Genomic DNA, 57,671 nt, shown 5'->3' with positions numbered 1-57,671 from the left:
GCCGCCGTCGATAAGAAAATCATCTCAAAGACATTTTTTAAAAAACGGGATAGCTACTATACCATGTTTGACCTGGAATACTGCTTTAATCTCAATGCGAAAATTATTCGAAGGTGGATCAAGCTCGGTATACTCAAGGCGCGCGAGATTCCTGCGCAAGGTGGTGGAACCCATGCCACCTTCTTCCTGATAAAAGACAACAAAACATTTCTGCCTCCGAAGCATCTTATTAAATCAGCGATTGCTAAGGAAATTAAAGACGGCAAAGAGGAATATGTTTTTCCCGTACCCTGGTACCAGGTGTTCGACCAGCCACTGGATAGGATCAAGAGATACGGGATAGCCCAGCTACTGGTCACCGCCCAGCCGTGATTCTTATGCCATTTACTATTTCTCAGGAGCTTCTGGGGTTTTTTCCGACCACACATTTCCTTTTCACATTTTGATTTATAAATTGCCGGGCATGACTGATAACAACGATATGCTGCAGCTTTTTAAAACTGCTCTGGAAAAAGAACATGAACGTGAGTTCACTGAACGTGAAATAAAAAAATCGTTTCAGTTACTCGAGTTTTTCGCCGAAGTAGCAATCGACAATGCCATGACGGAAGCTGAACGGAAAAAACGATTAGAGACAACTCCGCGAGGGTTCCACCTGGAAGGAGCACATACCTGTGAGTTGTGCCGCTCTATCTTCCGTAACGAATCGACATGGTATGATGCATACGGGATCAAATGCATCAATTGTCAAAGCGCGATCGACAGGCAAATCGTTTCCCCGAAACTGCATCTCTATCCTGAACGCTTTTACACACTATACGATCTGGAACAGCTGTTCAACCTGGATAAGAAGCTGGTGCAACGATGGACCAAAGACCGTATCCTCAAAGCACGCATCATCCCCAAAGGAAAACGCGGCGTCCACTTCACACTTTTCCTGGTTAAAGACAACAAGGATTTTCTGCCACCCAAATACCTTGTTGAACCGACCGGAATCATCGAAGAAGTCGACGGGCGAAAGGAATATATTTTCCCGGTACAGTGGTACAGGCTGTATAAAAATCCGATCGCGCGTATAAGCAAGTACGGGATCGCCAAATACCTGTCTGTTATAACCGCATAGTTCAGGAGCCGCCTTCCTGTTTTTCTTTGATCAAACGATTGACTTCTTTTTCGATCATCTGCCGGATATCATATTTCACCTGGAAGAAATTATCCATCACCTGTTCTTGTGTAACATCCGATACAACGGGTATCGGTTGAAATGATTTCATTTCCCGGTTTATCTTTTCGGTGTCATTGACGATCTGCGCATGAAACATCTTTAAACGGATTTTTTCCTGCGGATCGTCTGCAACCATACCTACGAACTCGCCGGATGACAGTGAAGAGATCCTGCTGGCTGGAATAGCTGATTCCAATTGTTTCGAAAGACTTATTGAAGTATCTGTGCGGTTAATGGACAAGCTTTCCCTGTCCTGCATGATTCGTCCAAATCTTTCTGATAAAACTTTTGCTGTATCCCCCATCACCTGGCCGCTGATGATGTTGCCGCAAATATTCACGATCACATCTGCCTGTTCCTTCCCATAATCTTTGCGCAGCTGGCTGAAATCCTGCATTCCTAAAATAGTTGCCACTTTGTTACTCCTCGCAGTTGCAATCAGGGAGTCCATGTTGTTAAAGAAGAGCGTCGGAAATTCATCAAAAACCAGCGCGCATTTCTGTCTTCCTTTTTTATTCACAAGTTTAACCAATCGCGATACATACAGTGAGATGACGGCACCATAAATTCCCTGCTTCTCCGGGTTGTTACCCACACATACAATTTTTGGTTGCTCCACACTATTGATATCGAGCGTAAAATCATTGCCGGATAATACCCAGTACAATTGCGGCGAAGCAAGACGTGCCATCCCGATCTTTGCACTCGCGACCTGGCCTTCCAATTGCTCCATGGCATCATTCTGGAACGCGGTGATAAACGGGTTCACCAATACCTCAATTTCCGGCAACGTATTCAACACGGGCAACAGGTCATCGTACTCTGCCTGCATGAGTTCAATGGCATGCGGCAGCGTGCAATATTTTCCGTTCTCATACCTGCGCAGAAACCAGATGATCGCGGTAACAAAGTTAATAGGTGACTCCACGAAAAAATCTCCTTGCTTTTTGATCCATTCCCTGTTTAGCCCGAGCAAAATAGTCCGTGCTGATTCGGTAGCATCTGTGATGTCGTGCATCGCCATAGGGTCGAGTGGGTTGCACCGGTGGGAGTTGGACAGGTTGTCGAAATTAATCGCATAAAATGACGGTGCATTGGCGAAACGGTGGCGATTCATCAACAACCAATTGTAGGCACTCCTCGAAAGATCATCATACTTAAAATCATACACGAACATTCCATATCCTTTCTCGATCATCTGGCGCATGAGTGGCAGGATGACAAACCATGATTTACCAGCACCGGGACTGCCACAAACAATAAAACCTCGGAAGGGGTTGGGCACATTGATCCAACTCAACCTTTCCTTGTTTTTAAGCTGGTATTGCGCGCGAAAATTGACAGAGTATTCGTTCTGCAATAACCGCTCTTCCTGCGGGAAGGTTTCATTCTCTTCGTTGAAAATATTGTCTGCCATTTTATCTTTTAAAATGCGTGTAGCAAGTGTACCTGCCTGTAACAGAAAAAGATATCCTGAAGAGACCAATAACATGTACCAAACGGTGGTCGTTTGTATACCTGAACAGATCCTGAAACAAACAACACTTCCAAAATAAAACAGTAAACCTGCAACACAATAAGCAACAACTGACTTCCAATTTTGTCCTGTGTCCTTTTTGCCTTGTACGCCAAGCAGCCCTATAACCATTAGCAGCAGGCACATCCACTTGGCAGTCGCAAATGTTTGGAACAACCCGGTGGCCGCAATGTGCGACAGAATCCTGTCACTGAATTCAGCTGTCAGCCCCCATGACTGGAAGGCCGCATAGCAAACAAAATAAATATGCATTACCAGGATAAGGACACTTGCAAAACGTGTCAGGTCCAGCATTTTTCTTAAGTCTGTATCATTCTCGCCTGTGGTGGACATGGATCAGCGTTTTCGTTTCCGTTTTTTCTTCTTCAATCCATAAGGCGTTGGGTTAAATGCCTCTTCCGGTTTTATTAATCCAGCGAGGACAGACAACCCATTAAATTCTACTAACCTGCCCGGCTCAATGTCTTGCCTATCGGGATGATATGTTCCCGAACTGTGTGCGGCTTTCTCATGATCGGTGTTCATCAGTTTTGATAGCGCTGACACACTGTATTGCCTGCCGATTTCTGAACCGTTGAATACGCTGCAATGCTGGTTATCAACAAACGTGATACCGTACAGCCTGCCTTCTGCATTTTGGCGTACAATAACTTGCACATTTTCTTTTAGCAGGCTAGCAGTTAATTCTGCAAAGGACTTTGGTGCATCTGATAATGCCTTGTCAATTTTTGCTGCAAGTTTCCCCTTGCATGTATCGCGCAACTGCTTATTTTTTTCGAACCTTTTTTCGAGATTAAGTAAGGTTGGATTTCCTGCAATACTGCTGGCCTTAACTGGAACACCAATCATGTTTCCATTTGCATCGAGCACCCGGTAGAAAAGACCGTTTTTGGAATAAATAAATCCATCCTTTGAACCACGGTCAGCCACAACATTGAACTGTTTTAAAACAGCATTCAGTTCAGGCAAGGAAGTATAATTGTAGGTGCCCAAAACTCCGTGCAGCACATTGGCAATCCCGCGTTTGGTTTCAGATATTCCATAGGTGACTTTTTCAACATTGAGCGGAACGATGCTATGCGTTTTTTCATTTTTATTTTCCGCTTTAACCAGGTGATATTTTTCCTCCAGAAACTTACGCGCAATCTCGGATTGGTTGCGTCCCATGTTGTGCGTGTTGATCCTTGTTCCATCTTCCCTGATCGTTGTCGACAGGATATGTATATGTGGATGCCCCGCGTCGTGGTGGTGGTACACCAGGTACGGCTGATTGCCAAAGCCAATACGCAACATATATTCTCCCGCGATCTGCATCAAAAATGCATCGTCGTATTTCTCAGCGTTGCTGAAGTTCAAGGATACATGCAGCGTCTTTGTGGTGGCTCTTTCATTCAGTTTATTCCTGTATTCAAATACTTGCAGTTTATCGTAAAAATTCATCTGGTGTACGCCCAGTAAAAAGCCATTACCGCCAATACAATGCGCGCTTTCGTTCTGCACTTTCTTTTCGTGGTAGTTGAGTGCCTTCTGCAACGAAGCCGGCGTTGTTATTCTTGCAACCATAGCTGGTAAATACGTTTGCTTTGTAACATGATCTGGTCGGTCTTGGCGAGGAACTGCTGGTAGACAGTTTCATATTGACGGATCCAGTTTCTGAACTCCGGAATCCGGTCGAGTGTATGCAGTTTGTGAACGGCCTGGTTGAAGTTGTTGCCGATTGCATTCAGTTCTCTTTTTAATTCCAGCATTTCTTTTAGAAAATCATCGGCAGATCCGTTCCGGTAAATGACCGTTACAGGTTCGTTGAGTGCGACTTTTCGTAAGTACGTGCTGACTTTTTTTTCGGTTGTACGCGATTTGCATTTTGTTAGTGTTGCATGTTCTTTTTTATTCAGCCGCACGACAACCATTATGTTTCTTACATCGTCCTCCTTTTTTTTCATGAATACATGGATGCTTTCACCCGCGCGAGTTCCGAGCGCGGGCAAGATGCCCAAACGTATCACGTTTGTACATCTTGCCGCGCGCAGTAACAGGCGCTGATGCGTTAACCAATTTACTGGTGGTTCTAATTCTGTGTAAAAGTAGGGAGGGAGATAAGGGCTTTAAGAGCCTACCCGTTTTTAGGGAAGGCAGACCTGAATCCGGTCAGGATAGACGTTTGATGAGTTGCTGAATTTTTTGCTGCAGCAGCAGGATTTCAGCAGGAAAGGTGATGGGAAGAAGATGAGAGATTGCCTGCGTTTTTTGCTGCATCTGTTTTAGTCGCTGCAGCCTGTCTTCGAGATCGGTGCGTGTTTTCTGTTTCCAGTTCATGACGCAAAAATATCTGCAAGCCATGAACAGTTCGTTAAGTATTTATACGCAGAGAGCACCGTGTTTTGACGGTATTTTTGAAAGTCTATTGAGGCCTATTTAGGTGTGCCAATATTTCCGCGTATGGAGACATGTATTGTGGATCAAGATCGGTCCATATAATGTTATCGTGACAATCTTTCGGATTCAGACAATTTTTGTGATTCGCACCGAAGGTGTTCAATTTGTTCTTATACAACCTTTGAGTAGAGAGTACATGGATTTCTAAGTATTGATCAACGATGGCAGGTGAAAACACTATATTTTGTCCCCATAAATCTAATTGAACGCTGGGGTAAGTGATACCTTGCACCTCTGGATTCGACAAGGCTAATTCGGTATATGCAGTTGAAATTTTGTAATCGTTGTGGGTCTTTTTTTCACGCGCAAATTCTTCGCTGATAAATATCAGGAATTCCTGGAAAAAGTCGATATCTGGTTCATTAAGTGCTGCTGCAAATGCAGTTTGTTTCTCAAAGGCCTTTTTAATGTCGGGGTTCGTGTCTATCGCTTTTTGCGCAAACACGATTTCTACTACTGTAAGTTCGACCGTATTTCTCCAGCGGCTAATTGTATATAGTTCACCATTGAGAGAAACTCCGTTGCGGTTTTGGAATAATGCGGAAACTTCTCCAATGGCAGTCACACGTTGCGTGCCAACTAAAGTGGACTCTAATGCTCCGTAAAACATCGGCTGATGTGGCTTATTTGCCCTGCCGTATTCTGTCAAAAAATTATCGATAACATTCTGATTTCTGATGTACGATAGTTCATCATAAACGCTGGTATATAGCGCTTCCCCTTTGTTCTGTCTTGCCCGGTCGATATTAGTGCCGGCCGGCAATTTAGCAAGCGACAAAGGTATTTTTCGAACAGAATCCTTTAGTAACGACATAATCTCGTCATAAGGAACGTGTTCCAGTATTGGAGAGATCATTTTTAGTTGGTCAAGTGCCTCGCGTGGTGTCATTTAGATGATAGTAAGGTACAAAGTTAAACTATTGGAATTTGAAACCCCAAGACCCACCTAAGTGACAAGTGTGATAGATGGCAACAAGAATTTACGAATAATGAACTTTAACAATTGAACGAACTAGAGTAATCCTTCATCTGCAAAAGAGAAATAGCCCTCAGCGGAAATGATGAGGTGATCTGAAACGGTAATGTCTAAAAACCTACCCGCGCTTTTCAATTTTTCGGTCAACATTTTGTCGACTTCACTGGGTGTTGTATTTCCGCTCGGGTGGTTGTGACATAGGATCACTGCGGTTGCATTTAGTTTGAGCGCAGTTGCAAAAATCAAACGCGGGTCCGCCACGGTACCGGTCATTCCACCGGTCGAAAGTTCGTTGATGGCCAGCACACGGTAACCCCTGTTCAAGTACAGCACTTTGAACTCTTCAATGAATTCAATCTTGTTGAGGTTCCAGTAGCCCAGCAGGACCCGGTATGAGTCCTGTGAGCGCCTGATCATAGGTCGTAAAGATGCCCTGGTTTTGGAGCGGTAAATGAGTTCAACTTCGGAGACAACGGAAAGTTCATCTTGGTTATTCATAGAATAGTTTTAAGGGATTTGTGAGGTAAGAAAATCGATGAGTTCGCCGATGGATTCGACAGGCTTAGAGACAGGATCGTGCCTGTCTGGTTCGGAATGCCAATACAGTAGTTCGCCAAAGTGGAGATCTCCCGGAGAGAAGCAGATGTAGATGGAATTTTCTTCCGCGAACCTATCCGCATTTTTGACTTGACCGTCTTTGTAAAAGAATACTACGACCCTGCATTGGAGACCCATGGGGATGAGTTCGTCGCCATCATAGGTGTATCCCGGAATCGCATTTTTTAGCTGGTCGATGACTCGTTGTAGCAAGGACTCCGTCCAGCGCGGAAAGGCTTTGTTCAGCGCTTTTCTTTTGTCTTCCAATCTTTGGAGCTGGCGTTCCTTTGCGAGTATTTTTTCGCACAAGGCATTTTCCTCCCCGCGGTATTTTGCGAGGAGGTTTGCATAATTGTTTTTGATTTGCTGTAGGCTATTTGGGTGCATGGTTCGGGATTTAGTTGAGAAGAAGGGTACCATCTTTTTCAAACTGCTGGCAGAGGTTGAACGCTGCCTGGTTGCGTTGCTGGGCAAGGCCGCTGTACATAAGTGACTTTAACTTCGCAGTGTCGTCTTTGTACTTCCGCACATTCTGGAAATAACCGGTCACTCCATTGTACACACCGAACACGGTCCCACGCGTTGTTGTCATTAATTGTGTTTCATTCGACATGGTGTATTCATACGCATGCTCGACCATGTTCTGGTAATAGGTGGAACATTTATCGTTATCGCCACGTTCCAGGTTTGCCAGCGCTTCCTTGTTCGGAATTAGGGCGGCCTGGATCAGTTTACGAACGTCCTTGTCGGTCATTGTGATCCTGGTCCAGCGGTTGAAAATGGCTTCCATTTCCTCGGACATTTTATTCGAGATACCCATCAGTTTGTGGGCGTGCTCGAGTCTTTGTTTCGCATTGACTGTATGCCTGATCTTGATCGAATTGCTGTGGTTGCGGAGTGCGGCATTCAGGGTATTGTTGCACACGATACGTACCGGTGTGAATGCAGCCGTGATGCTGCCGTATCCATCATGTGAAGTAGTGAGGAACAGGTATTTTTCAACCAGGTCATCGCAGCCGACTTTTATGTACCCAGGCAGCTTTGCTGTGATGAAAATGCGCTCTCCCTGGCCCAATGCGCCGGCGGTTTCATACTGGATGCCTTCGCCACCTACGATCGAATCGAAAAATGTAAAGGCATCTGTATTCTGAACGATTTCATAATCCTTACCGACTACGCCAAGGATGGCTCCGGTGTCTTTGCGCATGGTGGCGAAATGTGTTTTCACCCTGCTGGTATGATCCATCAGCTGGCCGTCGTTGTTGTAGGATGACGTAAATAAATCTTCTTTGGTTACTTCGTAATTCAGGCCAGCATATTCCAATGCTTGTGCACTGGTTGGATACTGCTCGATGATCTGGCCGAGTCCGTGCCATGCCTTCTCTTTAACGGACATGAAACTGTATTTTCCTGTTTGTTCGTTGAGATTTAATTGATGTGACATTGTATAAATGTTTTGAAGTGATTATTTATTTGATGAGTATTTTATAGGCAAAGGTTTCCCCTCGCGTTTCGGGGAGGACTCGTGCCTGAGCAATGAATACATGTGTTTCTCGTTCTACTGATGATTGTGTTTTGCATACGCCGTTTTTTGATTTTAGAAATGGCGGGATGCAGGTTTTACCCGGACCCCTTCGCAGCGGAGCGAGAGGGGTTCCGAGTAAAACATTCTTTTACTGGATGTGGCGTGATGAAGGCAGGAATTAACCTCGAAGTGCTTTGGGCAAGTTGCCGTTTTTTACAAATTGCGTGTAGTCGTTGTAGCCGAGGAATAGTGGGTTATGTGTAGGTGGTTTCTGAAAATTATATTGGGGTAATTTGCATTCTTTGTTTTCATTTACGATGGATGCAAACTTTTTCTTTTGCCGGTCTGTCAGTTCGAAGTCGTTGGAAAAAACCACCTTGTATTCCCAGTCGTAACCGAAGTACTTTATAAACCCTTCTGCGACTTCACGGCGCTTTGCCAATGCGTAATAGTCGTCATAAGATTTAGGTTTTAGTTCGATGAGTTCGGCCTTTCCCGTCACCCAGTTTCGAACCAGGAAATCCGGTGTGTATTTGCGCAAGCCCTCCGAAATAATATGGGTTTCACTGAAGCTTTCTGTTTCATAATAAATGCCAATGTCCTCGCGCAGGAAAGCGTGTGTTTCCTCAATAAACATCAGGTAACGGAGTTCGAGCATGGAGTCGAGCAGACAGTTGTCGTAATGCACTGCGCGTGATGGGATGTCATATGTATAGATTGCCATAAAAGTGATTTTTATTTATGCCAGTTGTGAAGGGTAATGATTCTGCCGAGCATCAGGAACTCCATCTGTTGGTGGGTTGGATAAGCTGCCAGCAGGTCGGGGCGACCCCTGTTTATTTTTTCATTATATTGAGAAGCCCAAATATGGAATGAAAGCTTTTCCTTTAAGTCGAGACATTCTTCAAAATCCTGTAGCTGTTGTTCCGTCAGTATGATTTCGTCGTCAAACACAACCCTGAACTTCCAGTCGTATTGGTGTACGCGGATGTAGTTTTCGGCGACCTGCGTCCGGACAGCCAGTTCATGCTGCAACCGGAATGCACGGGGCTTGATTTCGATCAAAAGCGCTTCGCCCGTAACCTTGTGACGGATCAGGAAATCCGGTGTATACCTTCGGTGGAACGTACGGATAGAATTTACGGGTTGTAAGGTTCCGGGGTGGTAATAAATGGGAACGGGCGAGCGCATGAAATGGTACTCTTCCCAGATGGATATGGCAAATTTCAATTCGGAGAGAGAATCAAAATGACCGCCCCAACTGGTAAAAGATACCGGATTTGTGTAGGTGAATTTCTGTGCTTTATTTTTCATTTTGTTAGCGGTCGAGGTTTAATATTTTGGTTGCCAGGATTCTTGTGACGTAGCGCTTTTGAGTGCCTTTTACAAAGGTTTGGTAGTCTATTTCGCCTTCCACAAGCACATGGCTGCCGGTAATAAACTCGTTCTCTATGTTTTCTGCTTTTTTATCCCAGGCGACGATATCATGCCATGTTGTTTTTTTCAAGGCTGTGCCGTCTTTGTTTTTGCGGTAGTAGTTTGTGGCGATCCTTAAAAAAGCGCGTTTGCTACCGTTTTTCGCAGTGGTTACTAATGGATCTCTTCCGAGGTAACCGATTAACTGTACACTGTTCTGGGTCTTTGACATCTGATTGGTTTTGATGAGAATGCAAAGCTGAAAAGCGTAGATCAGAGTAAAAAGTATCAAACCGTTTTAAACAGTTTGGAACGGTTTTAAACCGTTTGATACGGTTTTGAATTTTATTATATTTGGTTACCAAAACCTGATACCTATGGCGAAAGCATCCACGCAAAAAGTGGAACACCCCTGCCAGCATTGCGGCAAGGAAATCCCTAACTGGCGATCCAATAAAAAGTTCTGTGATGAGGTTTGCAAATTCAAGTTCTACAATAAGAAGAACCGGGTTGTGTTGGATGAAGACATGAAACATATTCACGGTCTTCTTGCGGACAACTACGAAATTTTAAAGAGTCTGATTGGGGAGGAGAGAACCGTTGATGTAAGCTACCGGGCGTTGGAAGAAATGAAGTTCGATTTTCAATTTGTGACACAGGTCATCGGCAGTTATCACAACATCTATACACTTTCATGGCTGAAACTGGACAACGGTCTTTACAGGATTTCGAGGGTGCCGAGGAAGACGTATCGGGGAGGGTATACGATCAAATAAAAATTTCATCAAAAATACCAAGGTTACTTCAAAAAAGATGATAGATGCGTTTTACATTAAGGATTTTCCAAGAGGTAGCAGCGAAGAATTAAATTCGTTGGCAGAGCTTTTGCCCATCTGTACCGACCACCTGAATACGCTAAACAGTAGCCTGGGCTTGATCCGGAGACTGAAAGAAATTGCAGCGAATGCCAGTAGCGATATCCTGGAACCACTTTCAGAAATTGAGATTCAGGGTACGTTTAACGCGTATCTAAATCTTTGTTTCCTTGACTTTATCGTAATATACAAGAACGCCTTGTCTGCTGTTCATTTATGGGATGACGTGTACACCCTGAGACAGGGCTATCTTCTAATTTATGAGTCTATAAAAACTTACAACGCTCACAGTAAATCGTTGAAGAGGCTATGCAGTAAGACACCAGTAACTGAGGAAATGTTTGTTGCCCTGTCAGGAAAGCTGAAAAAATTCCGGAAGGACTTTGACTACGATAACAATATATCAGAAATCAGGAATTATACGATTGGACATATGGACAATGATCCTGTCGTTTTCTTTAATAGAATCAGCATGTTTAATGCCGAGACAGCTTTTGCGGCACTTAGAGAATTTGTATCTGTTCTTATATCCATGTTGAATTTATCCGAACATATTTTTGTGAACTATACAAAGAAAATCATCAAAGATTCTTCCTTTCGTTTATCAGGATTGGAGGAGTATTCTATTGAAATAGATACATTATTAGAAGCATTGACCAAGCATACTGTTTTAGGTTCGCAGGGCAACAATCGTTTTTAAGCGGACTGATTGTTTAATGAAGGGTGATAAGCAGCTTCAAATTATTCTTCACTCTCATTCCGCTCAGCATCGAATTCATCGAAGAGGTAATATTCTTTGGGATTGTCGGGGTTCACTTTTAGTTGGCGGATTACGATAACATAGTCCGCTGAGTAGCCTTTCTCTTTATGTTCCTTCCTGGCATCCTCCAGTGTATCGTGGGTTGATACAGGCGGCACTTCCATGCCGATCGATTCGTCATCCAACGCCGCGATGTAATTCACAATAGCGTGGAATTCCTTTATGTGCCAATCCGGGTGTTCATCTGCGACAAATTTGTTTTCGTCATCATTCATTTCCATCAAGAGTTCATCAACAGTTGTGTCTGACATATCATTCACTTCAACCGACTCAACATCTTCTTCACTCACCACCTCCATCCGTATCACCTCGAACACCCCAGACTGCGCATCGAATTGACTGAACACGCGGACAATCGCCATATCCGGCCCGTCTTCGGTATAGCTGTCCACCCAGGCATTTACTACTTCCTGCAGGGTATCGTAATTTCCCATGGTTGGACCTGGCTGTCCATCCGGTGCGATTAACAAAATGGAATAGTGAATATTTTCTTCCCCGTGCTTTGGCTTCATTGCTGGTGTGGTTTAGCGGAATAAATATACCAAAGACCGCAGATTTACCTGTCTAAATGCAGGTAAAATCAGGTATAATTATTGAATAGGTATCAAAAGACCAAAGATGAAAAGAGATGAGGGTGCAAAAAGCAGAATTCCAGTTTAGTTTTGACCGGCGGCAGTACACGGCTCACGTGAGCATGTTCACCCCGGCGAAGACGCCTATGGTACGGGTGTGGGTAGAAGCGCCGGTGAAACCGGAACTGCCTTCCCGGAAAAAGCCGCGCATTCCCGAACCCGATGTCTATATCTACTACAAACACAAACCCGGCGAACTGTTCTGGTTTGATTCACATGAAGGTCGTAAAAGGGCCATGGCAGAGAGAATTGCCAACCTGTTACTTGAAAAATAAGGTTGATGCTAGGCCATCATTTAAGATGGGTTATTTCTTAGCCGTTTTCTTCTTGGAATGGCCCAATTTGATCGCAAAATTTTCGAGGCGTGCTTCGTATTTCTTTAAATCTGCCGCGAGCTGATCAAACTCTTTTCTGGCCACAATATCAGATGTGCCGAATATCTCTTCCTGGTCTTTCAGGAGATTCATAACATCGACTTTAAAAATTTCAGCCAACTGGTAGAGCCTGGAAACCTGTATGTCAACATCGCCACGTTCAATCTTTGCATATGCACCCGGAGTGAGGTTCAGCATATCCGACATGATAATTTGGGTGTAACCTTCCTGTTCGCGGTAGTTCCTGATTCTAGCTGCGATTTCTTTGATTAAGTCTGGCATGACGCTAATATACTATAAAGATGGTAATCAGTACTTAAAGTACGGTCAATTAGGCGGGGATATTTGAGGGGGCTAGGAAGTAGATGCCTCCATCAGCAAATATCCCAAAGGAGTTATATTAAATTTTTAAGACGACTCGCAATCAATCCGTTTTGTGAGATTTCTCGCTCCAAATAATTTTGCTAATCAAAAACTGTTTTGGTTCCAGTGCTTCACGTGGGTATTCATTGATGTCTGAACCTGATCCGACACGCCAGATGTCTATACCTTTATATTTCATAGCCATAAGCATAGCCATCAATGTGAATGGTTTGGGACCGAGGGGGGCTATGATGATGCTGAATTCATCTTTCAATTTATAATATAACGCAGTTAACTCTCTTTCCAGCGAAAGTAGATCAGAGAATGGAAAGGTAATGGTGTTGGCAGGTTTTTCTTTCAGCAACGAAGCGTTGTTTTCTTCGATGCTTTTAACAAATTTAGGATCAAGAGCGGGTTTTGTATAGAAAAGGTAATAAATTTTCGGATCTAAATGATCAATGATTCCTACCGCTTTATTTTCTTCGTATCCCAGGCAAACAATTAAGGCTTTCGGTTTGTCGGTAGGAACGAAATAATTTCCTGGTAATGGAGCAATAGTCTTATTAGGTTTAGGGGGCTGTGGGGTGGAATATTTTGAGGGTGTATAACCAAAGAAGATTGTGACCTGTTTACTTTTAATAATTTTATTTTTTAAGTATAGTATGATTGAATAATACCAGGATTTAGTCATGCAGGAATAGTCGACAAATATTGAAATAGAATCTGTTTGTATTTCTTCGAAGGCTTTGGTTAATAGCGAAAAGATATCTTCATGTGAATTGAGTTTTTTAGGAACAATAGATTTATGTTTTGTGTCACATCGGAATTCATCTTTGTAGCAAAGGAGCAGGGTGTTGTCGATCTTTTTCGCAGATGCTATCGTATCATATAAAGCGAATTTCCGTTTTTCATGATTACCTGCGAGTATAAACAGGTCAAGCTGATCGGGAATTGCATCTATTGATATTTGTTCTCCGTATTCGATTTCCATGAGATTATTTTAGCTGAATAGTGACATTTGGGAATCATCTTCGTCTGGAACTGGTTGCAGGCATTCACTTAGTTTGATGGCGGGATATCTTCGCAAAGGAAGTTTATACTTAACTGACAAAAGATACGACAGTTTGAATCTTTGGTTTCTGATTTCAAAATCGAATGACTCGCTATCGGAATTGAGCAAAATAAATGCACCTTGTGAAACACCTTTTTCTAATAAGTCAACTAATGCATTGTCTATTTCGAACTTACTATCGTTGACAGTAAAACTACATTTCGGATCCATTTGAAATCTTTTTCCCAAAACCTGGTCATTAAAGAAATTACCTGTTCTTTCAAGTATATCCAAAAGCGTATATTGGCTTTCACCAACTGGTATATTTGCAATAACGTTTGAAAATCTCTCTGCTCCGTTTAACAGCTCTGCGGCCTGTGTTTTTTTATCACATTCCCGGCCAGTAGTTTTGCTTAGTATCGAATTGGTGATACCGATCAGCCATCTTGGGTTGCCATCGCATACACGCTTCAAAATCTCAATACCGCTATACAGTTCGTTCACCTTGCGGCTTCGATAAGTAATTTTCGTGATCCCACTTTTGCCTTTCCTGTTCTCATCGATAAAATAGTTACGGAAATATACAATCGGCTTGATCTTTCGGAAAAGGGTATCTTTCTGATTATCATTATTTGGTAACGGATTGGTTATGTTAATATGATATTTTGCCAAAAAATCACGGAACGAATCGTCTTTTTTGATCAGTTCAGTCATTTGTTTGAAAAAAACGCTGCCGCTTTGATAGCTGTCTGGACTCTTATTATAAATGTCATTGGTGCCGAAAAATGTTTCTGTCTTCAGGCTACGATCCTTTTTTCGGACAAGTGAGTCAATAAGTTTCAATGAGAAATCTTCGTTGTCGGAAGATGACCACATTTTGATCATTTGAACGTCATTGCCCGGAGAAGCACTATAAGTTGATTTTAGCGATTGTTCTAATGCAGTAGGAAGAATCGGGCTAGCACTGAGTTTGTATAAAATATATTGTGACGAACGACTCCTCAGTGAAGTAAATAATTTTTGTTGCAGCCACAAAGGAGCAAATTCAAGTTCGTCAAAGCACAGCGCCCATTTTTTTTTGTTTGCAATGTCGTATACTGTTTCAAAAAAAGGAATGAGGTATTCGATAGAAGATTCGAAAGACAGGTTAAAAAACTCTTCGTTTGGTACATCATCGGGACCATTGGCATTGTAAATTACTTCGTGAACCAATTGGTTGACATCGTCTACCCGATTATTGAGCGCACTGATTACATACTCAATCTTAGGAATAGTAAGGGGCAATTTCCACGCTTTTATCATCGCACGACAAAGCTGTATCTCTTTGTTTTCATCTCTATCCTCAAGATGAATATTGATAATATCACGGAACGTCTCACATAGGGCCTTGAACACATTTGTGTTCACAGAAAAATGCGACAGTCGTTCCGAAAATGAGCCAAATGGAGCAAGCTGGGAACCATATGTATTATTCTTGACATCCCAGTATATGTCGGTTGAAATATAGACAGCGTAGAAAGGCATACTCGTTCGGATATGCGGTGCTTCATCGCCTTGCCAGGACTGCAGGGCGGGCAAGGTCAACATTTTCATGAGAGTGGTTTTACCGCACCCACGTGCCCCGAGAATGATAGAGTGATTGTTCTGTACCAATTTCTCGAAACTGGCGGAATAAATAAACCGTTCTGCCACCTCTCTCGGGTTGAGATGCCTTGCGTTATAGGTGTTGTAAAAGCTGTCAGTTACTATCTGCATAGTAGAGATGTTTAGGATTGATTCCTATTTTGTTGCCGACATGGACATTGCGCGAACCAAGATCATTTTCAAGCATTTCGATTTTCTCAGGAGTTAAGTGACTAATCTCAGGTACACCAGCTATCACCTCTTTCCATGGGATTACCGAGCGACCATTGAACAGATTGATGATGCGGTTGCTGATATCTTCGATGGCTTCATGGTTGCCGAAACCAGTATTTGTTAGAAATCCAAGATCTTTACCTTGCTGCCATCCGATTTGATTTTGAAAGGTATAGGTCTCAATCTCGCCCGTTGCAATTTGGCTACCCTGTTTTATTATCTCGATTAGGTGAAAATAATTATTCTTGTTGGCCCACAATACCTGTGTTGTCGCGGAGAAACTGCCTGATGAAAACGTCGGTAAAAGATGCCCGCTGGTTGTATTGACATATCTCATCCAGGGATCGTGCTTGTGACCATAGAGGTATAAGTCAAATTTAAACTTACCCAATAGTTCAATCAGCTCCTGTCCATGTTCCATCGTGTCTTTCTCACCGAGATTAGATCGTGCGTGAGTAACAGGGTGATGGTGACTCATTGCAATTTTGATCTTTGTATGATCACAGCTTGAATTCAGTATTTTTTCAATTTCTTCTAATTGTGCCGGATCTATTTTTCCTTTGATAGCAGGGTTTTCTACCGTTGCATTTGGGTTACTTTTTTCGTAGTGCGTGTGATAATGACAGGAGTTAATAATCAAAAACTGGACGTCGTCCGTATCTATAAAGCTGTAACCCTCATCCCAAAACTTTCCTAATACATTATCATGCAACGGAAAATTCTGCCGAATCTTTCTAGGCATTTCATAACTGTAATTGGAATAAGTGTGCCTTGAATCAATATCATGGTTACCGATAGTACCCAATATCTCTGGACATTTCATGGCCAAGGCCATTTCTTTGAGGTACGACCAACCGGATAGAAGGCCCTGTTTATTGGCTTGATCCGCATAGTCACCAGGGCTGAGGACATAATCCACTTCGATCTTTTTGTTGTCAATGATTTCCAGCAGATTTTCAACGGGATGTTCGTTTGTCGGGCGCCGAAGTTTATCGCTAAAAAGCCAGGTTTGGTTTTCAGCGCTGTTTTTCGATTCAGGATGGCAATGCATGTCGCTGACAATGGCAATCTTGATACGTTTAGCTTCGCTCATTAAAACGGTTTTGTATTAGTTATCACCAGTTCATTGAATAGGCCGCGGGTTTTATTCCTCCCCCCAACCTGGCTGCTTCTACTTAAGGTTCCAACAACACCGGTTCCCGAGTAAAGTGAGCGGATAGACGCATGACTTGCATTGGTCAGAATGAAGTACGCACCAATATCAATTATCGAATGAACAAATTCTTTCAGTTTAAGCTGATCCTGCCATGAAAAAAGCTTTTGGTTATACTCGATAAAACCATTGTTTTCATGTGCAACAGTATAGGGGGGATCTATAAAAACAAGATCATTTTTTTTAATATTGGCCAGCGTTTTTGTAAACGGGCATGTCTTAAGCCAGACACCTTGCAAAAACGAATGCACATCGTTAAACAACTCACTTGTCACCACATCCACTGCGGTTCTTTTGCCATAAGGGACGTTGTATTGCCCATAGCAATTGACCCGGTAGATCCCGTTGAACGAAGTGCGGTTCAAATATATAAAACGTGCCGCTCTTTTTGCGTTTGATTTAGATTCGACGGATCTTATTTTGTAGTACTCCTGTTCACTGTTTTTAAATTGTTTCAAATAGTAAAGTACTCGATCTACATTGTCCTTTAACTGAACGTAACAGTTAATCAACTCCTCATTTGAATCTGACAGGTAGTATCGCCGTGTTTTCTTTTGACTGTGGTTTTTCAGGTGAAAAAAAACTGCTCCTCCGCCAAGGAACGGCTCGTGGTAATTGTTGAAAAAATCGGGAAGGAACTCATCAAGGTAATCCCGTGTGAACCACCGCTTCGACCCTGTCCAACGAAGAAAGGGCGGCGTATATTGGTCGATCGTCTCGTCAACGGGCATCGGCGGATTAGTTTTTTTCTAAGGTACTATCTCAATAGTGAATTACCGCAGTAAATATACACCCTAGCGAACATCTTTTAAGTCGTTGACTTACAATGAATTGTGCATTTATAGTTCGTATTGGTAAACTGAAATGACAGTTATGAATGGCTGCTGCTTCGATTCATTTTAAAAATCAATCTGGATTCATTTCTCCTAAGGCAGGAAGATTCGCCCATTCAAACGGGTCATTCTTGCGCTTTCCATCTGCCCGCGGTTTGGTGGTGCGGATGGTATCGACGGGAAAATATTCCATTGCTTCTTCAGGTAATTCGTAGTTCATTCGTTCCTGGATCTCAGGATCACTTAGGCCCTCGGTTAACCAATCCTTCGCTCGATCCAAAGGCATAAACAACGGCATCCGAAACTGCCCGTCTTCCTTGCTGTTGTGTATATTTTTCATGGCGATATTACAGATCGGTTCGCGGGTAACCAGTGTCCATGTATAACGTTTGATCATTTCACCGGTACTTTTATCAGGCAATTCGACCACGGCATACAACCCGGGCATAAAGAAAATGCGCTCGCCCTTCACACTGATGTGATATGGTACTTTCTTTTTCCATCCTGCTACTCCACGGTGTTCGTACGCGCCCGTTACCGGGATTAGACAACGGCGGTTCCGGATCTTGTACCAGTAACTTGTCTTATCTCCGATGATTCGTTCACTCCTTGCATTCGCCATCTTCAGCCTCGCAATCTTGAACTTATCCTCGTCCTTGGTATAATGCGGGATCACCGACCACTCCATTAGCCGGCAGTGTGGTTGTAAGTCGTCGCGATTGATATAAATTATCGGATGGTTACCAAACCCATGACTCTGCAAATGTGCGGTCAGTTCGTAATTGATGACGATCTGGTCATCAAAATGCAGGTCCGGAAAATAGTCTTCCAGCGAACGTATATTTGAGGTGTCAAAAGAGATATCGTAGCACATAATTTATCATACATATACTTCAGAGGCAAGATTATGCAGAAAATGCATTGCAACCTTGAATCCAAACGGTGACGAATTTTGTAATGATTTTAGGAGCTCGACCGAATCAACCAAATTGTTTTCAAATTTTTCCTCAGTGAAATTTTCAAATACAGATTTGCACCATTGGTATTCGGAAAAGGAGATTCTTTTGGATTTTTTTAGTGCAAATAAAGTGGCAACGTCGTCGTTGTCGAATTTTTTGCTAAGGTACTTCACTGAAAAGGATATATCGCGCTGGTCTATCGCCAGTGAATAAATATAACTTCTCAATAAGTAACAAAGCAATCCATAATAACCTCTGCTGTTCATACTAAAACCGGACTCGCCAATATCTAAAAGCCCCGCGGTTTCAATAATTTGTGCCCTCAAAAAATCATAGTTATCCGGGTAGACAAACTTTTTATTAATCTCATTTAATATATTTTCGTCGCCGCTAATGACCTGACCCTCTTTTATAATATGCAAGACAAATAAATTTCCTTCATCAGCCATTTTTTGCAGCTGCTGACTACTATAAGGCGAATAATTTATGTTGCTAATGGAGTAAGGTGTTTGAGGACGCTCAGTAATTTCTAGTACATCAATATCTGATGACTGGTCAAAATCTCCGCGGCTATAACTTCCATACAATATCAATGCTCTGTTTGTGTGCTTTGCCCCTTGAATAATTCTATCAATAAATTCCTTTTCCATCATTTATAAACCTTTCTAATTAAAACAGAAATCAGCATTGCGTAAGATAATAAGCCCCATAACACACAACAATTGATGATGAAAGCCTGCCACCAAGAAAATGCAATGAATGAGGAGTATCCATATCCCAGAAATATCGAGGTGGTTCTAGGTAGCCATTTTAAATAATTAATAAACCAAGTATGACCTGCCGGAAATGGATAATTTATATCTTGAATGCCGGAGGCAGCGAAATAAAAGTTGAGACCAACTATCAGAGCTAGTGTCCAGGAAAGTATTTTTAACAAAGAGGTGCCGCCGTTTGTGAATGTAATATTCACGAATTTAAAAACAGTATATATTAGGTTAAAAAAGAAAGTCCCGTATTTTCTTTTTTCCCAGTTGAGCCGTTGTTGCCTTGCAACGTCTTTCAACTCCAATCTTTTTAACTCATGTAAAGATTCATCAGAAAAAGCATGGTGATCTATTGAATTATTTGAGTTGTATATTTTTTTGGCGACGCCAAGTTTGGCATAAACAAAATCCTGTTTCAGAGATTTGCCTGCGGTTAAATAATGATGGGAGAAAAATATCAATGACTTAATAAACTTTGATGATATTTCAGTATTTATAAAGTCAGGATGATATGCCGAACAAATCTCAAATTCACATTGGTCGAAAACGCAGTATTCAAACCTGCTATTTGTGAAGTCGCACCCTCTAAAAAAGCATCGCTCAAATCTTACATTTTTAAATTCTACAGATCCAAGAAAGCATTGAAAAAAGGTACAATCCTTAAATGTTTGCTTTGCAATGATATTTTCTGCTCCTTTGATATAAAACTGGCACCGGTTGAATGTGCAAGGGGGGTTATTTGCCTCTTTATATTTAAATTGAATTTGACAATCTACAATTTGCGAATAGCTTGCTACAAAAGTTCTGTACTCTGTGATAGAGTTGAAAATTAACCTTGAGGAATCGGGTGGGTATGGCGTGTTAAAAGTCGCGCGTTTTGGATCGATATCGTGGGTTGCTACAGACATTAGATCATTGCTGAAGTTGAAATTTTCAATATCGCAATTTAAGTTAAAGCGGCCATACTCTGATACCTTTCTAAAAGCTTCAAAATCAGTCGCTTTTCTATGCTTTTTCGATATCCTGAAATTTAACCCTCAATTTCTTTGTTTTCCATTTAAATGTTATGAAAATTTCACCAAATATCACTTCCAGCGTGCTTTTGATTGTTTCATCACCCTTGATTCTCCAGTCGGTGTTGTTACTGATAAAACGACGGGCTTTGTCTTTGTAGCCCGCGTCAACTTTCTTTTGAAGTCCTGTAAGGCTTTTTACCACACACCAGTACAGTCGGTATTTTTCTCCCTCCATCATTTCTTTGAGTTTAGTTATGTGCGCCGGTTTTGAGAGATTGATAATCGCACCTAGTTTATCGAGTTTGCGTACGGCGTTAAAATGAATTAGCGCTGCACCCTCGTCGTCATAATCTGTGAGCAGTAAATCTGTTGGCTGGTATTCTGCGAAATGATCCGTAGCACGCCTGTAGGTTTGCGTGACGACGAAATGGCGTTTCATCTTTAACAACCGATCAAGGTAACGCTGTTCAAATATTTCAAAAGGCTGCATCATTCAACTTAAATTTTTACGCGAAGGATTTCATTAATGTTGGTGGTATATCGTTTGGACAAATGATCCGCCCGCAGTTTGTAACGGTTGTCAAAACGTTGTACCGCCATACGCACCGCGTCTTTGCCCAGACAGCGGTTAATCTTGTCCATTGCGTTTGCTGCTTTTTTGTGTTTCTCCCTGTCACGCGAATCGAACATGTTCTGCTGAACAGCATCTTCATGAATCAATCCATTTACAATTACACCGCATTTCATAAAAAGGTAACCTTTCTGATACACAAAGTCTAAACCTTTCAACGCATATGCAATGAGTTCACCTGTATCGCTTGTCGGTGTTTCGCATTCGATGGTTACAGAAGGCATGTACTGTCTGTGATCTGTTTTGTGCGGATTGGTATTTAAAAATATGTTGACCGATCGACAAACACTATGTTGCTTGCGAAGTTTTACTGCACATCTTGCGGCATAGTTGCTGACCGCTTCACGCAGTAATTCTTTATCGCCGGTAAGTTTGCCAAAAGATCGGCTGGTGCAGATGTTTTTTTTCGGGGCTGCTTCAAATTCCCATTCTATCGAAGGGATTCCATTGAGTTCATTCCATAAACGTTGCCCCACAACCGTCATCGAAGTACGCATCCATTCTTCCGGCGCACGTGACAGATCGAGAGCGGTTTTAAAACCGTGTCCCTGCAATAATTTTGTATACTGCCGGCCTATTCCCCAGATGTCTTCAACGTTTGTTTCGGAAAGCATTTGATTCACCAGGTCGTTATTGGCCGCATAAAAAACGCCTAATGATTTGTACTTCTTTTTCGCATAACGGTTCGCCATTTTAGCAAGTGTCTTGGTTGGTGCAACACCAACTGAAACCGGTATCCCAATGTTCTGCATCACTGTTCGCCGGATGTCGAGCGAGAGTTTGGATAGGTCCATAAGTCCGAGTTCACTGCAATCGAGAAATGCTTCATCAATCGAGTAGAGTTCGAGTTGCGGAACAAAAGATGCGAGCGTCTGCATCACACGATCACTGATGTCTCCGTACAACGTATAGTTACTGGAGAAGACACGCACATCATGCTCGCGGAACATTTCGTGGCTCAAATGCGCTGGTGTCCCCATGGCAATGCCGATCGCTTTCGCTTCATCGCTGCGCGCAATAACACAGCCGTCGTTGTTACTTAAAACAACTACGGGCCTCCCACGAAGCTTAGGTTGAAAAAGTCTTTCGCAGCTTGCGTAAAAATTATTGCAATCGACTAGAGCATACATCGCGTGTCTTTTGGGTCGATGATGATTCTTGTAACTACACCCCATACCTGGAAGTCCATGCCATCCTTGATTTCGATGTCCGGATATTTTTTGTTGGCGGGTATCAGCCAGCATTTGAAATCATTTTTCTTCAGGTATTTTACGGTGAACTCACCATTTAAAATAGCCAGCACGAGGTCACCATTCTTCGCCGTCAAAGCCTTATCAATTACGAGTCGTGCACGGGGTGGAATAAAGGCGTCGATCATGCTGTCACCTTCACTATCCACAATGAATGTGGCGAGGGGATGGGTGATAAGTTCCTTGTTCAGGTCAATGCGTTCTTCGTGGTAATCAGCAGCGGGAGATGGAAAACCGGTTCGCACGCAGGCGGTGATCCAAGGTATCAACAAAGCGGGGGAGAATATCATAGCACACAGTTTTTCTAGTGCAGAAATACTAAATAATTTAGTATTTCAATATAAATTGATTTAATTATTTGACTTTCAATTAATTACAATTGAATTTTAACAGCCTTATGGTGTTCTGATACATTTCTCCTCCTTCAGGTATTGTTGACTCCGATAGCGGAATGTCGTATAGCCAAGTAGTTGATTGTAAAGTTGATGGGCTATGTAAGCCGTAGCAACTATTATTATTTTAATTTCTGAAGGTATTTGATGCGCGTGGCGAGGGAAAAATTTGTATGATCGGCCCACGCAGCGATTTGAACCCAGCTGTAGTCTGCAAAATTCGAAACAGGACGGATTTCCCGTATGCCAACATTATCGTTTGCCTTGACCCAGATCATACTTTTTTCATCTCTTTCAACGCTTAAATCAATTGGCTTTTGGTCATAATTGTTGATCAGGTTTTCAGTAGCGGTCTGATCCGCACCGGAATAAACGGCCAGGTCTAATCGTGGAGGCGTATGATCATGGGCGGTTCCATCCGTCTCAATGATTCCTTTGACAACTACAATATATGGATAGTTCGTAAGGTGCCTTCCTTTAATGACAGCTGGAAATTCATTTGTGCGACCAAATCGAAACCCGAACCGCCAGGCAGGTGTGGTATGCGGATTCAGGTAAATTTCAAAACGGCCGCCTTCAACAAAAGCAATTGGTTTGTCAAAGGTCTCGTCGTTCAAATCCGGTCGACCTGCATTAGGTCTTTCCGTAAAGGAATAATCGCGATCAAAAATCGTATCGTATCCTTTGTAAAAATCCTTTAGATAAGTAAATGGACGGTCGCTGTATACCGGAAGTTGCAAGTTGTCAAAGAGTGCTGTTACCTGGTCTTGTAGCTTTCCTATCACCAATTGTTCGTTTTCATAAGAGTGTTTCTTGAAGAATTCCAATATTGGTTTCAAATTCTTCACGAGATAATCCTTGTTGCCTGTAATTACTTTGTCCTGGAACCATTCGATATCTTCTGCTTTGGAATTAACCTCTGATATGAATGTGCGCATTCGACTAAATTGTGTAAGGATATTTTCATCAAAAGAACTGCCATTCTGTTTAATCATCCGTGTGAGCAGTTCCAAACTCATTTTTCTTAGCGAGACCCACCAACCACTCAACGTTCCGGCAGGTACAATTTTCTCTAGCATTCCAACACTGTCCATGCTGCATAAAAAAGAGAAGGCAGTGTAGTTGAGCAGATCAAAGGATAACACTCTTTCAGCAAAAAAATCCGGATCTGCTTTGGCATCCACCAGCAGGTTAAAAATGAATAACCGAAGGTTGTTGCCATTCAGACTTATACCCAGTGAATCGTCCTTGTTCGATCCTGGATATACTTCATCATAGAGGAATAACAGACTGTCTATTGTTTTGGTGAGTTCGGCTTTGTCTGACACGTTGAACTCTTTGCTTTCCCTTCTGTAGTGCAATTTTTCTGCTAACAACGCTGAGTTGGCACCATTGAACAGCACCAGATGTGTTTTTAATTTATCGAATGGTAAAGCGAATGCTGCTTCAAATTCTTCATTGGAAAAATCGCCTTCCTGGAGACTCAGGCTAAAATAGTGAACGAAATGGAGTTCATTGTTCAAGGCGCGTTTTGCATTAAAGGCGGTCTTGTTAAATAAAGTATCTACAATGGAAAGGCAAAGGGGGTTCAGGTCCGGAATCTGCAAAATTTCTTTGAAATCAATGGTCAAAGGACTGTTGGACTGCATAACCACTTTGTATCGCTCAGTCAGTTCGGCGCGGTTATCATAGATGGCCATGTATACGTCCTGGCTTCGGTAGTACAACAGCTCCAACAGAAAGAAGTGGTAAAAATTGATTTCCTGTTTCACAGAAAGATAACGCATCAACAGGTTGTTGGTAAAGCGTTTGACATCGCGTTCGTTGCGGATGATATGTACGGTGTTACGGTAAGCGAAGCAAGCCTGCAATTCCGCTGCGTCTACTACGCCGATACCGGGAAGTGTACTCATTTTATCCTTGATAGAGGTCATGATCCTTTCGCGTAATACAGTAGCGGGAAGTTCCGGGATTTTAAATTCAATATTGAATACCTTATCGAGGTATTTGCCTGGATTGTGACTGGTGAGTTCATGCTTGATAGCTTCGCTCACGTAATCGTGATCGTAGCCGACAATGTAAAAGGTGTTCGGGAAATCAGCCATCAGTCGAATCAGCCTCAGCACTTCTACGACTTCTTTTCTGTCAAGTCTGTCCAGGTCATCGATGGTAATCACCAAAATGTTCGCTTCCTGCTGGATACCTCTTGCGATGGCCTCGTAGCGTTCTTTCAATCCTTTTTGGGTATCAATTAGCAACGATGAGAATTCTGTTTTGAGTAGTGTCTTTTCGAACATAACCAGTTCTTTACCGTAGGCTCTCAGCTCTGCTGCAAGTGACCGGTTGCCGCGAAACTTTTCTTCCAATACCGAAAAGAAGTTTGTAATCAATGATTCTGAGTTGGTGAAAAACCAGGGAGAAAAATCGATGTACAGGTATTGGTGGGGAGTCGGTCTTTTTTCCAGGTTGTGGCGGATCAATTGAATCAATGATGTTTTGCCAGATCCCCAGGGACCACAAATTCCAATGGCAAATGCTTCGAAAGGAATCATCTGACCGATGATGTCTGCCAGCTGCATGGCAAAACGATTTCTTTTTAAGCCCGTCGCATCGATCTCTACTATGGACATTTTCTTTTTGCCTGCCATACGGCCGAGGCTATGGTCGAGATAAAACATCCCATCTGCATATTCAAATTCTTTACCTGATTTTATTTTTCTATAGAACGCCCAGCTGGCCATCACTACAAAATACAGGGCGATGAAATCAATATATAGCGGTAAACCGCCGGTTTTTTCTCCTTTGGTAAACAGCCTGGTGAAATCCCAGGGTGAGGGGGAAAATCGATAACGGATGTACAACAGTAAGACGAGAAAATCGGCTAAAGTTGGTTTGCGGTTTCTGTTCCACCATACCAGTGATAGGCCCAACAGTATACATAAGGAATCAAAGATCCATCCCGGGTGAAAAGGCAGAAGGACGGGTGTTACAAAAAAGAGAGTGAGTTTATCGCTCAGGAAACTTTCCAAAACGCTGTATAGGAGGAATAAAAAAAAGGCATAGAAAACAGGGCTTCGATAAGACAGGAACGGTTTTTCCAGGTAGTTACGCCCAAACCGGACGAACGGTGTCAGGCGTATATTCCACTTTCCTTTCCGGGTGATCTTCAATTGGTTGCCGGACACTTTTAGCAAGCCGTTGATGGAGAGCCAATTTTCGATGTTTATTCCCTCATTGTAGGGAATAAGTACTTCCGTATGGTCTCCCAATTGCCGGGCTGTATCCTGTGGTCGTATGGCACCTGTTGGATCTTTGTCGCAATTGGTTTTGCAGGCGCGAAGGTAGGTCAGCTGTTGGCTGTCAAGTACGGGAAATAGCATAGCGGTCAGTTGGTGATTGGCAGGGGGGAGTCCAAATCTACAAAACATATCGATTCGGAGCGACTGGCTGCCGGTGTAACAATAGGGGTTTTCCCCCTTGTATTTCTGGAATAAAAACTGCATATTGATCCTGCCAAAACAACGACTATGATCAAACAAAAAAAAGTAGGTTTATCTCTTTCCGGTGGCGGTTACCGCGCAGCGGCCTTTCACCTCGGAACCTTGCGTAAACTGGATGAGTTAGGGATACTCTCTTCTGTAGACGTTATTTCGACCATTTCGGGAGGATCGATTACCGGGGCCTGCTATTCTCTAAGCAAAGAGCCTTTCGCTTCGTTCGATCAGCAAATGGCCGCAACGCTTTCGGGTAAGAGTGTAATTCGTTATGTACTTCTTTCCCGGCGTTCTTTGCTGGGTTGGTTGCTGGTCCTCTTGTTGTTGGCTTCGCTGTTGTACCTGCCCTTCACAGCGGATGCGTGGATATCCGTTTTTGTGCTGGCAATGGTGGTACTTCTGATCGCGTTTTTTCAATACAAGTTGTTCCCGGTCAGTGTGATCATTGAGCGTGCGTACAATACATTCTTTTACAAGGAGGCTACATTGTCCCAACTCTGCGAGCAGCCATTACTTGTCATTGGATCTACCAATATTCAGACCTGCAGGCAGTTTTCATTTTCAAGGGTCAAGATGGATGATTCCAGTTATAGTTACCGTATTCCCGCCATTAAATTTAAACATGCAGCTTTCCCTGTTGCACGCGCGGTGATGGCGTCCTCCTGTGTTCCCTTTGCCTTTGCGCCGGTTGGGATCGACAGAGCGTTCTTTGCAGACCCGGCCGATGCTGATATGGTCAATCCGCAGCTGGTGGATGGTGGTGTGTATGATAACCAGGGGATTCACCGCTTAACTCAAAAAGGGTCTTACCAATGCGATATTATCATTGCCAGTGATGCGGGAAATAAGCTGCCGTTTAGCAAATCGTACAACAATGTATTTGTGCTGTTGATCCGTACGATGGATGTGTTTATGCAGCGGATTAAGAATTTTCAAATGATGCAACACCTGTATTTCAATACCCGTACGGTCAATAAAGAGATTGCCTACCTGTCACTAGGTTGGGACCTGGAAAATTGTATCAAAGGGTTTATTGATAATCTTGGCGCAGGGAATATTACCGATCTGGTGATTGCCGCTCACGAGATACCAGGCGAATGGGTACAGGATGTAAAAGGCCATCGTGAGGAACTACAGCAGTTGCTGGAACAGCGTGTGGGTTATGCAGCCATTGCGCAACGTGCATTGACGGAGGATGAACTGGTTGTTGCCAGAAAGGTGGGCACCAACCTGACAAAACTGTCTGTACAGAAAGTTTTATTGTTGTCGAAGCATGCTGCCAATCTTACAGAACTGCAGGTAAAGCTGTATTGCCCTTCTTTGCTTCAGTAATTACATTAAGAATACATCATAAAAATACGCACAGGTTTCGTGGCAGTGATAGATCTCGCCAGCACACCATGCATCAATATCATCCAGCACTTTTGGTGAGGGATGGTGTTTTCTTTTTACACCTGCCGATACCACATACGCTTCAAAATCTTCCAGGCCGGAAGGATGTTTAAAAGCCCAGTTGGCTTTTGCCGCGTGGTGGGGAACCAGGAAGATGCCAACACGATCTATTCTGTGTTTGTAAAAAGCAAGTAAATTTTCGCGCGTTTTTTTGGCGCTAAGGGAAAGATCACCCGTGAGCAGGGTGCCCGTGTTTTCCGTGGACTCAACCGCTTCATCGGCCGGATGGTATTCTACTGAATTGAGGGTAAAGGCGGAATTGGTCTGCCCTTCGATGGCATTGTGGTATAAGATGAGTGAAGTCTGGTTTAGACGGGAATAGTGTTTTGTATAGATCGACCGGACTGTTGACCGGTGTTCGTCTTTGAACAGATCGGTGGGTTCAAGTTTTTCTTTCGCCATCCATTTGCGTAAATCGCGTTCAAAGCTCATCATTTTTGCGGAGTCAGTTCCTTCGACATTGTAAAAATGAAATTCCCAGAAAGCGCCGACGAATAAGCTGAAAGGTGATTTGTATAGGGATAGTTTCCAGGGGTTGACCACCGTCGGATCCCATGCGATAGTGAAACGTGGCAACTGTGTGACCTGGTCTTCGTCGGAGAGCGCTTTGCTCGGGATATAGACCCTCAACTCGTTTGTTTCGGTATTGATTGCTACCTGTTCTAGAGGCGGTCCCGGAATAAACAAATCGGGGTTATCGGCAGGTGGCTGATCGGGGCCACCCACCACGATGATCTCTCCGATGTCGAAATTGTCGCCGCCGAAATAAGTTAAAGGGTCTTCCAATATAAGCAGGTATTGGTTGTCCTGACTCTTGGTCATGGTACGAAGTGCCAGCCGCTCGGCCCATGTTACATATGGAAGGATTAACCTGTCGACACGTTTTCCGCTGATCAAGCGTGTGACACCATTGACATGGTCTTCATCGAAATGGGAGATCACTACCATCTCCAGTTTCTTGACGCTTGGCCGGTAGCTGTCGATGGCAGTATGTAAATAACGAATCGCGCTTTTGCTGCCGCAATCGTAAATGAAATCGAAACTGTCAGTGTGTTTGCCATGCAGGCGGCCATGGTAAAATAGTCCCTGCCCGATGTTTTCGAAACAAAAAAGTGCGGCTTTCATGTTTTGTGGTGGTTTTGTCCGGCTAAATAAAGAATTACCCAACTTTAGGGTGAAATACATCATCCTGCTTCGTTATGAAAATAAACAAAATTTTTCGCGATCATCTCAATGGGCATATTCCGGGCAGGATACGACTGAAATTATTTGAATTGATAACCGGGGACGCCGATGAGCAGCCAACCAAAGAACAAGGTGTCACTTTTGTTACTGATCTTGGTAAGAAGGATTATGATTTTGCTGAGCTCATCTTGCACCTGCTGGCCAAAAGCAATTATACCCCTATGAAACCAGCGCCCATTTCGGGCAGGTTCGATACCGAAGCGGTATTCACCTATCTCAACGAGAACCCGCTTACGACGCCGGTGTTGTTTGTCGCTGAAGACGGGATAGACGGATTACCGACCTGTATATGGGTGCGATGTAATGAGCTGAAGGATGGATCCGGTTATTTCTATACCCTGATCCTTTTCGACGAAGAAGGTTTTCCGAACAGCATTTTCGAATACCTGGAGTTTCGTGTGGCGGATACGAAGCCGGAATATGCAGTGACGAATAAATTGGGAGACCTGCTGATGATCCATCGTTCGGAGCTGGCGGACACAGAACATCGCATTGTTCAATTTTGCCTGCGTGTCCTGCAGCAGATGACGGCCCAACCATCCCAGTCTTTTCTCACCATGAATGAAGCTATGAGACGTGCGGATAGCATTAAAGGTGATCGCTACCTGCCGCCTGAAGATCCCCGGTTATTTGAACTGATCAAAGCGGTGAGCCTGGGCGATGCAGTTTGCTCGGTTGCACAGGTGGAACTAGCCCAGGTAATCCCGTTCAGCTATGATCACTGTTTTGAATTGCCTTTGCAAAAGATTTCACAAGCGGAAGATATGGCGGATGCCCTCAATAAAAGAGGCATGCTGGTGTACTGGAACGGATCTCATTTTGTAATGGGGGATGATTATACGGGGTATCTTGCTTTGCGTAAAGCAAGCTACCAAAAAGTGAAGTGTGTTATTATGGGGGAAGTGCCGGGCAGTGTAGTGGTGGAAGAAACGGGTGGACTATGGCTATTGCCGCCCTTGCTTACTTTACGCACGCTTTCTTATGAATCATTACCCCTTGCATTGAAAGATGCGGCATTACAGGAATACCTGAATCAATTGAATGCCGGTGAGCGCGTGAAAAGTATCGCTGCCGCCCGTTGCGTTTTTTTTACCGAAGACAGGGATACGCAGATGCTAAAGACGCTGCTCATTTCCTGCGGCTTTGATATCGACGGGACGGTTGTCTATTCGTATGAAAATTGTACGCGGCTTGACGGGTTGCAATTGAACATTCAATCCATCCGCACGATGAATCCAGAGGCAGCCATACTGGTGCACAGGGATCGTGATTATCTTACCGATGACGCTATAGCTAGGATCGAAAGCAGGATACAGGCTGCGGGCGCGACCGCTTTTGTAACGAAAGGCAATTGCATGGAATCGTATTTTTTAGATGCGGTACATATCAGGGCAATTTATCCTGAATTGTCTGTAACGTTCATTGATGAAATCATACGGGAAGTGATCGCCTATGCCAAACCGGATGCGATTGACAGGCTAATAAAAGCACAAGGAATCAATAAGGATGCCGCCATATTGTTGTATGACGAAGATCCATTCCTGTATGCACATGGAAAAATAGCACTTGGAAAATTGGTTTCGATCTTACAGACAAGGCTTAAACGAAATCCAAAACTTGTACAGCGGTCTTTTGCGTTGCATGATGAGCGTCTGCGAGAATTGGGAGTGCAGCTGTGGGTGGAATAATTGCGATTGTGGCTATTATTTGCCTTGAGCTTTACGCCAGTTCTTTGCCAATATAGGTTTGGCAAAGCTTGTTTCGCCGTGCGATTCTTCTCCACTGAAATGGCAGTATTTTTCGGGATAATCGCGGTTTTTGAACGCGGACCAGGAGCGGAACGCGTCATCGCTGAGCGGTCGATCAATATTCAGGGGGATACGTTCGCGCGTGCGTATGCAGTAGCCTTCGGGTTTCTTCGCCGTGGAATAAGCTGGTTTGGCGGAAGAATGTGGTAATGCCCCCAATTTTGAAAAATGCGCTTTAGTAATGTCTACCTCGACGACAGATTCTTTGTAACGCTGACCGATGCCTAACAAACCGCCCTCGTATTTGGGTACTTTTTTAAACAGCAGATCGGACTGGTTAATCACCCTGTCAAAATAATCGTAAGCCTGCTGGTCGATTGAGTCACCGATTAAGCCACCCAGTTCGCGGGTCTTGGTCATGATCCCTGCTTCAATGTTATTGTTCTGGCTAAAGCTGAGCAGATTCATCGAGGTGATAATTGAATAAGATTCGTTGGCGTAGTATTTCGCGTGTAATCTTTTTTCAAAACGGATTTCTATGTTGGGAAAGTCCATGAAGAATTTCAGGTCCTGCAACTGCATGCTTTTTTCATAATTGTCTTCATTTTTACCAAAGACTACTTTGATGGAAAGACTGGGATTGTTCTGCTTGCTTTTGAGTACGGAGGTATACCGTTCGTGCAATTTGATAAAAGGTGAAATCAGAATCAGACCCACTTCTGCGTTTTCAAATAAATCCTCTACTGCGGAATTGAGCGCATTACCGGTTAAAAAAACTGCCATGGTGAATTAGCTTTTGTGTTTAGGTCACGAGGGTTTTTGCAGGGAGTGCATTTTTAATTACGCCAAGATCGGACTTTATTTGTTTTAGGTCTTGCGAAAAATGGTGGAGACTTTAATAAAGAAGGTTCATCGCTTCATCCTTGCGCAGCCCCGTTTGGTTATCATTTTATCCATCAGCAATCGCCCTACATTAACCTTAAAAATCTTTGCAATCTCCTGCCGGCGGGCGAACGATGGATTGGTCTCGCCACGTCCTTGATTAACATAGTAACCCAGCAGAATCACCCCCCATTAGACCAGGTTTAGTTGCAATGAATCAAATATAAACAAATAAGATTATACCTATATTTAAGGACATACCACTATTGTTCCGTCAATTCAACGATAAAAATCATGAAAAATGGAATATTAATGGGAAACCATAATTTCACCCCTCAAACCAATTGCCATGAGTGAAGATCAAAAACGGATGCTGGAGCAGCAGCTTTGGAATATAGCCAATACGCTGCGGGGTAAAATGAATGCGGATGAATTCCGTGATTATATCCTGGGTTTTATCTTTTTTAAGTACCTGAGTGAAAAGATGGAACTGTTTGCTAATGAGATCCTTAAGCAGGACAAAATCAAATTCACCGATCTAAAACCCGGCATTGCTAAATACAAAGATTACAGAGAAGCCGTTAAAGATGAGGCGCTTGAAAAGCTTGGATATTTTCTTGGGCCAGAGGAACTTTTCACTTTTATCGCACAACGTGGAATGGGTGAAAATAAAGATGCTGATGCATTTGACGAGAACAAATCGGAATTTATCTTAGGAGACCTGCAAACCATCCTGCGTAATATTCAGCTGAGTACAATGGGAACGGAGAGCGAAGAGGATTTTGACAATCTTTTCGAAGACATGGACCTGAACAGCACAAAGCTTGGTAAGACACCTGCAGCACGCAACGCAATTATTGCGAAAGTCTTATGTCATCTCGATAAGATCGATTTCAAATTAAACGACACCGATTCAGACATACTTGGAGATTCTTATGAATACCTAATCGGACAATTTGCGAGTGGTGCTGGAAAAAAGGCGGGAGAGTTTTATACACCGCAGGAGGTATCGAAGATCCTCGCGAAGATTGTTACGACGGACAAGCACAAATTGAAATCGGTGTACGACCCGACCTGTGGATCCGGCTCTCTTCTACTGCGCGTGGCAAGAGAAGTGAAGAATGTGACTAACTTTTACGGCCAAGAAATGAACCGCACGACTTACAACCTTGCCCGAATGAACATGATTCTGCATGGTGTGCATTACCGAAAGTTTGATATCAAACAGGATGATACACTTGAGCGGCCGCAGCACATGGACAAACAATTTGAGGCTATCGTGGCCAATCCGCCGTTTTCTGCAGAATGGACAGCCAATCCATTGCATTTAAGCGATGATCGGTTTAGTCAATACGGTAAACTCGCCCCTGCAAGCAAAGCGGATTATGCATTCGTACAGCATATGGTTTATCATTTGGCCGAAAACGGTATCATGGCGGTTGTTTTACCGCATGGTGTTCTTTTCCGTGGTGGCGGAGAAGCGCATATCCGTCGTTACCTGATCGAACAAAAGAATTACCTGGACGCAGTGATCGGCCTGCCTGGGAATATTTTCTATGGAACCAGTATTCCTACATGTATCCTGGTTTTAAAGAAATGCAGGGAGAGCCCGGAGAATATTCTGTTTATTGATGCGAGTCGTGAATTTGAAAAGGTAAAAACGCAGAATATATTGCGCGATGCACATATCAAAAAAATTGTTGACACTTACCGCAACAGAAAGGAGATTGAAAAATACAGTCATTGCGCCACCTTAGAAGAAGTCGAAGAGAATGACTATAACTTGAATATTCCGAGATATGTTGATACGTTTGAAGAGGAAGAAGAGATCGATATCCAGGCAGTAATGGCGGACATTAAGCAGCTAGAGTCTCAGCGTAGCGAACTGGATAAAGAAATAGAAATGTATTTGAAAGAATTGGGATTAGTGGGTTAAACTTGAGGCTGTCCAATCCTTAATGCATCTAAATGGGTTCTTAAAATCACTGAGCTGTGGCAAAAAAACAAAAAGATATAAAGGTTCCAAATTTGAGATTTCCGGGGTTTGAGGGGGAGTGGGTCAAGAAAACTTTAGGTGAATTATGTGTAATGCAGGCGGGAAAATTCGTAAATGCTTCAGAAATTAGTCACATTACCAATAAGGATTATTATCCATGTTATGGAGGAAATGGGTTGCGTGGATACACGAAAACTTTCAATTACGATGGTAAATATTCATTAATTGGACGCCAAGGAGCGCTATGCGGAAATGTGAATCCTGCGGATGGCAGATTCCATGCAACTGAACACGCAATAGTTGTCACGCCTAATAAATCGATTGATTCAGATTGGATGTTTTATCTATTAACTGCCCTGAATTTGAATAAATATGCCACTGGAATGGCGCAACCGGGATTATCGGTTAAGAATTTAGAAAGGGTGGAAGCAATTATTCCTAAAACAACCGATGAGCAGAAAAAAATCGGCATAATCCTTTCTCTATTAGATACTCGTATTCAAACTCAAAGCAAAATAATTGATACCCTTAAAACCTTAATCAAATCATTTAGTAATACCCTTTTTTTGCGTCGCTTGAGAATTAAAGACGAAAATGGAAAGGAATTCGATGATTGGAAACAAATGTCTGGAGCAGATATTTTCGCAAGCTGTTCCAATACAAATCACAACTCAGACTTGCCTATTTTAGCAATTACTCAAGATATGGGAGCGGTACCAAGAAATTTGATTGATTATCAAATATCAGTAACCGATAAAAGCATCGAAAGTTATAAGGTGGTAGAAATTGGTGATTTTATAATTAGTTTAAGAAGCTTTCAAGGTGGTATTGAATATTCGAGTTATAAAGGAATATGCAGTCCGGCATACGTGATTTTACGAAACAAAGTTGAAATAGATCATCGATTTTATAAGTATTATTTTAAATCGAATTCCTATATTCAGTTACTTAATAAAAAACTTGAAGGTATCAGAGACGGAAAAATGATTAGTTATAAATATTTTTCAGAGATAAGTTTACCATACCCAACAATAAAAGAGCAGATCAAAATTTCCAATTTGCTGTCAACTATTGATTCCAAAATAAAAGTGGAAACCGACTTGCTTTTCCAACTGAAAAAGCAAAAACGGGTTCTTTTATCACGATTGTTTATATGAACATTTTATCCAACAAATATTTTTTTTGCTTTTTGTAGTTCAAGAGAATTTGATTCTCGATTTCGATTTTCTTTTCACCCCAAACTATAAAATCAGCAATACGATTTTGCTCGCTCAGTGAAGGGAATAATAATTCAAGTTGTGTTAACTTATTGAAGTACATGTATGTTCTGGAACCACCTTGCTTTTGCATTAATGCGTAATTTTTAAAATCAGCACATTCGTTTAAGTAAGTGCGTAAAAAAATGTCATTAACTCCTATCGTAGTGAATACCGGATATAGTGTGCTCACAATACCGTAGTCGCAGATTGTATTTATGTTGAATTTAAATATTGTATCATCACTCATGTGCCTATATGTAAAATAACCTCTGGGAACAATATTATATCCGGTGGTGTCTTTACTTGCAACATCGTTACCGTCAAAGTAATCTTTTTGAAAATAAATTCCAGTTCTTGCTGACGTTAACACTGGATATTGATTGTTTGTAGTGGCCTTTTTTTCAAATTTTTTAAGCACGATTCCCACTTTTTTCTTAGTCCACTTTGGAAATTGACTTCCGTTATCGCTTTTGAATCTTGCGGCTCGATTTAGTAGTCTATCTACAATGCTTTTAATTGAAGATTCAGTTCTCTCAATTATTTTGCTTTGAGTGTCGATTTTCCTGTCGAGTAGTGCTAGGAAGCTCGCTATCTTGTCTTGCTCTTTACGACTAGTAAGGGAAATTTTACAGCTAGCATATTCTTGAGAATTCAATCCGGGCTGCCCAGATCTCATTGACATTAATTTCACCCATCTATTATAATGCTGATTTTGAGTCTGTGCGAAAATGAAATGTGCATTATACTCCTTTGCTATCCTCGCCCGAATCAAAAAACCGGCGAAATACAATCTGCCGTCACTACAATTATACAAATAACTTTTCCCGACACTAGCCCCGGTCCTCGCGAACAATATATCAGATTCTTTAACCAAGTACTTATCGTTTAATTCTCCATCTGGTGACACAGGATCTGAAGCTAAATATCTAGATGATTGTTCGTCAATATCTGTTATTCTGATATATTTATTCGTGCCATCATACTTTATAGCTGAAGCGTTCATCCCATATTCAAGAGAAGTGACACATTTTCCCAAGATGGTTTCGACCCACTCCCCCTCAAACCCTGGGAATCTCAAATTTGGAACCTTGAATGGAACTTAAGGATTTGGGATCCTAAATGATAATTTGAGGATTATTAATCATTATTTAAACCAAAACGATTATGGAGAAACAAAAAACGATTTCGGAAGTTGCTCAGCAATGGAAGACGGACAAACAGATGTATGTAAAAAGATCCAGTTGGTCTGCGTATGCCTTATTGCTAGAAAACCACATTATGCCGGTGTTTGGAGCATCCGAGCATATAGAAGAACAAGATGTCCAGGGATTCGTATTAAAAAAACTCGGAGATGGGCTTAGTCAAAAATCTATTAAGGATATCTTGATCGTGTTAAAGATGATACTGAAATTCGGTGAAAAGAAAAAATGGTTGGTGTATAAGCCATTCAGTGTCCAATTCCCGACGCAGCGGGAGAGACACCATGTTGACGTACTGACGAGAAGTCACCAGAAGATTGTTATGGATTATGTGAGGGAGCATTTTACATTCCGGAACTTGGGCATCTATATCTGTTTGTCGGCCGGCATGCGGATCGGAGAAATTTGTGCCCTTACATGGGAGGATGTAGATACCGATAATGGGGTTATTCATGTGCGGAGAACCATACAACGTATTTATATTATTGAAGACGGCAGCCGAAAGACAGAGCTTTTGCTCGACACACCTAAAACCAAGAACTCCATTCGAGATATTCCGATGAGTGGAGAACTATTGAAAGTGTTGAAACCCATTCGGAAAATTATGAATGCGAACTTTTTCGTACTGACCAATGACGCGAAGCCGACAGAGCCCCGTACGTATCGGGCTTACTATAAAAGTCTGATGCAATCTTTGAATATTCCAGACCTAAAGTTTCATGGGTTGAGGCACAGTTTTGCTACCCGCTGTATAGAAAGTAAGTGCGATTATAAAACTGTCAGCGTACTGCTGGGTCATTCTAATATAAGTACCACATTGAATCTGTATGTCCATCCTAATATCGAACAGAAGAAAAAGTGTATAGACCAGATGTTCAAAGCGTTGAAATAGCTGCCCTGTTATATCATTTTTCTTAGTAATATTGATCTTATGGGGAGGCAATCTGAACAGATCTTAGAAGAACAATTGATAATCCAGCTGCAAAAGTTGGGTTATCAATCTGTTCGTGTTGAAACTGAAAAAGATCTGCTGTCTAACCTCAAAAAACAACTGGAAAAGCACAATAACCTTTCCTTTTCCCAAGCTGAGTTCGACAAAGTGATCAATATCCTGAATAAAGGGACCGTATTTGAAAAAGCCAAAACGCTAAGGGAAAAGCAACATATTGAGCGGGACAATGGCGATGACCTGTACTTTGAATTTCTGAATATTGAACATTGGTGCCAGAATCAATACCAGCTGACCAATCAGGTAACCATCGAGGGTAAGTATAAAAACCGCTTCGATGTCACCCTGCTTATCAACGGCCTGCCGCTGGTTCAGATTGAATTGAAGCGCCGGGGGCTTGAGCTGAAAGAAGCGTTTAACCAGGTCAACCGCTACCAGCGTCATTCCTTTGCGGCGCATTCCGCCCTGTACCAATATGTGCAGGTCTTTGTCATCAGCAATGGTGTCAATACAAAGTATTACGCCAATAACAAAGATCAGAGTTTCAAACAGACTTTTTACTGGACAAATGTTGACAACAAACGGCTGACCAATATCCTGAACGGGTTCACAGACGCCTTCCTGGAACCCTGTCATATCAGTAAAATGATCTGCAAGTACATCGTACTGAACGAGACGTACCGGATCCCGATGATCTTACGACCGTACCAGTTCTATGCGGTAGAAGCTCTGGTCGAACGGGTCAAGAATTCAACCAAAAACGGATATGTCTGGCATACGACTGGTTCAGGAAAGACATTGACCAGTTTTAAAGCGAGCCAGATTCTGACAAGCATGTCTCAGGTATATAAAGTCGTTTTTGTTGTAGACAGAAAGGATCTTGATTACCAGACGACGAAAGAGTTCAACAGTTTCAGCAGTGGCAGTGTCGATGGGACTGATCATACCGGTAACCTGGTGAAGCAGTTATTAGGGACCTATGTAGACAAGAAAGGAGAGGCGAAAAATACCAAACTGATAGTTACAACCATTCAAAAGCTCAATACGGCGATCAGTAAATTACGGTATGAGAAAAAGATGCAGGAGGTACAGGATAAGCGCATCATTTTCATTTTCGATGAATGTCACCGCAGCCAGTTTGGCGACGCGCATAACCGCATCCGGGAGTATTTTCAAAACGCGCAGGTGTTTGGGTTTACCGGTACTCCAATTTTCGCATACAACGCAACAAAAAATGAATTTGGTAAGCGTACTACGAAGGATCTGTTTGAAGATTGTCTGCACAAGTATGTTATCACCGATGCTATCAAGGACGAAAATGTACTCAAGTTTTCCGTTGAATATGTTGGTCGTTACAAAAAGAAAAACAGTGCAACGGAGATCGATATCGAAGTAGAAGATATTGACACGGAAGAGTTAATGGAGGACGATGCAAGGCTTGAAAAAATTGCCGGTTATATTACCAGCCAGCATGGCCGCAAGACGCATAACCGGGCATACTCCGCCATGTTTTGTGTTGACAGTGTCAAAAGTTTGATCCGTTACTATACTATCCTCAAACGTAAAAAGGTAGCAGGCGAACATGATCTCAACATAGCAACGATCTTTAGCTATGGTGTCAATGAAAACGATGATGATGCGAACGGATTGATGAATATCGACGGAGGCAATGCGCATAGCAGGGAGAAGCTAGATGAATGTATCGCGGATTACAACCTGCAATTCGGCACCGCTTACTCTACGAAGACAAGTGAAGACTTCTATAATTACTATAATGATATTTCGAAGAAGCTAAAGGAACGGGAGAAAAATCCAGAGAATATAAATAACCGGATCGATATTTTGCTTGTGGTAAATATGTTTCTCACGGGATTTGATGCTAAGAAAATTAATACACTCTATGTCGATAAAAACCTGAAACATCATGGATTGATTCAAGCGTATAGTCGTACCAACCGGATCATCAATGAAACCAAGTCACAAGGAAATATTGTTGTGTTCCGTAATCTGAAGCATCACACCGATGAAGCGATTACGCTGTTCAGCAACAAAGATGCGATCGAGGTCATCATCATGCAGCCTTATGACGATTATGTGGCGAAAATGGACGAGGCGTATGAAAAACTACAGGCCGTAACGCCGACAGTTGAAAGTGTCAATGAGCTGGAAACAGAAGATGATGAACTGGCTTTCGTGCAAGCCTTCAGGGAACTGATGCGGGTCAGAAATGTGCTTGCCTCCTTTTCGGATTTTACCTGGGAAGACCTTGCCATCGATGAACAGCAGTTCGAAGATTACAAAAGCAAATACCTCGACCTATATGATAAAGTAAAAAGCGCTCACCAGAAGGAGAAAGTATCTATACTCGATGATATAGATTTTGAATTAGAGCTGATACATCGGGATGACATCAATGTGTCTTATATCATCCAGCTGTTGATGAAGCTGAAAATGCAGAACAAAAAAGACAGCGCCAAACAGCGAGAAGAAATATTTAACCTGCTTAATACGGAAGCCACGTTGCGTAGTAAGCGTGAACTCATCGAACAGTTTATCCTGGAGAATATGCCCGTAATTCAAAAAGCTGATGATATTGCAGGTGCCTTTCAGGAATATTGGAACAAGGAACAGCGCAAGGCTATGCACAAGCTGGTGGATGAAGAAGGATTGTCGCATGATAAGACAGAGAAGCTGATCGAAGAATATTTGTTCTCCGAAAGAGAACCCCTCAGGGACGAGGTATTAGACCTAATCAATGGGGAGCAGCCCGGTGTACTGCAAAGAAAAAGCCGTGGTGACAGGATCCTGCAGCGAATCCGGGATTTTATTGATACGTTTATTAATGGGATGGATTTGGGATAAGTAGTGAACAACCTCACCGTTCACTTACTGATTCTGTGTCTGCAGATTCGTCTTTTACATCTCGTAAAAATTTGATTTCTTTTGAACGCTTATCGGCTTTTAATTTCTCCCAGACAAAAATGCGCCAGATCAGAAAAGCTTCTTTAGAAGAATTGACCAGTGATTGTTCTTTGTTGTCGTTTTCAAGCAAATAATATAACCTGCCATCTTCATTCGGATTAAGGCCTATCAGCGGCATGGAATAAATGGGCTCTTTTACTTCGAAGGTTAAAATGATACGTTTCTGGTTTAGGGACGTCAACAGTTCCCGTATCAATTGGTGAACGAATGACAACTGGCGCGGGTCCTGCATGAATGCCGGTAATGCATCGCGCTGTTTGTTCCCCAATGTTTCCTCGTAATGCAGTAAGGTTTCTTTTGAGATCAGATTTTTGTTTTGTAGCCGGTCGATTTTATCGCGGTCAGCGAAGTGTTCGTTAAAATATTTGTTGAGCGTCTTTTCTAAACCGTGCCAGAAAATATCGCAATAGGTATCGAGAGGGAAATTGAACCGGTAATATTTTGGTTTGTCCGACTGGCGGAATAAAAACTCGATCAGGTCATTAAAGAATAGTTTCCTGATTGAGAAATTTCCTACATTGATAATGTTATCTACATCCATAGGCTTTGCCGTGACATAGCTCACATAACTCGCGGCGGACAATTCATCTTTGAATGTGTTTTTTGTGGCCGAAACAGAACGTTCCGTTTTGGTAAGCGTTGCATTTTTTTTGCCTAGCGAATCCAGTATACGATTATATATTTCACCGACCTCATCCTGCTGTAGCCTTTTTTCCAGGGCCAGCCGCAAAGCGATTTTAAAAGAGTCTGTTACCGTCCGGCTAACTGTATCAGATAATAGCTGGGAGATATAGGCTTTCAGGTTATTGAGAATCCGAAGGAAATTTGGGTCATTGGCGGGTAATGCATACGGACTGCCCTCCAAGGTCAGAAACTGGTTCACCAGGTCCTGCTGGCTTTTGAACAGTGGGGCATCGCCGAACTTTTGCTCTAATAAGATGGAGGATGCGTCATTCATAGCACAATGTTAGGGTTTAGACCTTGAAAATCAAGCAATACCGACAATAAATTTTTATTAAATCAGCAAACTTTAATAAAAATTTGATTTTTTCACAAGAAGTAGTATTTTTGTAGTGTTAACATTACATCACATGATTGATAAACCCACATGATACAAAAAGCCCCTAAAAGAAGTTCGCGGCTTCCGTTAAGGGCTGATACATTAAGAAAGGTAGACTTTGGTAAAACCGCCTTTCCTGGTTAGTTATACCCCCTCGTCAGAGGTATTGTGCTGCAATATAGATAATAATAAATATCGTACCGCCAGTTCATAACGAAATCAGTTAAAGTCCATTTTTTCATTTTTTAACTGATTAACAATGGTTATGAGCCACAATCTTCTCTTTTTCCCACTGGGAAATGCCGACACAACGCTGCTGAAATTAAACAGCGGCAAAAGAATCCTGTTTGATTACGCTAACACGAAAACTGGGGATCCGGACGATCTGCGCTGCGATCTCCCTGAAGAACTGGATAAACATGTTACCAACGACTATTACGATGCCGTTGGGTTTACGCACGCTGACCTGGACCACGTGCAACGTTTTAGTGAATATTTTCACCTGCGGCACGCCAAGATTTACCAGGGTGAGGGCCGTAAAAAGATCAATGACCTCTGGGTGCCTGCACAGGTGATCCTGGAAGAGGGTTGCGAGGATGAAACCCGTATCCTAAGGGCAGAAGCCAGGTACCGGCTCAGGCAGAAAACGGGCATCAAGGTTTTTTCCAAACCGAACAAACTGAAAGACTGGCTGAAAAAGGAAGGCATTCCTTTCGAGGAAGTACAGCACCTGATCGTGGATGCAGGCAAGAGCGTTCCAGGCTGGGGAGCTGAGAATCCCGAAGTGGAATTTTTCGCGCATGCACCCTTTGCCTATACAATCGATGCCGATACAGAGATCAATCGCAATGATGCTTGCATGGTGTTGCAGGCTACGTTCACCAACCAGCAGCAAACCAAGTTCCTTCTGCTCGGTGATGCCGATTGGCAATTGCTGGATCATGTGATCGCTGCCAGCGAAAGATTTGGCAATGAGCACCGGCTAAACTGGGATATTGTGCATATCGCCCACCACATGAGCTACAAATCACTTGCGCCGGAAAAAGGCGAAACCATTACCGAGCCAGTCGGCCCGGTGAAAAAGCTTTTTGAAGAACATGCAGGTGACAATCCCTTATTGATCTCGCCTTCCTGCCCGGTACCGGCTGTTTACGATACGGTGCAACCACCGCATAAGCAGGCCAACAACTATTACCAGTCCGTTGCTGATGACAAGGATGGTGAGCTGCAGGTGACGATGTCCTTCCCGAACAGTGCCGCGCCACGCGCGATTGAAATCGTCGTCAACAATTACGGAACCACTTTACTCAAAACCCTTGCGCCTGCTGGATTCGTGACCGACAGACGAGCACCCAAAGCAGGCTAATGAAACCACAGACACTACTCACACTGGCCGGCGATCCAATGGATCCGGTCAGTATTACGATTACTAAGGCCGCTGCGTTTTATGAAGCGGTAGATCTTTCGCCATTCGCAGAAGTGAGCCAGGTTTTGAAGCTGGCGGATGGGACGGAAACCGTTGTTGTCAGGGCACAGGTCCAGCTGTCCTCCAAACGTGTGTGTGATATACGAGGTGAAGAAACGTTTGCTGTATTGTTCGATCCCAAAGATGCATTTTATCCGCGTGTATGGATGTTACGGGAAGATTTTCCCGAACTGCCACACCAGTTGCTGGAGATCCAGGAAAAGCCGCGTTCGCTTTGCCTTTACAACCAGGACTACAATGAGGTCAAACTATTCTGGACCGGCTTCCTGTTCCTGGAGCGGATCAGGGAATGGCTGCGTTTATCGGCGCTGGGTGAATTGCACCAGAGCGACCAACCGCTTGAGCCGTTGATGATGGGTGAGGACGGTGTGATCTATCTGGAAAGTGTTACCGCAAACCAGGAGGTGTACCTGTACGATATCGGCGGACAGTATCGAAACCGATTGTCTTTGGTTGCAACCGGTCATAATCGAGGTGGTCAACAGTTTCCAGCCAGCCTGGAATGTCTTGTCGGTAAACCGCAACTGCATGGTATTATCAAGCGTTCGCCGCGTGACCTGCGTACTTTAGCTGAACTGCTTTTGGCTGCTGGCATTGATCTTGCTGATTTTTTAAAGCAAAAACTTACCGCTCATAAAACGGCCGGTATCAACCTGAATAACAGGTTGCTACTGATGATTGACCTTCCCAAAATAAGAGAAGAGAATGGGGAGGTGGTTTCCATCGATCATTTTGTGTTCCTGACAGCAGACTCACTTGCTACCATTGGGAAAAAGTTGAATCTCTGGGATGACCTGGCCCCGGAACTGGGTATGGGTTATGTGATGGGGGCCATCAGTACGGAACTATTGAAGACTGTGGAGATCGGCATTCTTCGTCCCGTACTTCCTTTCCAACCAGCGCTGGCTCATTACATGAATAGCGTGGAAGGGTTACTGGTGGTAACGCCCTGCTTTGCGGTTGGTGCCGGTGCGCTCGGTTCGCAGTTTATCATGAACCTGGTAAGAGCTGGCATTGGTAAATGGTCCGTAGCCGATCCGGATTTGCTGTTTCCGCACAACCTCGCCCGCCATACATTACTGGGGTTTGATCTGATGACTAGTAAGGTACTGGGACTTGCGCGCCAGGCAAACAGTATTCTGAAAGGCAGTGTTACACCGCTTGTAAAAGATGTGGTGAACGATCAAACAGATCCTGCGGTTCTGCAAGCAATCGCATCATCAGAATTGCTCGTTGACCTGTCAGCATCCACCGCAGCCTACCGATCACTGGCCGGTTTGGCTGATGGGCGCAGGATCGCCAGCTTTTTCTTAAACCCTTCCGGAACAGACCTGGTAGCGATTGTGCAGGACAAGCAAGCGAAGTATGATGCAATGGCACTGGAAGTGCAGTACCTGCGTTTTCTGCTACACACCGACCCACTGCACGACCATTTTAAGAAGGAAGGAGAGCCCATCCGCTATGGTGCGGGTTGCAGGGATATTTCTTCCACGCTACCCCAGGATTCAATTGCACTCGCTGCAGGGATCGGTTCTAAATATTTTAAGCAAGTGCTCACCAGTGACAAGCCTTCCATCAAGGTCTGGCGCACCGATCCCGATACACTATCGGTCACAGCACACCAGGCCGAAGTGCAGCTTCCTATCGCTCAAACGCTGGGTGACTGGACCGTCTTCTATGACGACTACCTAATCGACAAAATCTACGAGCGGCGCGCAGGAAAATTACCCAATGAAACGGGCGGGGTGTTACTGGGTACCTATGATATGGAACGGAAAATTGTTTTTGTAGCCGACATCATCGGTTCGCCGGAAGATAGCTACGAATACCCGACCGCTTATATACGCGGGATCAAAAACCTGGGCGAGGAACTGCGCCATGTCGCCCAGGTCACCGCTGGTGGCTTACAGTATATCGGTGAATGGCATAGTCATCCGGAAGGATATGGGCCGGGTATGAGTGAGGACGACCTGATCCTGTTTGCGTGGCTGCACGAAAATATGTATCAGGAAGGATTGCCTGCCTTGATGGCCATTGCGGGGGAAAACAGAGAATCCAGATTTTATATTTCAAAGACAGTATGAAGGAGAATATCCACAAAACAAAACGTAAGTAATCCAATGACAAAAACTATTTCTGTAAGCGTCGTCATCGCGTACCTGCTGGGCATACTAGCATTGATTGCACAGATGGGCTATGCGCTGTTGTTTGGGAGCCTGCTTCCCAGCAATGAATACAATCTACTGGTTGAATCCATACTGATCGCAGGAGCAGGCGGCGTGCTGTATTGCCTGCGTGGTGTATACCTGAACTACTGTGTACGTAAAAACTGGGACAGCGATTGGATGGTGTGGTACCTTATCCGGCCTGTTGCTAGTTTGATCTGCGGCGGCGTGAGTTTTCTCTTCCTGAAAGCCGGCTTGCTGGTCCTCGAAGCAAAGAAGGAAACCGACGCTACCAATCTCGGATTTTTTGCACTGGCTTTTATCGCCGGTCTGAACGTCGATAAGTTCATCATGAAGATAGAAGAGCTGGCAAAAGCAACCTGGGGGATTGAGAAATCGAGATCTGCCGGTGAAAACGATAATCATTAAAAACAATTAACAACCATTCATTTTATGAGTAATGCACTTGAAATAGATTTTTTACCAGTAGGCGACGGGTCCAAAGGCGGTGACGCGATTGCACTGCGTTTTGGTAATTATGAATCCGGTAAATGGAAGAGCCAAACCGTGTTTGTTATTGACGGAGGAAATGTTGCCAGCGGAGAGGCGCTGGTTACCCACGTTAATGAAGTATACAAAACTGATAAAGTTAACCGCGTGATCCTTACGCATCCGGATATCGATCATGCATCAGGCTTGCGCACAGTTGTAAGCGAGCTGGAAGTTGGCAAAATATGGATGCATAGACCCTGGAATCATTGGCCCGATCTGCAAGACTCCATCAAAGATGGTCGCATTACCAAAAAAAGCTTTGATCAGCACTTGAAAGATACCTACCAGTTTGCTTACGAGATTGAGCAGCTGGCGAACAAAAAGAAGATTCCAATCTTCGCGCCGAAGCAAGGTTCTTTTTTTAAAGAAGATGGTAAACCTGTTTTAACTGTTCTCGGCCCAAGTAAAGATGCTTATATCAAGCTGCTTCAATCTTCCAAAAAGACACCTGAAATGACAATGCAGGAAAGTCTTGAAAAGGCGTTTTCCGAACTTATGGAAGAAGCGATCATTGAAACAATGGATTTTAGCACGGAACATATTGCTGAAGAAAATTGTACGACCAGTTGTGAAAATAACATGAGTCTTGTGTTGTACCTGACGGTAGCGGGTAAGAAAATATTATTTACCGGTGATGCCGGAACTGCCGGATTGTTTGATGCGATCGCGTTTGCCAAATCCAAAGGCATCGATCTGACCAAGCTTGACAGGTTCCAGGTACCGCATCATGGCAGTAAAAATAATATCTCTAAAAAAATACTGGAGGAAATTTACGCACCAACCGCATATATTTCCTGTAGTGCCAAAGGGGAACCCTGTCATCCAAATGGGAGTGTAATCAATGCGCTGCATAGACGTGAAATCAAAGTGTATCAAACCAAAGGAACCTCTCACTATTTTCACACACCCACCGATTTGAGTAGATCTGGATACTCAGCAGCAACACCTGTTCCTTTTCAATCGGTAGTGGAAGTTTCGTCCTGATTTTCCGACGCTTGCTTTCTTTTCGGGCCTAGTTGTGCAGCTTTTTTGGCCAGTTCTTTTAACTGGGTCTTGCTGATGATCTTTTGTTCTTCAAAGAGCAGGAGCTTCATGGTTTCGCCAAAGTTTTCAACGGGTACCGAAGCATCGGTATATGCGTTGTAGACATGGGCCTTGGCAAGTGCTTGCGGATTGTTTTGCATGCTGATGCGTTCGAGTTCCTTTTCGACGGTATCCTTGCTGTTCATCATATAATTTGTTGAAGTATAGGCAAGGGTATCGGCCTCTTTGCGCGAATAGAAGAAAGGGGGTAAAATCGGCGCGATTTCGGGCAGTTTACCAGACTCGTAAATCAGCGGAATGTCATCTAAATGTTCGGGCAGATAGATCTGAACGACGAAATTGGCAAACATCAACACGAATACGTGTGTAGGCAGGAGCCTGTTTTTATCTCTCTTTTTAAACAGGTTACCAATCGGCGCGCGGTGTCCGAGGCTAAATGGTTTTCTATGAATGGTCATGAACTGACAGCCATTCATTTTTTCATCCAGGCTATCATCCAACAAATAGGCAGGCAGTGACGGATAGTTTTTCATTTCCGCTTCAGGTAGCGAACAGACCGCCATCTTGAGCAAGAGTTTGTACACGTTCAGCGGAATGTAATCGTGTTTGGTGTACTCGATATAGGTTTCGCCACCGGAATGATTGATGGTGATACTTGGGTCACCGAGATCTGCTTTTGAAACCGCAATCCCTTTGGTTCCATCCTCCAGTTTGATGGGTTCAATCTTCAGGCGGTTGTCGGGTGCGGTGTAGGATACATCGCGTCCTCTCCCTTTTTTCTTTTTACCCTGGATACCCTGCAAAGCAAGGACTGGTCCCAAAAAATGATTGAGGTCGTTTTCCAGTTTGGAAAAAATGCTGTTGCACTCGTCGCATTCAAAATCGCTGACGAGTTTTCGGTTGCCTATAAACTCCGGATAGATATGTGCGTCTTTTTTAAAAGTGACGTCCGGCATTTGTTTCTGACAGAATCTGCAGCTGCGATCGGTTTTCAGTTTGTGTTTTACAACTACTTCCGGATTGTAAAAGAGAATGTCCTGAAAATCATAAGCCTGAAAAAATCCTTGTGCAAAGAGGGCCTGCGCTTTACTGAAATGCAATGGCACGGCGTCTGGATCTGTGCCCACTTCCAGCAGCTCATTGGCCTGCATGTTATGCAACGACTTTGTAAAGCGGGAGAGCTGTGTTGTGATGCGCGAGATAATCTTCAAAATGATCGATGGTATCCAGCGCAGCAGGAATGTCGGTAATTGATATTTCATCGGTAGTGTTGTCTGCTTTCAGGTAAACACCCGCCAGGGTCGTAAACCGCACAAGACCTGCGAAAAAATGAACCTGGTATTTTGTTCCGGTCTTTCCACCATCAGGACTTTTGATCATGATCGAACCAGACGACAGTCTTTGGGTTGTATTGATTTGTTGTACCATTTTTTTCTTTAAAGTTATCATTATTTGTTCAGCAACCAAAGCACTTGCTAAGAATTGATTAAGCAGCAATTGTAACACTGTTTACCTGAACCTTTTACGTTTCGATCGCTTCCTCAACAGCGGCGTCTACTACCTTTACCGAATCAGCCAACGCAATGTGAATCAAGATTGCCTCTTCGAAAATCGTCAAATTTTATCAATACTTTTGCGCCGAGAATTTGTTGATTTTTATAGGTGAAAAGCTAATTGCGTCGGGAGATCTTTGCACCAGATACTTCATACTCTGCAATTTCTAAATCCCGTGATTTTTTCACAGCACCATTTTCCCGTTTCAGTGTAATCACTGAAAATCCTCTATTCTGAACTCTGTTATTTTGTTTGTCTATTTCTCTTGCCTTTTCATTTAACATGAGGGTTGCGGTTCTATGAAATTTGGTATGTTTTATATAAGTTCCTTCTTCATTATCTCCATACCATGTATTAAACCCATGCCTGTGTCCATAAAGAAATAGATTAGTTCTAGTTCCATCAATCACATTTCGTATTTTACCCCATCGTTGTGTAGGATCATCTTCATTTATTTCAAAATCTTCTTTACCATGATGGCTCAACAAAATCGTATATAAGTCTTCCTGTTCGTGAATATGAAGCGATTTGTAGATTCGTTCAATAGCACTTTCTGGAATATCCACCTTTTTTGGAGAAGCCCACGACTGTTCGACAACAGAGTTTAGATGAATGAACCGTACACCCCAATGAAGAAACCGGTCATTGATAAAGCATAGATCATTTTGTATTGTGAACCATGAAGGATCCTGTGTCAGGGCATACGCCAATTCTTTGAAGGGAAGCAGTCCATATGATTGGAATTGTTTCTGAGGTGTTTTGTTTGAGGTTAGTTTTTTAGTGCTAAAATTATAGGTGACAGTGTCAGCTGCATTTAAAACCATATTCACATCATGATTTCCTGGCACAAGTAATATTCTAGATTTGTAATTTTCAAATGGGAAAATGCCTTTGCAAAGTGTATTAATCCAATGAACTGCCATCTCTATCTCTTTCAACTCACCCTTAAAGGTTACATCACCTGTTAGACAAAGAAAATCAGGATAAATTTTCTTTTCACGCAAAAAGGCAGCGAGACTATATTGAAGAAATGCAGAATCCAAATCTGTGAGCTTATCGCCGAATTGCAAATCTGAAAGATGAAGTATTGTAATTGATTCATCTTGATCTTTAGTTGTCAGATCTCTGTTGTTAAATTTATTGATTTCCTTTTCAATGTTTAAGCTAATTGATACGTGCAGATTTTCTTTGTCATCTTCATGTTGAAGGCGTTTAGCCATATCTTGAAATTCAGCCCATTCGTAAAAGTGGCAAACAGCAATTTTCCCATTTGAATTGTTTAACCAGCCAACGACTTCCGGGCTCCATCGACTACTCACCAATATTACTGGTCCTCGCGCACCAATTAGATCGACTACTTCAATAAAAAGATTTTGCTGGTCTTTCTTGCGATTCCCTGTCCAACCATCAAGTACCATATCTAGGATATAAGCATCAGCTTTAATTTTGGGGATCTCGCCGATCTGTGAACCGGACTCAATGTATTTCAATTGGAAACGCGGCCCAAGTATGGTTTCATATTCTGCTTTACGGTTTTCTGAAACCAGCCCATCGTCAATGACAAGAAGTGTGTACTGTTTCATATGATTGGTATTTTAAGTTGTATTAAAATTAAATTGTCATAACCTGGTTCATTAATCTTTGTAACAGTCCAATCCCCTTTTAGGTCTTCTTTTAAATGGATTAACCCCCGCTTTTTTTTCCGTTCTATTGTTTCTTTTATTTCGTCTGCCTGTTTCTCCGATGAATTCAAGAATTTAATAAGCACATGATCCCGTTCATAATCGACGTAGATCCACATGTCGGCCAGCTGGTCGTTCTTGGCATCAAACGACCAGATATTTGAAATCGGATGTATCGCGTGAACTGCATTCATTACACAGTAAATAATTTCATCGTATATAAAATCGTCCAAGATCATCCATGCATTTGTGCGATTCAAAGAAAGAATGTCTGAAAAAGTTGATTCGGTTCCAGATATCTTTACTTCGGGGGATTCTTTTAGAAAACGGACTTTGTTTTTCAGTTTAGCCTCTTCTATCCATGTGTTCGAAGTGATTCGTTTTACCAACAGGTATAATTCGTTTTTTATCGGATGTCTTTGTCTTTTTTCGTCACTTTCATATACCACATTGCAAAACAAGAATTTGTGAAGCACTTTTAGTTTTGGAACCACCGTTTCTTCTATCTTTTTCTCCAGTGCTTTCAATGAATTGGCATATTCTGTATTGCCTTCCGAGAGAGACGCAGGGTCTTTTTTATTAAGTACATAAATACAATCTTTTTGGGCATCCTGCAACACAATCAAACATTCATCTTTTAATTTTTCGTCAAAACTATTAGACTCTGACCATTTTCGGTATTCTCTTATTTGATTAATTAGGTATATGACTTTCGACAAACTGTAATTCAAGTGCCTGACACGCACTGCGCTATCTACCTCCATTTTTTTGACATAAAAGTTAACCAGTGGTCTAGTATGGATTTTTCCATAAGCGTTGTATAATTCTGAATGTAACTGTTCAAATTTGGATAAAGTTGAGTAGTCATCTTTAAACTTTAATAAACTGTTGACCCGATCAGTGATGTTGTTTTGCTCGTCGATGGAGTGCCTTAATATATACGCAATGATTAAATCGATATCGATATTATTGAATTTGAAATCTTTTGTTAATAGCCGTTCCATTAACTTGATATGCATTTTCTTTCCCTGCGAGATCAGGACAATAGCCGCCAGTGCGGAATGATTGTCTGTGAAATCCCTGCTGTTGCATGCTTCAAATAACTCTACAGCCATCGCAAAGAGATTGTGGCTGGAATGTTCTGTAGGGAACAAAAGAAATTGGGACGATAATAATTCAATAACTGCTTTCGCCGGCAAAATTGGCTCTTTTCGGCAAAGACTCAAAGCGATATCATCTTTCGATGTTACTGAATGCAATTCGGTCGCATAAATGGTTACGCCGGTTGAATTTGTAAGTGTGATTCTATTGTCAACTCCCTTCTGTTTATCCTCTTCACTGATAATCTGTACGTAGTCATTAGTTAATTCATCAAACTCAATTCCGAATTTCTTTATTACGGGTTCTATCGCTGTCGGCGTGATGCCGTTAGTTATGGGATTGTAATAGGATATAACATCCCACCCAGAAAGCCATTGATCTATACGTTCCTGTGCAAATTGAGATACAATTTCATTTTTTAGATTTTTAGCTTCCTGCAATGCTTTACAGAATGAACAGCTTTCGATTGAGCCGAGCCGAGGTACATCTAACCTCCAATATGCGGTATGCTTACTTTTATCCGGCACTTTGAATGGAAGTCGAAATCGGTCCGTAAGTGTAAACGTTTTCACCTCGTCTGCACCTAAAGAAAACAGCAGGTGTTTTAGCTCTTTCCTTGTGCGGCCGGTAATAATTGTACTGTCAAATAAAACAACCTTGCGTTCGCCTTTGGGATACTGATCAAGCAGTTGAATGATTGGATCAAAAACCAATGGCGAAACTAATAGGGAAGCACCCACCCGCTCTTTGTTGATCGGCATAAGGGAAAAAATCTTTTCAGTCAGCTTAGGACTTATATACCCTTTTATTTTATCTACAACAAATGATGCATTTACGTTGTTTGGATAGGCGATTAACGCTACTTCATCGTTGTTGGATTCTTTTAAGCGATTTTCTATTGCCGGCCAGAATGCTTCACCTGCAGGTGTAAGCTCAGTTTTACTTACACCACCAAGTAAGTTGAAAAATTCTGCAACTAAAAATTGAGCAAATGAGTCATTGTTTTCAAAACTTTCAGTTACTTTTTTGACAAGATTCAATTTTAATAAATCGTGCTTTCCTTCAAATTCAAAATGGCCAAAGGTAATTAGACGTTGTTCAGTGTCCTGCCAGTCTCTATAGGTCGCGGAAGGTGTTCTGGCGTAGACCGATTTTTTGCTCTCTAGATCGTATCTTGGAATCGGGTAAGATTTATAGCCGTGTTTTGCGATTACATGCGTACTTCCTACCCGCTGAAGTTTGTACTTTGTTCTTGGAAATTGTTTCTTATTCGTTTCCAACCAGTCGGGGTCGGGCCAATTCAATAGGTACTGTATGTTTGTTTTTGAATCACTATTTTTAAAAAAATAGATCGGTAAAACCGTAGGAGAGTTCTTTTCTGAATCTGAGTAAAATAATGCGTCGTCAAGGCTGCTTCCCGATGCGAAAACACTACCCAGATATACAATATTTTCATTTTCTTTATCTATATCATTAAAGAATGTCGCGTTGTATTCATCAATGAGCCTTTTAGTCAAGGGATCTAACGGTTTTATAATGCAATTCTTCAGACTTTTGCTATTTTGAAAATCGAAGAAACCAATACTGCGCTCAATATTCTTTCTATAAATGCTCAAACAGAAACTATCTGCGACGGTTTGTGCAAAATTTAAGTAAGTGTCTATTGTTTCGAGCTCCTTATTCCAGGCAACGCTATTGTTTATAAAGAATTGCTTTTGCTTGTTATATTGCTTGACATGCGCCCAAAACAACTTTGAGTCGTGTGCTTTTATCCAAGCAAAAAAGCAACGAATTGAATTTTCTGGATGAAGTTCCCCCTTGTCTAAATTTTCAAAATACCTTTCGCGTTGCGTATCATTAGCCACTGTAAACGTTTTGCCATTCCGTTCAAGTACTGAGACACATAACCTACAAGAGATTAAAATAATTTTCGAAATCTTTTCATACCATCGTCGTTCCGTGTCTTTTTCTGCAAATTGAATATTGTCAAGGATATACGTGTATGTTCTTTTTTCGAACTCCGGTATGTCGGCAATGATTAACGTCCTGTCATCAGATAATGGGAGTATTTTGCAAATATTTGTAATGGAGTCCCATAGCTTATATTTCGTTTGATTGGGTGAGGGAAGGAAAAAAAATACGCGAGCATTCTCTTCACCCGGAAGTAGTGAGATTGCATTATTTGCTTCGAATCTGTTATCCAAAAAAGGATAGCCTGGTACTGATCCGGTAAAACTTGAACGATATAGTTCCTGATATCCTGGGTGATGTTTGGCTGTTCCAATCCAGGAAGTCCAATCTTTACTATTTATTTCGGTTTCAGATCTCCAGGAAAGCCGGAAGATCCAGGAAAGCCCATTTACTTTTAGTGTATTTCTTTTCGCAAGTTCAAAGGACCCCTTGGGATTTTCGAACGGGAACAGAGACCCAACCCACTCATTTTCATCTTTCCCACAGATATAATCCTGATTTGCTTTTAACATTTCTCCAATCAGGTATAATCCTCCTTTTTCTGTACGGTCTGGTATTTCCTCATATTTTCTTCGATTACCTTGTATAAATACATCTGTAAAGGATTGTCTGAAAGGATACTTCGCGTCATGATTGTTGAGGTTACTACGTAAAGATTCGGTAAAGCCAACGCCAGAATCAATTACAAATATTTCAATACACCCGTTTCTCAAATCAAGGAATTCTCGACTTAATTTTGGACAATGTTTCTCCTCTTGTTGTAACCCTTTTTCTATATTGGTTAGTTCTTCAATACTTAAGGATTTGTTTTCTTTTCCATTTCTGAATCGGAGATAAATTCCAGCGTAAGCGTGGTCATTCTCTTTGTAAGCATGCTTTACAATATTCTGAATAGTCTCTACGAGAATATTTGTAATCCTATGTAGGAGTGTACTCTGAGAATAGGAGGGAGCCTTGTCTGATATTTTCGAACGAATGTGTCTTACTTTTGATTCAACCCATGTATCCACATTTGAGGGCTCGCTATTAAACTCTTTCCTGGCGTCGATAAGCAGTGCTGGGATTAAAGTGCAATTGGTATAGAAAACAGTCGTTCTAACTCGTTTGTAACTTTTTAGATAATCTTCGAAATACTGTGTTTTATTATTTTCGTTATCGGTAATTGTCGTAATGCCATCAGTAATCCGGCAACACTTTGCAAACTCTTCCAAAAAACCTTCTTCTGCGAGAAACTTTAAAACCTTGTCTGATTGTTTTTCCTGATTCTCGTCAATCGACGGAAGATATAGTACAGTTTTGCCGCTATTGGCTTTAAAATCTGTAAGAGAAATTAGCAACGATAGAAGTGGTAATGGGTCTACCCATCCGCAAGACGACATATCTATTTCTGCTTCATTAAATCTCACTCCATCATATTGCCTGGCTTTTAGTGCTTCCTGAACGCGTCCAAACTCATCTGCCCACTCTTTGTTTCTAAATGAGGTAATAAGGCGGACTAAAAATTTCTTGTTGTTAACAAACTCCACTCTGATGGGCATGGCAATAAATAAGCAGTTAGTAAAATGGGATTTTTAGGTCAACCAAGGTTGACGTTCTTTGGGAGGTATTTCAATATACAAATTATTTAGTATTCTTCCTGATTACCCTGAAAAACGATTCGGGTTAGTGAATTCATTGTATTTGAGTACTTGAATTAATTCGACACTGAAATTTGAATAAAGTATTCAAATAAGTGTAGGTAAAGCTTTATGATCGCCACAGGATGATAGGAGGCAGGAAATCAACTAATATTAAAATGCCCTGTATTAGATTAAGTATGAGGCGGTTATTTGAGTTTCTGGAGTGATTATATAACCTAGCTTTTAAAAGGTCATTGCGGTGCATACGAGATCAGCACCGAGACCGTGAGCAATTGATTCGAGTTCATTTATCCTATGTCCGAATCTTCAGACGTAGGTGACCAAACTACACACAATAAAGCCGGTTTCGCCAGGTTTCATTGAATTATTATCATTATCCCCTTATTTCGAGAATAGCTCCAACAACCGATCCTTGTAATTTGGGCTCAATGGCAATGCCTGTTTTCCTGTCATTATCACCTCCAAAGTTTTTAACATTTGGATATGGGCAACTGCGACGATGTATGATTTATGGATGCGTATGAACGCGTTAGCAGGTAAAGTTTCTTCGAGTGATTTCATCGTCATGCTTGCCAGGTGTGTCTTACCTGCTGTAACTATTTTGACGTAATCGCCGGAGGCTTCGAAGTAAATGATTTCGTGGTGGGGGACTTTGATGAATGCGCCTTTTTCGCGGATGAGGAGGTAGGGTTGTTCTGTGGGGACGGTGTCGGGTGTGGGTTTGGATATTACTTTCTGCACGGCAGTCTGAAACCGATCGACGGAGAAGGGTTTGAGGAGATAGTCGACGGCGTTGAGGGCGAAGGCTTCAACGGCATATTGTGGGTAGGCGGTGGTGAGGATTACGGCGGGGGCATGGGTTAGTGTCTTTAAGAAATTCAGGCCGTTGATGAGGGGCATTTCGATGTCGAGGAATATGAGGTCCACCTGATGGTGTTCGAGTTTCGAAAGGGCTTCCATGGCGTTGCGGCAGGTGGCGAGGAGGGTGAGGCCTGGCGTCTCCATCACGTACTGTTCGAGGATCTGTTGGGCAATGGGTTCGTCGTCCACTATAATGCATGTGGTTATGGATCTGGTCATGGTTGTAGTTTTAGCAGCAGCGTGATGCAATACTGGTTCGCGTCATGGCGGATCGTTAATTCATGGGTATTGGGGTAATAGAGGGCCAGCCGCTTTTTTACATTTTCGATACCGACGCCGCCGTATTGGGTTTCGCTGATGGGTTGTGAGAGGGTGTCGTTGGTGAGTTGGAAATTCACTTCGTTGTTTTCAATACTGATCCTACCTGTCACGCGGCCTTCGGCATTGACGCGGTGTGCACCGTGTTTGAAACTGTTCTCGATAAAAGGAATGAAGAGCAAGGGAACAACAGACCGGCCTTGCGCATGGTTTGTGATGGTGAAACTGATCGCTGCATTGGGGTAACGCTTCTGTTCCATCGCGATGTAATGCTCCATAAACTGCAAATCCTTTTCGACTGCAACGGTGGTTTCTTTTCCATCGTAAAGTATGTACCGCATCATGTCGGACATGCGTAAGATATAGGTAGGTGTGTCCTTGTTCCCGGTGAGACTCATGCCGTAAATGCTGTTCAGCATATTAAATAAAAAATGCGGATTCAGCTGCGCTTTCAGTGCATCGACCTGTAGGCGGAAATATTCTTTTTCCAGCAAACGTTTGCCCTGTTCTACTGCGAACGCATAACGCGTAAATGCAAGTGATAAAAAAGCAATGCAGTCCGTGAGCAATATTTTAAGATCCCAACCTGTAAAGAGGCGACGAGCATGAAGGCCGTATAATTTAAACTGGCTTACATAGAAATTGTGTGAAGGGCCGTCAGTCATAAACGTAAAAACATAACTCACCATCCAGTTGGTGAGTTTGGGGACGAGTGTGAAGTACAACAGTGTCGAGAGAAAAAATATTGTGTATTGCCTGCGGTGTAAAAGGGCGGGGGCGATGATGCGGTAAAAGGGAACGATGTAAAGTGTCATTGCTATGGCATACAACATCACGGAGAGATGCGGGAAATTGTCGAAACCGGGATTGGGAAGAGCCGCAATGCTTAGGTAGTAGCCATACTTGTACAGGGCCACATAGAGCAACCAGGTAAAGGCTTCCAGCAGCTGGGGGAATCGGTTGGGTTTCTCGGGCGACATGGCTGCAATTTAGATCGTCCGGCCGGCAGGTGCAAATGAGTGTCGCCAAAACCATGGTTTTTTCCGACGAAATGGAGCGGAGTTGATTTCGCCCGCCGAAATCAAGGTTATAAAGATTTGGTAAAAGCCGCCCCGCGGTTCCAACTTTTCTTTGGGTCCTAAATCATAACATATGAAATGGATATTCACGGCCCTGCTCATGGTATCGCTCGAAGCAGGCGCACAGACCCAGCAACAGGTTGACAAGATTAAAAGCAAGGACTATATCAACGCCATCATCAAAAACGTGGGCAACAAACGAATTGTCGCGTTGGGTGAGGACACACATGGCACGGCAGAATTTTACGAACTACGTGCGGCCATCACCAAACGTTTGATCGAGGAAAAAGGATTCACGACACTGGTACTTGAGAACCCGCATGAGGATATGCAGGCGGTGCAGGATAGCCTTCAGCATACATCGCTTGATAGCTTGATGCGCAGGCACCTGTTTTCGATTTACCAGACGAGGCAGATGAAAGAATTTTTAGCGTGGTTGAAAGGTCAAGCCAGGAAGAAGATCAAACTCGCGGGTTGCGATGACAGTTACCGCGAACTGCTTCCGGAGATGATGATGGAAAGCGTGCAAAAGCTGAAGTTGCCGGTCCTGCTGAACCCTGTAACAGAATTCAAGGAGCGGCAGGTGAAAGGCGGCGATCCTGATATCAAATATGGATTGGCTACTTATACTTTGCTCAACCGGATTGACAGCCTGTACCAAAACCAGAAAAAGCGTGATGCGAAGTTTGAAGAACTGCTGTTTCATGCAAAGACCGCTTACATCTTCTACTACCGTTTTTCGCGCAAGGAAGCCGTGTCGCGGGATGAGATCATGGGAGAGCGGATCAGTTATTATGCGAAGGATCCCAATCAAAAAATTATTGTTTGGGCGCACAGCGGACATATTGCCAAATATGCGTGGCTGCAGGATGAACTGGGGCTGATGGGAGCCACCGTGTACAAATATTTCCCAAAGGATTATTTCGCAATCGGCCTAAGCAGTGCGAATGGTCATTACTCCTATATCACCAATCGTTTTATCAACGGCGATCATGTGTTTGATGATACGTTGCATACAACTGCTTTTCGTGAAACGAAAGACAGTTCGTGGAACCAGTTGCTGGCTCAAAACAAGAGCAAATCCTTTGTGCTAGACCTGACCAAAATAACGAAGGCTGACAGCGCGGCGTTTGCGGAACCCAGAAAATTACGCATACAAGGTTACAGGAAAGAAAGCGCAACCTATAACGAGTTCTACCCGATTTGCTTA

The 57,671-nt window shown here is 42.8% G+C and carries 50 protein-coding genes (2 of these 50 cut by a window edge); 16 read left to right on the top strand and 34 right to left on the bottom strand.

The window, feature by feature from the left end:
* Together GWC95_RS15790 and GWC95_RS15785 are read left to right on the top strand one after the other, a co-directional pair.
* A protein-coding gene (locus tag GWC95_RS15790; RefSeq protein WP_161819680.1) for a hypothetical protein crosses the window boundary here: on the top strand, window positions 1-372 show its 3' portion. Its footprint begins 288 nt before the window's first position; only the last 372 of its 660 coding nucleotides appear in the window; its start codon lies beyond the left edge, outside the window; the stop codon is at window positions 370-372.
* Window positions 373-463: 91 nt separating this feature from the next.
* Window positions 464-1,123 carry a hypothetical protein gene (locus GWC95_RS15785; protein ID WP_161819679.1) on the top strand — a complete coding sequence of 220 codons (660 nt, stop codon included), beginning with the start codon at window positions 464-466 and terminating at the stop codon, window positions 1,121-1,123.
* Window position 1,124: 1 nt separating this feature from the next.
* Here GWC95_RS15785 and mobC read toward each other — a convergent pair whose 3' ends face one another.
* The 11 genes from mobC to GWC95_RS15730 form a co-directional block, all read right to left on the bottom strand.
* Window positions 1,125-3,095, bottom strand: a complete 1,971-nt coding sequence (gene mobC, locus GWC95_RS15780) for a conjugal transfer protein MobC (protein WP_161819678.1) — start codon at window positions 3,093-3,095, stop codon at window positions 1,125-1,127.
* 3 nt (window positions 3,096-3,098) lie between these two features.
* The gene (locus tag GWC95_RS15775; RefSeq protein WP_161819677.1) at window positions 3,099-4,325 is read right to left on the bottom strand and encodes a relaxase/mobilization nuclease domain-containing protein; all 1,227 of its coding nucleotides are present in this window, start codon (window positions 4,323-4,325) and stop codon (window positions 3,099-3,101) included.
* Window positions 4,310-4,705 (bottom strand): plasmid mobilization protein, encoded by a 396-nt coding sequence (locus GWC95_RS15770; RefSeq protein WP_161819676.1) that lies wholly within the window; start codon window positions 4,703-4,705, stop codon window positions 4,310-4,312. The genes GWC95_RS15775 and GWC95_RS15770 overlap by 16 nt, the downstream gene beginning before the upstream one ends.
* A 205-nt stretch (window positions 4,706-4,910) precedes the next feature.
* Window positions 4,911-5,078 (bottom strand): hypothetical protein, encoded by a 168-nt coding sequence (locus GWC95_RS15765; RefSeq protein ID WP_161819675.1) that lies wholly within the window; start codon window positions 5,076-5,078, stop codon window positions 4,911-4,913.
* Window positions 5,079-5,163: 85 nt separating this feature from the next.
* Entirely contained in the window at window positions 5,164-6,087 is a 924-nt protein-coding gene (locus GWC95_RS15760) for a hypothetical protein (protein ID WP_161819674.1), read from the bottom strand.
* A 123-nt stretch (window positions 6,088-6,210) separates the two neighbouring features.
* Window positions 6,211-6,672, bottom strand: a complete 462-nt coding sequence (locus GWC95_RS15755; RefSeq protein WP_161819673.1) for a JAB domain-containing protein — start codon at window positions 6,670-6,672, stop codon at window positions 6,211-6,213.
* A 9-nt stretch (window positions 6,673-6,681) separates the two neighbouring features.
* Window positions 6,682-7,158, bottom strand: a complete 477-nt coding sequence (locus tag GWC95_RS15750; protein WP_161819672.1) for a hypothetical protein — start codon at window positions 7,156-7,158, stop codon at window positions 6,682-6,684.
* Between the two features lie 10 nt (window positions 7,159-7,168).
* On the bottom strand, window positions 7,169-8,215 hold the full coding sequence (locus GWC95_RS15745) for a DUF932 domain-containing protein (protein WP_161819671.1): 1,047 nt from the start codon (window positions 8,213-8,215) through the stop codon (window positions 7,169-7,171).
* Between the two features lie 259 nt (window positions 8,216-8,474).
* On the bottom strand, window positions 8,475-9,020 hold the full coding sequence (locus tag GWC95_RS15740) for a hypothetical protein (RefSeq protein WP_161819670.1): 546 nt from the start codon (window positions 9,018-9,020) through the stop codon (window positions 8,475-8,477).
* Between the two features lie 11 nt (window positions 9,021-9,031).
* Window positions 9,032-9,610, bottom strand: a complete 579-nt coding sequence (locus tag GWC95_RS15735) for a hypothetical protein (RefSeq protein WP_161819669.1) — start codon at window positions 9,608-9,610, stop codon at window positions 9,032-9,034.
* Between the two features lie 4 nt (window positions 9,611-9,614).
* Window positions 9,615-9,944, bottom strand: a complete 330-nt coding sequence (locus GWC95_RS15730) for a single-stranded DNA-binding protein (RefSeq protein WP_161819668.1) — start codon at window positions 9,942-9,944, stop codon at window positions 9,615-9,617.
* A 145-nt stretch (window positions 9,945-10,089) separates the two neighbouring features.
* Here GWC95_RS15730 and GWC95_RS15725 point away from each other — a divergent pair, with 145 nt between their 5' ends.
* Complete coding sequence (locus GWC95_RS15725; RefSeq protein WP_161819667.1) at window positions 10,090-10,488, top strand: hypothetical protein; 399 nt, start codon at window positions 10,090-10,092, stop codon at window positions 10,486-10,488.
* Between the two features lie 37 nt (window positions 10,489-10,525).
* Window positions 10,526-11,287 carry a hypothetical protein gene (locus tag GWC95_RS15720; protein ID WP_161819666.1) on the top strand — a complete coding sequence of 254 codons (762 nt, stop codon included), beginning with the start codon at window positions 10,526-10,528 and terminating at the stop codon, window positions 11,285-11,287.
* Window positions 11,288-11,328: 41 nt separating this feature from the next.
* On the opposite strand, the gene GWC95_RS15715 is transcribed toward GWC95_RS15720, so the two are convergent.
* Window positions 11,329-11,919 carry a hypothetical protein gene (locus GWC95_RS15715; protein WP_161819665.1) on the bottom strand — a complete coding sequence of 197 codons (591 nt, stop codon included), beginning with the start codon at window positions 11,917-11,919 and terminating at the stop codon, window positions 11,329-11,331.
* 122 nt (window positions 11,920-12,041) lie between these two features.
* Between GWC95_RS15715 and GWC95_RS15710 the strand changes: the two genes are divergently transcribed.
* The gene (locus GWC95_RS15710) at window positions 12,042-12,314 is read left to right on the top strand and encodes a hypothetical protein (protein WP_161819664.1); all 273 of its coding nucleotides are present in this window, start codon (window positions 12,042-12,044) and stop codon (window positions 12,312-12,314) included.
* 30 nt (window positions 12,315-12,344) lie between these two features.
* Here GWC95_RS15710 and GWC95_RS15705 read toward each other — a convergent pair whose 3' ends face one another.
* From GWC95_RS15705 to GWC95_RS15650, 12 genes are all read right to left on the bottom strand, one after another.
* Complete coding sequence (locus GWC95_RS15705) at window positions 12,345-12,695, bottom strand: helix-turn-helix domain-containing protein (RefSeq protein ID WP_161819663.1); 351 nt, start codon at window positions 12,693-12,695, stop codon at window positions 12,345-12,347.
* 142 nt (window positions 12,696-12,837) lie between these two features.
* Window positions 12,838-13,767, bottom strand: coding sequence for a hypothetical protein (locus GWC95_RS15700; protein WP_161819662.1), 930 nt, complete (start codon window positions 13,765-13,767; stop codon window positions 12,838-12,840).
* Window positions 13,768-13,776: 9 nt separating this feature from the next.
* The gene (locus GWC95_RS15695; protein ID WP_161819661.1) at window positions 13,777-15,582 is read right to left on the bottom strand and encodes an ORC-CDC6 family AAA ATPase; all 1,806 of its coding nucleotides are present in this window, start codon (window positions 15,580-15,582) and stop codon (window positions 13,777-13,779) included.
* Entirely contained in the window at window positions 15,566-16,777 is a 1,212-nt protein-coding gene (locus GWC95_RS15690; protein WP_161819660.1) for a metallophosphoesterase family protein, read from the bottom strand. Before GWC95_RS15690 ends, GWC95_RS15695 begins: the two co-directional genes overlap by 17 nt.
* Window positions 16,777-17,628 carry a DNA adenine methylase gene (locus tag GWC95_RS15685; protein WP_161819659.1) on the bottom strand — a complete coding sequence of 284 codons (852 nt, stop codon included), beginning with the start codon at window positions 17,626-17,628 and terminating at the stop codon, window positions 16,777-16,779. The genes GWC95_RS15690 and GWC95_RS15685 overlap by 1 nt, the downstream gene beginning before the upstream one ends.
* A 175-nt stretch (window positions 17,629-17,803) precedes the next feature.
* Window positions 17,804-18,604, bottom strand: a complete 801-nt coding sequence (locus tag GWC95_RS15680; protein ID WP_161819658.1) for an SOS response-associated peptidase — start codon at window positions 18,602-18,604, stop codon at window positions 17,804-17,806.
* Between the two features lie 6 nt (window positions 18,605-18,610).
* A complete protein-coding gene (locus GWC95_RS15675) occupies window positions 18,611-19,342 on the bottom strand; it encodes a nucleotidyltransferase domain-containing protein (RefSeq protein WP_161819657.1) in 732 nt (243 codons plus the stop codon).
* Window positions 19,339-20,361 (bottom strand): pentapeptide repeat-containing protein, encoded by a 1,023-nt coding sequence (locus GWC95_RS15670; RefSeq protein WP_161819656.1) that lies wholly within the window; start codon window positions 20,359-20,361, stop codon window positions 19,339-19,341. The genes GWC95_RS15675 and GWC95_RS15670 overlap by 4 nt, the downstream gene beginning before the upstream one ends.
* A gap of 97 nt (window positions 20,362-20,458) precedes the next feature.
* Window positions 20,459-20,962 (bottom strand): DUF1173 domain-containing protein, encoded by a 504-nt coding sequence (locus GWC95_RS15665; protein ID WP_161819655.1) that lies wholly within the window; start codon window positions 20,960-20,962, stop codon window positions 20,459-20,461.
* A gap of 5 nt (window positions 20,963-20,967) precedes the next feature.
* Entirely contained in the window at window positions 20,968-22,230 is a 1,263-nt protein-coding gene (locus tag GWC95_RS15660) for a Y-family DNA polymerase (RefSeq protein ID WP_161819654.1), read from the bottom strand.
* Window positions 22,218-22,640: a LexA family protein gene (locus GWC95_RS15655; protein WP_161819653.1), complete on the bottom strand. Its 423-nt coding sequence runs from the start codon at window positions 22,638-22,640 to the stop codon at window positions 22,218-22,220. The genes GWC95_RS15660 and GWC95_RS15655 overlap by 13 nt, the downstream gene beginning before the upstream one ends.
* Window positions 22,641-22,864: 224 nt before the next feature.
* On the bottom strand, window positions 22,865-26,122 hold the full coding sequence (locus tag GWC95_RS15650; RefSeq protein ID WP_237722175.1) for a KAP family P-loop NTPase fold protein: 3,258 nt from the start codon (window positions 26,120-26,122) through the stop codon (window positions 22,865-22,867).
* A 147-nt stretch (window positions 26,123-26,269) separates the two neighbouring features.
* On the opposite strand from GWC95_RS15650, the gene GWC95_RS15645 reads away from it, so the two are divergent.
* Complete coding sequence (locus GWC95_RS15645; RefSeq protein WP_161819651.1) at window positions 26,270-27,568, top strand: patatin-like phospholipase family protein; 1,299 nt, start codon at window positions 26,270-26,272, stop codon at window positions 27,566-27,568.
* Here the strand turns inward: GWC95_RS15645 and GWC95_RS15640 are convergent, their stop codons facing one another.
* Entirely contained in the window at window positions 27,569-28,813 is a 1,245-nt protein-coding gene (locus tag GWC95_RS15640) for a ComEC/Rec2 family competence protein (RefSeq protein WP_161819650.1), read from the bottom strand.
* 74 nt (window positions 28,814-28,887) lie between these two features.
* On the opposite strand from GWC95_RS15640, the gene GWC95_RS15635 reads away from it, so the two are divergent.
* Window positions 28,888-30,621, top strand: a complete 1,734-nt coding sequence (locus GWC95_RS15635) for a hypothetical protein (RefSeq protein ID WP_161819649.1) — start codon at window positions 28,888-28,890, stop codon at window positions 30,619-30,621.
* Between the two features lie 15 nt (window positions 30,622-30,636).
* Here GWC95_RS15635 and GWC95_RS15630 read toward each other — a convergent pair whose 3' ends face one another.
* A complete protein-coding gene (locus GWC95_RS15630) occupies window positions 30,637-31,464 on the bottom strand; it encodes a phospholipase D-like domain-containing protein (protein ID WP_161819648.1) in 828 nt (275 codons plus the stop codon).
* Window positions 31,465-31,912: 448 nt separating this feature from the next.
* On the opposite strand from GWC95_RS15630, the gene GWC95_RS15625 reads away from it, so the two are divergent.
* Together GWC95_RS15625 and GWC95_RS15620 are read left to right on the top strand one after the other, a co-directional pair.
* Entirely contained in the window at window positions 31,913-33,499 is a 1,587-nt protein-coding gene (locus tag GWC95_RS15625) for a type I restriction-modification system subunit M (RefSeq protein ID WP_161819647.1), read from the top strand.
* Window positions 33,500-33,555: 56 nt separating this feature from the next.
* Window positions 33,556-34,716, top strand: a complete 1,161-nt coding sequence (locus GWC95_RS15620) for a restriction endonuclease subunit S (RefSeq protein ID WP_161819646.1) — start codon at window positions 33,556-33,558, stop codon at window positions 34,714-34,716.
* Here GWC95_RS15620 and GWC95_RS15615 read toward each other — a convergent pair.
* Window positions 34,709-35,896: a restriction endonuclease subunit S gene (locus tag GWC95_RS15615; RefSeq protein WP_202630302.1), complete on the bottom strand. Its 1,188-nt coding sequence runs from the start codon at window positions 35,894-35,896 to the stop codon at window positions 34,709-34,711. The two genes, GWC95_RS15620 and GWC95_RS15615, sit on opposite strands and share 8 nt — an antisense overlap.
* An 86-nt stretch (window positions 35,897-35,982) precedes the next feature.
* Between GWC95_RS15615 and GWC95_RS15610 the strand changes: the two genes are divergently transcribed.
* Window positions 35,983-36,909, top strand: a complete 927-nt coding sequence (locus tag GWC95_RS15610) for a tyrosine-type recombinase/integrase (RefSeq protein WP_161819645.1) — start codon at window positions 35,983-35,985, stop codon at window positions 36,907-36,909.
* A 39-nt stretch (window positions 36,910-36,948) separates the two neighbouring features.
* Window positions 36,949-39,828 (top strand): type I restriction endonuclease subunit R, encoded by a 2,880-nt coding sequence (locus GWC95_RS15605; protein WP_161819644.1) that lies wholly within the window; start codon window positions 36,949-36,951, stop codon window positions 39,826-39,828.
* A 13-nt stretch (window positions 39,829-39,841) separates the two neighbouring features.
* On the opposite strand, the gene GWC95_RS15600 is transcribed toward GWC95_RS15605, so the two are convergent.
* Window positions 39,842-40,906, bottom strand: coding sequence for a hypothetical protein (locus GWC95_RS15600; protein ID WP_161819643.1), 1,065 nt, complete (start codon window positions 40,904-40,906; stop codon window positions 39,842-39,844).
* Window positions 40,907-41,273: 367 nt separating this feature from the next.
* Between GWC95_RS15600 and GWC95_RS15595 the strand changes: the two genes are divergently transcribed.
* The 4 genes from GWC95_RS15595 to GWC95_RS15580 are packed head-to-tail and all read left to right on the top strand — an operon-like array spanning window position 41,274 to window position 46,195.
* A complete protein-coding gene (locus GWC95_RS15595; protein ID WP_161819642.1) occupies window positions 41,274-42,374 on the top strand; it encodes a ComEC/Rec2 family competence protein in 1,101 nt (366 codons plus the stop codon).
* Window positions 42,374-44,578: a ThiF family adenylyltransferase gene (locus GWC95_RS15590; protein WP_161819641.1), complete on the top strand. Its 2,205-nt coding sequence runs from the start codon at window positions 42,374-42,376 to the stop codon at window positions 44,576-44,578. Before GWC95_RS15595 ends, GWC95_RS15590 begins: the two co-directional genes overlap by 1 nt.
* A 36-nt stretch (window positions 44,579-44,614) precedes the next feature.
* The gene (locus GWC95_RS15585; RefSeq protein ID WP_161819640.1) at window positions 44,615-45,088 is read left to right on the top strand and encodes a hypothetical protein; all 474 of its coding nucleotides are present in this window, start codon (window positions 44,615-44,617) and stop codon (window positions 45,086-45,088) included.
* Window positions 45,089-45,112: 24 nt separating this feature from the next.
* Window positions 45,113-46,195, top strand: a complete 1,083-nt coding sequence (locus tag GWC95_RS15580; RefSeq protein ID WP_161819639.1) for a ComEC/Rec2 family competence protein — start codon at window positions 45,113-45,115, stop codon at window positions 46,193-46,195.
* Here the strand turns inward: GWC95_RS15580 and GWC95_RS15575 are convergent.
* The 6 genes from GWC95_RS15575 to GWC95_RS15550 form a co-directional block, all read right to left on the bottom strand.
* Window positions 46,168-47,406, bottom strand: coding sequence for an HNH endonuclease (locus tag GWC95_RS15575; protein WP_161819638.1), 1,239 nt, complete (start codon window positions 47,404-47,406; stop codon window positions 46,168-46,170). The two genes, GWC95_RS15580 and GWC95_RS15575, sit on opposite strands and share 28 nt — an antisense overlap.
* A 1-nt stretch (window position 47,407) precedes the next feature.
* Window positions 47,408-47,683 carry a hypothetical protein gene (locus GWC95_RS15570; protein ID WP_161819637.1) on the bottom strand — a complete coding sequence of 92 codons (276 nt, stop codon included), beginning with the start codon at window positions 47,681-47,683 and terminating at the stop codon, window positions 47,408-47,410.
* 242 nt (window positions 47,684-47,925) lie between these two features.
* Window positions 47,926-49,392 carry a metallophosphoesterase family protein gene (locus tag GWC95_RS15565; protein WP_161819636.1) on the bottom strand — a complete coding sequence of 489 codons (1,467 nt, stop codon included), beginning with the start codon at window positions 49,390-49,392 and terminating at the stop codon, window positions 47,926-47,928.
* Window positions 49,389-54,101 carry a hypothetical protein gene (locus tag GWC95_RS15560; RefSeq protein ID WP_161819635.1) on the bottom strand — a complete coding sequence of 1,571 codons (4,713 nt, stop codon included), beginning with the start codon at window positions 54,099-54,101 and terminating at the stop codon, window positions 49,389-49,391. The genes GWC95_RS15565 and GWC95_RS15560 overlap by 4 nt, the downstream gene beginning before the upstream one ends.
* 483 nt (window positions 54,102-54,584) lie before the next feature.
* Window positions 54,585-55,283: a LytR/AlgR family response regulator transcription factor gene (locus GWC95_RS15555; protein WP_161819634.1), complete on the bottom strand. Its 699-nt coding sequence runs from the start codon at window positions 55,281-55,283 to the stop codon at window positions 54,585-54,587.
* Complete coding sequence (locus GWC95_RS15550) at window positions 55,280-56,362, bottom strand: sensor histidine kinase (protein WP_161819633.1); 1,083 nt, start codon at window positions 56,360-56,362, stop codon at window positions 55,280-55,282. Before GWC95_RS15550 ends, GWC95_RS15555 begins: the two co-directional genes overlap by 4 nt.
* Window positions 56,363-56,534: 172 nt before the next feature.
* On the opposite strand from GWC95_RS15550, the gene GWC95_RS15545 reads away from it, so the two are divergent.
* On the top strand, window positions 56,535-57,671 hold the 5' portion of the coding sequence (locus GWC95_RS15545; RefSeq protein ID WP_161819632.1) for an erythromycin esterase family protein. 66 nt of this gene lie beyond the right edge of the window; only the first 1,137 of its 1,203 coding nucleotides appear in the window; the start codon lies at window positions 56,535-56,537; the stop codon falls past the right edge of the window.

This window comes from Sediminibacterium roseum (genome assembly GCF_009939005.1).
GTDB classification, from domain to species: Bacteria; Bacteroidota; Bacteroidia; order Chitinophagales; family Chitinophagaceae; genus Sediminibacterium; species Sediminibacterium roseum.
The sequence above is the reverse complement of the archived record's forward strand: the minus strand, read 5'-3'. Positions and strand labels throughout refer to the sequence as shown.

What these genes read in the sequence shown, in the direction of transcription:
- GWC95_RS15715 (WP_161819665.1), bottom strand. Translation starts at nt 11,919, where the DNA reads ATGAAGCCAAAGCACGGGGAAGAAAATATTCACTATTCCATTTTGTTA.
- GWC95_RS15560 (WP_161819635.1), bottom strand. Translation starts at nt 54,101, where the DNA reads ATGCCCATCAGAGTGGAGTTTGTTAACAACAAGAAATTTTTAGTCCGC.
- GWC95_RS15785 (WP_161819679.1), top strand. Translation starts at nt 464, where the DNA reads ATGACTGATAACAACGATATGCTGCAGCTTTTTAAAACTGCTCTGGAA.
- mobC (WP_161819678.1), bottom strand. Translation starts at nt 3,095, where the DNA reads ATGTCCACCACAGGCGAGAATGATACAGACTTAAGAAAAATGCTGGAC.
- GWC95_RS15550 (WP_161819633.1), bottom strand. Translation starts at nt 56,362, where the DNA reads ATGTCGCCCGAGAAACCCAACCGATTCCCCCAGCTGCTGGAAGCCTTT.
- GWC95_RS15730 (WP_161819668.1), bottom strand. Translation starts at nt 9,944, where the DNA reads ATGTCAAAGACCCAGAACAGTGTACAGTTAATCGGTTACCTCGGAAGA.
- GWC95_RS15640 (WP_161819650.1), bottom strand. Translation starts at nt 28,813, where the DNA reads ATGAAAGCCGCACTTTTTTGTTTCGAAAACATCGGGCAGGGACTATTT.
- GWC95_RS15690 (WP_161819660.1), bottom strand. Translation starts at nt 16,777, where the DNA reads ATGAGCGAAGCTAAACGTATCAAGATTGCCATTGTCAGCGACATGCAT.
- GWC95_RS15655 (WP_161819653.1), bottom strand. Translation starts at nt 22,640, where the DNA reads ATGATATTCTCCCCCGCTTTGTTGATACCTTGGATCACCGCCTGCGTG.
- GWC95_RS15555 (WP_161819634.1), bottom strand. Translation starts at nt 55,283, where the DNA reads ATGACCAGATCCATAACCACATGCATTATAGTGGACGACGAACCCATT.
- GWC95_RS15595 (WP_161819642.1), top strand. Translation starts at nt 41,274, where the DNA reads ATGAGCCACAATCTTCTCTTTTTCCCACTGGGAAATGCCGACACAACG.
- GWC95_RS15625 (WP_161819647.1), top strand. Translation starts at nt 31,913, where the DNA reads ATGAGTGAAGATCAAAAACGGATGCTGGAGCAGCAGCTTTGGAATATA.
- GWC95_RS15735 (WP_161819669.1), bottom strand. Translation starts at nt 9,610, where the DNA reads ATGAAAAATAAAGCACAGAAATTCACCTACACAAATCCGGTATCTTTT.
- GWC95_RS15670 (WP_161819656.1), bottom strand. Translation starts at nt 20,361, where the DNA reads ATGTCTGTAGCAACCCACGATATCGATCCAAAACGCGCGACTTTTAAC.
- GWC95_RS15565 (WP_161819636.1), bottom strand. Translation starts at nt 49,392, where the DNA reads ATGAAACAGTACACACTTCTTGTCATTGACGATGGGCTGGTTTCAGAA.
- GWC95_RS15590 (WP_161819641.1), top strand. Translation starts at nt 42,374, where the DNA reads ATGAAACCACAGACACTACTCACACTGGCCGGCGATCCAATGGATCCG.
- GWC95_RS15755 (WP_161819673.1), bottom strand. Translation starts at nt 6,672, where the DNA reads ATGAATAACCAAGATGAACTTTCCGTTGTCTCCGAAGTTGAACTCATT.
- GWC95_RS15660 (WP_161819654.1), bottom strand. Translation starts at nt 22,230, where the DNA reads ATGTATGCTCTAGTCGATTGCAATAATTTTTACGCAAGCTGCGAAAGA.
- GWC95_RS15585 (WP_161819640.1), top strand. Translation starts at nt 44,615, where the DNA reads ATGACAAAAACTATTTCTGTAAGCGTCGTCATCGCGTACCTGCTGGGC.
- GWC95_RS15695 (WP_161819661.1), bottom strand. Translation starts at nt 15,582, where the DNA reads ATGCAGATAGTAACTGACAGCTTTTACAACACCTATAACGCAAGGCAT.
- GWC95_RS15570 (WP_161819637.1), bottom strand. Translation starts at nt 47,683, where the DNA reads ATGGTACAACAAATCAATACAACCCAAAGACTGTCGTCTGGTTCGATC.
- GWC95_RS15720 (WP_161819666.1), top strand. Translation starts at nt 10,526, where the DNA reads ATGATAGATGCGTTTTACATTAAGGATTTTCCAAGAGGTAGCAGCGAA.
- GWC95_RS15700 (WP_161819662.1), bottom strand. Translation starts at nt 13,767, where the DNA reads ATGGAAATCGAATACGGAGAACAAATATCAATAGATGCAATTCCCGAT.
- GWC95_RS15600 (WP_161819643.1), bottom strand. Translation starts at nt 40,906, where the DNA reads ATGAATGACGCATCCTCCATCTTATTAGAGCAAAAGTTCGGCGATGCC.
- GWC95_RS15610 (WP_161819645.1), top strand. Translation starts at nt 35,983, where the DNA reads ATGGAGAAACAAAAAACGATTTCGGAAGTTGCTCAGCAATGGAAGACG.
- GWC95_RS15645 (WP_161819651.1), top strand. Translation starts at nt 26,270, where the DNA reads ATGATCAAACAAAAAAAAGTAGGTTTATCTCTTTCCGGTGGCGGTTAC.
- GWC95_RS15750 (WP_161819672.1), bottom strand. Translation starts at nt 7,158, where the DNA reads ATGCACCCAAATAGCCTACAGCAAATCAAAAACAATTATGCAAACCTC.
- GWC95_RS15665 (WP_161819655.1), bottom strand. Translation starts at nt 20,962, where the DNA reads ATGATGCAGCCTTTTGAAATATTTGAACAGCGTTACCTTGATCGGTTG.
- GWC95_RS15650 (WP_237722175.1), bottom strand. Translation starts at nt 26,122, where the DNA reads ATGCTATTTCCCGTACTTGACAGCCAACAGCTGACCTACCTTCGCGCC.
- GWC95_RS15580 (WP_161819639.1), top strand. Translation starts at nt 45,113, where the DNA reads ATGAGTAATGCACTTGAAATAGATTTTTTACCAGTAGGCGACGGGTCC.
- GWC95_RS15770 (WP_161819676.1), bottom strand. Translation starts at nt 4,705, where the DNA reads ATGAAAAAAAAGGAGGACGATGTAAGAAACATAATGGTTGTCGTGCGG.
- GWC95_RS15635 (WP_161819649.1), top strand. Translation starts at nt 28,888, where the DNA reads ATGAAAATAAACAAAATTTTTCGCGATCATCTCAATGGGCATATTCCG.
- GWC95_RS15775 (WP_161819677.1), bottom strand. Translation starts at nt 4,325, where the DNA reads ATGGTTGCAAGAATAACAACGCCGGCTTCGTTGCAGAAGGCACTCAAC.
- GWC95_RS15725 (WP_161819667.1), top strand. Translation starts at nt 10,090, where the DNA reads ATGGCGAAAGCATCCACGCAAAAAGTGGAACACCCCTGCCAGCATTGC.
- GWC95_RS15765 (WP_161819675.1), bottom strand. Translation starts at nt 5,078, where the DNA reads ATGAACTGGAAACAGAAAACACGCACCGATCTCGAAGACAGGCTGCAG.
- GWC95_RS15575 (WP_161819638.1), bottom strand. Translation starts at nt 47,406, where the DNA reads ATGCAGGCCAATGAGCTGCTGGAAGTGGGCACAGATCCAGACGCCGTG.
- GWC95_RS15745 (WP_161819671.1), bottom strand. Translation starts at nt 8,215, where the DNA reads ATGTCACATCAATTAAATCTCAACGAACAAACAGGAAAATACAGTTTC.
- GWC95_RS15685 (WP_161819659.1), bottom strand. Translation starts at nt 17,628, where the DNA reads ATGCCCGTTGACGAGACGATCGACCAATATACGCCGCCCTTTCTTCGT.
- GWC95_RS15675 (WP_161819657.1), bottom strand. Translation starts at nt 19,342, where the DNA reads ATGATGGAAAAGGAATTTATTGATAGAATTATTCAAGGGGCAAAGCAC.
- GWC95_RS15705 (WP_161819663.1), bottom strand. Translation starts at nt 12,695, where the DNA reads ATGCCAGACTTAATCAAAGAAATCGCAGCTAGAATCAGGAACTACCGC.
- GWC95_RS15760 (WP_161819674.1), bottom strand. Translation starts at nt 6,087, where the DNA reads ATGACACCACGCGAGGCACTTGACCAACTAAAAATGATCTCTCCAATA.
- GWC95_RS15740 (WP_161819670.1), bottom strand. Translation starts at nt 9,020, where the DNA reads ATGGCAATCTATACATATGACATCCCATCACGCGCAGTGCATTACGAC.
- GWC95_RS15605 (WP_161819644.1), top strand. Translation starts at nt 36,949, where the DNA reads ATGGGGAGGCAATCTGAACAGATCTTAGAAGAACAATTGATAATCCAG.
- GWC95_RS15680 (WP_161819658.1), bottom strand. Translation starts at nt 18,604, where the DNA reads ATGTGCTACGATATCTCTTTTGACACCTCAAATATACGTTCGCTGGAA.
- GWC95_RS15630 (WP_161819648.1), bottom strand. Translation starts at nt 31,464, where the DNA reads ATGGCAGTTTTTTTAACCGGTAATGCGCTCAATTCCGCAGTAGAGGAT.